We start from the raw sequence: 56,653 nt of genomic DNA on the forward strand, positions 1-56,653 counted from the left end.
GCCGGGCGCGAGCAGGTACGGCGGGTCGCGCCCCTGGTGCGGACCGTCGGGGACGGCGACCTCGCGCGCGACGAGGCGGCCCGGGCCGCCCGCCTGCCCTCCCTCGCCTGGCAGGTGGTCCGCGAGGGGCTGCGGCACGGGCCGGTGCTGGTCCAGGTGCCGCGCCGTGGGTACGTGCCGCGGATGGCGTGCGCCCAGTGCCGGGCGCCCGCCCGGTGCCGGCACTGTTCCGGGCCGCTCGAGGCGCGGGACGCGGGGGCGCTGAAGTGCGGCTGGTGCGGGCGCGAGGAGGGGGCCTGGCACTGCCCCGAGTGCGGTGGCTTCCGGCTGCGCGCCCAGGTGGTCGGGGCCCGGCGGACCGCCGAGGAGTTGGGCCGGGCCTTTCCCGCCGTACCGGTGCGCACGTCGGGGCGTGAGCATGTGCTGGACACCGTGCCGGGCACGCCCGCGCTGGTCGTGAGCACCCCGGGAGCCGAGCCGGTCGCCGAAGGCGGCTACGCGGCGGCCCTGCTGCTGGACGGCTGGGCGATGCTCGGGCGGCCCGACCTGCGGGCCGGTGAGGACGCGCTGCGCCGGTGGATCGCGGCCGCGGCGCTGGTACGGCCGCAGGAGGAGCGGGGGACGGTGGTCGTGGTGGCCGAGCCGACCCTGCGGCCGGTGCAGGCGCTGGTGCGGTGGGATCCCATGGGCCACGCGGTGCGCGAGCTGGCCGAGCGGGCAGAGCTGGGGTTCCCGCCGGTGTCCCGGATGGCGGCCGTGTCGGGGACGGCCGAGGCCGTCGCGGAGTTTCTGGGGGCAGTGGAACTGCCCTCGGACGCCGAGCTGTTGGGGCCGGTGCCGGTGCCGTCCGGCCTGCCCGGACAACCGCGAAGGCCGGGGGCGCCGCCGCCCGGCGAGCACTGGGAGCGGGCGCTGGTGCGGGTGCCGCCGGGGAGCGGGGCCGCGCTGGCCGCCGCCTTGAAGGCGGCCCAGGCCGCGCGGATGGCGCGGGGGAGCGGGGAACCGGTGCGGGTGCGCATCGATCCGCCGGACATCGGATGAGGGTGCGGCGCGGGAGACGTGGTCGGCCGGGGACGAAGGTGCGGGCGCGGGAGACGTGGTCGGTCGGGGACGGCCCCCGCATGCGGCTGCCCTCCCGGCGATCTCCCGGGAGGGCAGGGTGAGGTCGTCGGCCGTGCCGGTCAGCCGTTGCGCGGGCCGGGGAAGGCCGTCGGCCGGGCGTCGTCGCAGAGTGTCGGGCTGCCCGCCGTGGGCTGGGTCGGCATGGAGCGGGCCGCCGGCACGGTCGGCCCCGCGGGCAGGACGGTGTTCACGTTGAGCGTGCGGGTGCCGGACGGCTCCGTCGCCCGCTCGCTCTCGGCGGCCGCCTGCGTCGCGGCACGGCGGGCGCCGTAACGGCGGTGCACCGCCTGCTTGGTGACCCCGAGCGCCGAGCCCACCGCGTCCCAGGAGAAGCCGAGCGAGCGGTCGAAGTCCACGGCGGCCGTGACCAGCGTTTCGACACTGTCCCGGAGTTCCTGGGCGAGGCGGACCGTCGGGGCGGGGGCGCGTCCGTAGACGACGAAGCCCGTGGAAGGGCCGGAGCGGCGCGGGCGGTAGACGTTGCCCAACTGGGCGGTGAGCGTGCGCAGTGCGTCCACCTGCCGGCGGACCCGCTCGATGTCCCGCACCAGCAAGTGCAGGCTGGCCCGGGCCTGGGCGTCGTGGGTTGCGTGGTCGGCCATGAACAAGCCTCTCGAACCGGCGTTGAAAGGAATTGGGCCGCGAAGCGGCCCGATGTGGTCAACTCTTTCTTGACCAACGCGTATGCGCTCCGCTGGTCACGGGGTGGGGGCGTACGGGCATGCGCGTACGCCGTCGTCCCACCGGCGCACCACCCGTTTCGGGCGGGCCGGGAGCCGGGGCGACCTGTGGGGGTGTTCGCCGCCGACGGCCGTCGGTTCGTGGTCGGCGGGGCAGTGATCCGGCCCTGGCCATAGACTGGTGCGCTGCCCGTCCAACCCCCGCCCGAGAGGCCCGATCCCGCCCATGAAGCTCGTCTTCGCCGGTACACCCGAGGTCGCCGTTCCCGCCCTGGACGCTCTCATCGCCTCAGGGCGGCACGAGGTGGCCGCCGTCGTCACGCGGCCCGACGCGCCGGCCGGGCGGGGACGCAGGCTGGTCGCGTCGCCCGTGGCCGAACGGGCGGAGGAGGCCGGGATCGAGGTGCTGAAGCCGGTCAGGCCGCGGGACCCCGAATTCCTGGAGCGGCTCAAGGAGATCGCCCCGGACTGCTGCCCGGTCGTCGCCTACGGCGCCCTGCTGCCCAGGGCCGCGCTGGACATCCCGGCGCACGGCTGGGTCAACCTGCATTTCTCGCTGCTGCCCGCGTGGCGCGGGGCCGCGCCCGTGCAGCACGCCCTCATGGCGGGGGACGAGATCACCGGTGCCTCCACCTTCCTCATCGAGGAAGGGCTCGACTCCGGCCCCGTGTACGGCACCGTCACCGAGGAGATCCGGCCCACCGACACCAGCGGGGACCTGCTCACCCGGCTCGCGTTCGCGGGTGCCGGGCTGCTCGCCGCGACCATGGACGGCATCGAGGACGGCAGCCTGAAGGCCGTGCCGCAGCCGACGGAGGGCGTCACACTCGCACCGAAGATCACCGTCGAGGACGCCCAGGTGGACTGGGCGGCGCCCGCGCTGCGCGTCGACCGCGTCGTACGCGGGTGCACGCCCGCGCCCGGCGCCTGGACCACCTTCCGTGGGGAGCGGCTGAAGCTGATCCAGCTCACGCCGGTGCCCGAGCGGACCGACCTCGCGCCGGGGCAGCCGGCGGTCGGCAAGAACAGTGTCCACGTCGGCACCGGGTCCTACGCCGTCGAGCTGCTGTGGGTGCAGGCGCAGGGCAAGAAGCCGATGCGGGCGGCTGACTGGGCGCGCGGGGTGCGCATCGCCGAGGGGGAGCGGCTCGGCGGCCAGTAGTGCTGTGACCGGAAAGGCCGGAAAGCTCGCGGCGTCCGGTGCTGGGGGCCCCTCCCACGCCGTTCAGGCAGTGGGGGAGCGTCGCGAGGCGGAGCATCGCCTGCGTGCTGGATGTACTCGGGTGATGCGACAGCGCGGCGAGGTGCCGTGCCGGGCGTCGCGAGCCGGTGAACCTTTCCGGTCACAGCACCAGCTGGGAGCCGCGGGGCCCCGCAGGGCGGGGGTGACGGTGGTCCGACGTACGCTGGGAACCGCACCCCCCTTTCTTCACATCCGGAGCACCTTTTTCGTGAGTGAGCAGTCCGGGCGGCCGCGCAAGCCCGCCAAGCCCTACCGCCGTCCCCAGAAGGACCCCGTTCGCATCCTCGCCTTCGAGGCGTTGCGCGCGGTGGACGAACGGGACGCGTACGCCAACCTCGTGCTGCCGCCGCTGCTGCGCAAGGCGCGGGAGAAGGGCGGCTTCGACGCGCGGGACGCGGCCCTCGCCACCGAGCTGGTGTACGGGACGCTGCGCCGGCAGGGGACGTACGACGCCGTCGTCGCCGCGTGTGTCGACCGGCCGCTGCGTGAGGTCGACCCGCCGGTGCTCGACGTGCTGAGCCTGGGCGTGCACCAGCTGCTCGGGACGCGGATTCCCACGCACGCGGCCGTGTCCGCCTCCGTCGAGCTGGCGCGGGTGGTGCTCGGGGACGGGCGGGCCAAGTTCGTCAACGCCGTGCTGCGCAAGGTCGCGCAGGACGACCTCGACGGGTGGCTGGAGAAGATCGCGCCGCCCTACGACGAGGATCCCGAGGACCATCTGGCCGTGGTGCACTCGCACCCCCGCTGGATCGTCTCCGCGTTGTGGGACTCCCTCGGCGGCGGGCGGGCCGGTATCGAGGACCTGCTGGAGGCCGACAACGAGCGGCCCGAGGTGACCCTCGTGGCACGGCCGGGTCGGGCCACCACCGAGGAACTGCTGCGGGAGGACGCCGCCGTGCCGGGGCGCTGGTCGCCCTACGCCGTGCGGCTCACCGAGGGCGGCGAGCCGGGTGCCGTCGAGGCCGTCCACGAGGGTCGGGCCGGTGTGCAGGACGAGGGCAGCCAGCTGGTCGCCCTCGCCCTCGCGAACGCCCCGATCGAGGGTTCTGACGAGAAGTGGCTCGACGGATGCGCCGGTCCCGGTGGCAAGGCGGCGCTGCTGGCCGCCCTCGCCGCCGAGCGCGGGGCGGCGCTGCTCGCCTCCGAGAAGCAGCCGCACCGGGCGGGACTGGTGGCGAAGGCCCTGCACGGCAACCCGGGGCCGTACCAGGTCATCGCCGCCGACGGGACCCGCCCGCCGTGGCGGCCCGGCACCTTCGACCGCGTGCTGATGGATGTGCCGTGCACCGGGCTCGGCGCGCTGCGCCGGCGCCCCGAGGCGCGGTGGCGGCGGCGCCCCGAGGACCTGGACAACTTCGCGCCGCTCCAGCGCTCCCTGCTGCGCACCGCGCTGGACTCGGTGCGCGTGGGCGGGGTCGTCGGCTACGCCACCTGCTCGCCGCACCTCGCCGAGACCCGGGCGGTCGTCGCCGACGTACTCAAGCAGCACCCGGAGACGGAGCTGATCGACGCCCGCCCGCTGCTCCCCGGCGTCCCCGCGCTCGGCGAGGGCCCGGATGTGCAGCTGTGGCCGCATGTGCACGGCACCGATGCGATGTATCTGGCGCTGATTCGGCGGACGGGCTGACGGACGCGGGCGGTGTCCGGCTCCGCTCGGCGCTGTCCACAGGCTTCCGCATACCGTCGTATAAGTGCGATGAACGGCTTCGCCTGTGGACCGGCGCGAACATCCGTGCGTCGGGCATGGCAGGCTTGGGTCATGGCCGCGCAGATCAACCCCAGCATCCTGTCCGCCGATTTCGCCCGCCTCGCGGATGAGGCGAAGGCGGTGGAGGGAGCCGACTGGCTCCATGTCGACGTCATGGACAGCCATTTCGTCCCCAACCTCACGCTCGGCGTGCCGGTCGTGGAGTCCCTGGCCCGCGCGACGGGGACCCCGCTGGACTGCCATCTGATGATCGAGGATCCCGATCGCTGGGCTCCGCAGTACGTCGAGGCGGGTGCCTCGTCCGTCACCTTCCACGTGGAGGCGGCGGCGGCGCCCGTGCGGCTCGCCCGGGAGATCCGCGCCAAGGGTGCACGCGCCTCCATGGCGCTGAAGCCCGCGACGCCGATCGAGCCGTACGAGGACCTGCTCCCGGAGCTCGACATGCTGCTGATCATGACGGTCGAGCCGGGCTTCGGCGGCCAGGCCTTCCTCGACATCATGCTGCCCAAGATCCGCCGCACCCGTGAGCTGATCAGCAAGCACGGTCTCCAGCTGTGGCTGCAGGTCGACGGCGGTGTGTCGGCATCCACCATCGAGCGGTGCGCGGACGCGGGGGCGGACGTCTTCGTCGCCGGTTCGGCCGTGTACGGGGCGGAGGACCCGGCGGAGGCGGTGCGTGCGCTGCGCGCCCAGGCGGAGACCGCGACCGCGAAGGCGTCCTGGGCATGCGACCACTGAGCCACGGCTACATGAACGCTTGAATGAACGGCGCCCATCAGGGCGGATCAGTTGCGCCGAATCTGCAAGGATGAACGGCGAATCCAGAGTGTGAACAGCAGTGAGGAGATCGCCGTGTCGGGTATGTCGGCGGGCCGGTCAGCCATGCGGATGGGACCCGCTGAGCTGGTGCAGGCGGCGGCCATGGCCCGCCGCTTCTACCTCGAGGGCAAGTCCAAGATCCAGATCGCGGAGGAGTTCGGCGTCAGCCGCTTCAAGGTGGCCCGGGTCCTGGAGACGGCCCTCGAACGGGATCTCGTACGTATCGAGATCCGCGTGCCGGCCGAACTGGACGCCGAGCGCTCCGACGCGCTCCGCGCCCGCTACGGCCTGAGGCACGCCGTTGTGGTCGAGTCCCCGGCCGAGGCCGAGGAGACGCCCGACCCCGAGAACCTCGGGGAGGTCGCCGCCGACCTGCTCGGCGAACTCGTCAACGAGGGGGACGTGCTCGGCATGGCCTGGGGCCGGTCCACCATTCACATGGCGGCGGCGCTCGACCGGCTGCCGCCGTGCACGGTCGTGCAGCTGACGGGCGTGTACGACGCCGGGACCTCGGAGCGCGGCTCGGTCGAGGCCGTGCGCCGTGCCGCCCAGGTGTCGGGCGGCGACGCCCATCCCATCTACGCCCCGATGCTGCTGCCGGACGCGGCCACCGCGGCGGCGCTGCGCAACCAGACCGGGATCGCCCGGGCCTTCGAGTACTTCGACAAGGTCACGGTCGCCTGCGTCTCCATCGGCTCCTGGGAGCCCGGCATCTCGACGGTGCACGACATGCTCAGCGACGAGGAGCGCGCGCACTACGCCTCGCTCGGTGTCGCCGCCGAGATGGCCGCGCACCTGTTCGACGCCGACGGGCGGCGGATCGGGCGGGACCTGGGGGAGCGGTGCATCACGGTCAAGGCCGACCAGCTGCGCCGCATCCCGGAGGTCGTGGCGATCGCCGGCGGACAGCGCAAGGCGTCCGCGATCGACGCGGTGCTGCGCTCCGGGCTGGTCACCAGCCTGGTGACCGACACCTCGGCCGCCGACTACCTGATGACGGCGGGGCCGACGCCGAAGCCCGCTCTCAGCCGTGCCGACCCCGACGGGCACTGACGGGAGCGCACGGCGGGTCGTGGCGAGACCGTGACGGGACGGCCGTGGCAGCATCGGCGCATGCTGCTGCGGTTCGCTCCCCGTCCCCTCCTGCGGGTTTCCCGCACGCTCGCGGGTCTGCTGGTCTGTCTCTCCGTCCTGCTGACGGGATGCTCGCCGGGCACGGACACCGCGACCGCTTCGAGCGCGTCCACGCCGGCCTGGGCCCAGGGCATGGCCACCGTCCAGCAAGCCCGGCTCCCGGCCGAGGCCCGGCACACCCTCGCCCTGATCGACAAGGGCGGCCCCTTCCCGTACGCCAGGGACGGCGTCGTCTTCGGGAACGTCGAGGGGCTGCTGCCGAAGCACCAGCGCGGCTACTACCACGAGTACACCGTGCGGACCCCGGGCTCGCACGACCGCGGGGCGCGGCGCATCGTCACCGGACAGGGCGGGGAGATCTACTACACCGATGACCACTACACGTCGTTCCGGGCGGTGCTGAGATGAGCGAAGACCTGGCGGGCCGGTTCGTGGTCACCCTCGACCTCGAGGGTGTCACGGACAAGGCGGGCCTGATGGACCGTGCCGCCCGGGCCCTGGCCCTGCCCGACTGGTTCGGCCGCAACTGGGACGCGCTGGTGGACTCCCTCTCCGACCACACGGTGTGGCCCGAGGCCGCCGTCGAGCAGGGTCTGCTGGTCGTCGTGCGAGGCTGGCGGCCGTACGCCGAGGCGAACCCGGACGAGTGGCGGACCGCGCAGGACGTGTTCGCCGAGGCGGTGGACCGCACCCCCGCACTCGCCGTCGTCCTGGCGCTTGGAGGATCCTCCCAGGGCTTCTCCGGCGGCCCTGGAGATTCTGTGGGGGGATGACAGGCCCCCCGTCATGGGAGAATGAAGTACGTGCTCTTTTCCCCCTGGCGCACCCGTCGGGGGGTCACCTCTGATCGACTGGGATGTGCAGCACGTGCGTTTCCTCAATGACATCCAGCCCGCGTACGACCTGACGTACGACGACGTGTTCATGGTGCCGAGCCGCTCCGCGGTGGGCTCGCGTCAGGACGTGGACCTCGGCTCGCCGGACGGCACGGGCACCACCATCCCGCTCGTCGTCGCCAACATGACCGCCATCGCCGGCCGTCGCATGGCGGAGACGGTCGCCCGGCGCGGCGGCCTGGTGGTCATCCCGCAGGACATCCCGATCGACGTGGTCATCGACGTCGTCTCCTGGGTGAAGAGCCGCCACCTGGTGCTGGACACCCCGATCGTGCTGGCCCCGCACCAGACCGTCGCCGACGCCCTCGCGCTGCTGCCCAAGCGGGCCCACAACGCCGGCGTGGTCGTCGACGAGCACCTCCGCCCCGTCGGCGTGGTCACCGACGCGGACCTGAGCGGCGTCGACCGCTTCACCCAGCTCGAAGTGGTCATGTCCAAGGACCTGCTGCTGCTCGACGCGGACATCGACCCGCGCGAGGCCTTCAACACCCTGGACGCGCACAACCGCCGCTACGCCCCCGCGGTGGACAAGGACGGCAAGCTCGCCGGCATCCTGACCCGCAAGGGCGCGCTGCGCGCCACGCTCTACACCCCGGCCGTCGACGCCCGGGGCAGGCTGCGCATCGCCGCCGCCGTCGGCATCAACGGCGACGTGGCGGGCAAGGCCAAGCAACTGCTCGACGCGGGCGTGGACACGCTCGTCATCGACACCGCGCACGGCCACCAGGAGTCGATGATCAGCGCCATCAAGGTGGTGCGCGCGCTCGACCCGCAGGTGCCGATCGCCGCGGGCAACATCGTCTCCGCCGACGGCGTCAAGGACCTCGTCGACGCCGGTGCAGACATCATCAAGGTCGGTGTCGGCCCGGGCGCCATGTGCACCACCCGCATGATGACCGGCGTGGGCCGGCCGCAGTTCTCGGCCGTGCTGGAGTGCGCCGCCGAGGCGAAGAAGTACGGCAAGCACGTGTGGGCCGACGGCGGCGTCCGTCACCCGCGCGACGTGGCCATGGCCCTCGCCGCCGGCGCGTCCAACGTGATGGTCGGCTCCTGGTTCGCGGGCACCTACGAGTCCCCGGGCGACCTCCAGCAGGACGCGGGCGGCCGGCTGTACAAGGAGTCGTTCGGCATGGCCTCCGCGCGTGCCGTGGCCAACCGGACGTCGGACGAGTCGGCGTACGACCGCGCCCGCAAGGCGCTGTTCGAGGAGGGCATCTCCACTTCCCGGATGTTCCTCGACCCGTCCCGCCCGGGTGTCGAGGACCTGATCGACTCGATCATCGCGGGCGTCCGTTCCTCCTGCACCTATGCCGGCGCCGGCTCCCTGGAGGAGTTCGCCGAGAAGGCCGTCGTCGGTATCCAGAGCGCGGCCGGCTACGCCGAGGGCCAGCCGCTGCACGCCAGCTGGAGCTGACCTCACCTCACTGCCGTACGGCCCCCGCTGATCCCGCACGGGAGACCCGGGGGCCGTTGGCGTACCCGGGGCCCACCGGCGCCGCCGGCCCGGTCGGACGGCTTCGGCGCGGGCGCTCGAGGCCGGGGCGCGGGCCGTCGCGGGGGAGCCCGAGGAAGGGTGGGAACCAGGGTCTGTGAGGTCCCTGCGCAACGGTCGACAGCCCGTGCGCAACGAATAGGCATCCCGGCGCGAGGAACGCAATGATCATGCGGGTGTGTGCAAGGTTGCTGCATTACGCCCGTGAAGCCGTGCCCCGTAGGGTGCTGCGCTGTACGTAGCGTGGCGGGGGACTTCCGCTCTGCGGGTTCCTGCCCCGGCAGGTGTCCGCCGGTCCCCCCTGCGCTCTGACCGGCAGCGATAAGGAGCCCGCGCGTGCTCGACCAAGGCGCACCCCCGCAGAACGAGAGAACGGCCGCCCCCGCGTCCCCGGGCGTCGCCGCGCGCCTCATGCGTCGCAAGCCAGTGGAAAGCCTGGTCGCGGAGGGCGGCCAGGGCGAGGGAGGGACGCTGAGGCGGTCCCTCGGGCTATGGCAGCTGACCATGATCAGCATCGGTGCCACCCTCGGCACCGGCATCTTCGTCGTTCTCGGCGAGGCCGTCCCGAAGGCGGGCCCGGCCGTCACCCTGTCCTTCGTGATCGCCGGTCTCACCGCGCTGTTCTCGGCCCTGTCCTACGCCGAGCTGGCCGGCACCATCCCGGTCTCCGGCTCCTCCTACTCGTACGCATACGCAACCATGGGCGAACTGATCGCCTGGGTCTGCGGCTGGTGTCTGCTCCTGGAGTACGGCGTCTCGGTGGCCGCCGTGGCCGTCGGCTGGGGCGAGTACCTGAACGAGCTGCTGGACGGCACCATCGGCGTGACCCTCCCGAACGCCCTGGCCAACCCGCCCGGCGTCGACGGCGGCATCTTCAACCTGCCCGCCCTGATCGTGGTGCTCCTCGCCATGACGTTCCTGCTGGGAGGCGCCAAGGAGTCCGCGCGGGCCAACACCGTCATGGTGTGCGTGAAGATCGCCGCGCTGGTGCTGTTCTGCGCCATCGGCTTCATGGGCTTCAAGTCCGGCAACTACTCCCACTTCATGCCGCTCGGCATGGCGGGCGTCAGCGCGGCCGGCGCCACCCTGTTCTTCTCCTACATCGGCTTCGACGCCGCCTCCACGGCCGGTGAGGAGGCGAAGGACGCCCAGCGCGACCTGCCCCGCGCCATCATGCTGTCCCTCGTCATCGTGACCGCCCTGTACGTGCTGGTCGCCGCCGTCGCCGTCGGCGCGAAGCCGTGGCGGAAGTTCAACGACTCCGAGGCCGCCCTCGCCCAGATCATGACGGACGTCACCGGGCAGCGCTTCTGGGGCACCCTGCTGGCCTTCTGCGCCGTCATCGCCATCGCGAGCGTCGTCCTGACCGTCCTCTACGGCCAGACCCGCATCCTCTTCGCGATGTCCCGCGACGGGCTGGTGCCCAAGGTCTTCGCCAAGGTCCACCCGAAGACCGGCGCCCCGCGTGCCAACACGGTGATCGTCTCGGTCTTCTGCGGTGTCCTCGCCGCCGCGATCCCGCTGGGCCAACTGGCGGACGCCACCAGCATCGGCACGCTGTTCGCCTTCGCGCTGGTCAACGTGGCCGTCGTGGTGCTGCGCCGGACCCGCCCGACCATGAAGCGGACCTTCCGCGTGCCGCTGTCGCCGGTGCTGCCCGCGCTGGGCTTCGCCTTCTGCGTCTGGATGATGGGCAGCCTGTCGACCGTCACCTGGGTCGTGTTCGGTGTCTGGATGGCCGTCGGGCTCGTGTTCTACTTCGTGTACGGCTATCGCCGTTCCCGTCTCGCGACCGGTGAGGACGTCGCGGTGGCGGCCGAGAAGTGACCGACCGGGAGAAGTGAACCACCCCCCGTGCTGAACGATCTCGACGAACGCATCGTGCACGCCCTCGCCGAGGACGCCCGCCGCTCCTACGCGGACATCGGGCAACTGGTCGGCCTGTCCGCACCCGCCGTGAAGCGGCGCGTGGACCGGCTGCGCGCCACCGGAGCCATCACCGGGTTCACCGTCCGGGTGGACCCGGCGGCGCTCGGCTGGGAGACCGAGGGGTTCGTCGAGATCTACTGCCGGCGCAACACCTCGCCGGAGACCATTCAGCGGGGCCTGGAGCGCTACCAGGAGATCGTGGCCGCATCCACCGTCACCGGTGAGGCGGACGCGATCGTCCAGGTCTTCGCCTCCGACATGCGCCACTTCGAACGGGTGCTGGAGCGCATCGCCGGCGAGCCTTTCGTGGAGCGCACCAAGTCGGTGCTGGTGCTGTCGCCGTTGCTGCGCCGGTTCTCCTCGGGGGCACCCGGGTAGGCCCTCACGCCGCCCGGCGGCCGATCGCGGACAGCATGCGGCGCATGACGGCCGCGTGACCGCCGCTGCCGATCACCAGCAGCCGGTACAGCTTCCCGGCCCGGCCGGGGAGCGCGGCCCGGGTCTGCGCGCGCAGGCGCGTGCGGCCCCGGCCGTCCTGTTCCAGGCGGAAGGTCAGCGCGTGTACCTCGCGTAGCGGTGGCTTCCGGCAAGGACCGGCTCCCGTCCCGGGTCGGCGGCGGTCACCCGGAAGCCGCGGACGGCGGAGCCGACGGCGAGCGGCCGCGGGCCGGACGCCGTGCGGTCGGCGGCGCCCACCAGGCGGGCGGAGGCAACCCCTCCGCGTCCGGCGAAGGAGCGGCCCAGGACCTCGCCGAGCGCCCGCCAGACGGATTCGGGACCGGCCTCGATCACGGTCGGGTGGGTGTCGACGTGCGGCAACGGGCTCGGATCCACCCGCGTCCCCCGTCGTTCGCCTCAGTCCGCCGTTTTGCGGGCCAGGGCGTTGTTCCCGATCGAATTGTGCACGCTGAAGCTCACCGCGTCCGAGCGGTAGCGGTCGTCCGACCACTCCACCGGGCGGCCCTCGCGGGTGGTGGTCACCCGGCGGACCCGCAGCAGTGGGCTGGTGCGGCGGATCCCGAGCAGTGCGGCGTCCTGGGCGCCCGCCGCGACCGCGTCGATGACGTGCTCGCCGTAGGCGAAGAGCAGGCCGGTGCCGTCGTAGAGCCGCTGCGTGACGGACGGGCAGTCGGGCTCGATGGCCTCGACCGCCGGGGAGATCCAGTCCGCGTAGACGGTCCGCTCCAGCAGCACCGGTTCGCCATCCAGACCGCGTACCCGCAGGACGTGCAACACCTGTGTCCCGGCGGGAAGTTGGAGCCGTACGGCGTCCTCCTGTGTGGCCGGGCGGTACTCCTGGGTCACCACCCGACCCGTCGCCTCCCGGCCCATCGCCCGCGCCCACTGGGCGAAGCTGCGCAGCTCCTCGAAGCTCTGGCTGCGGCGGCTGGCCAGCACCACGCGCCGGGCGCCCTGCCGGGAGCCGATCAGACCCTCGGCGGTGAGGGCCGCGACGGCCTGGCGGACCGTGCCGCGCGAGACGCCGTAGTGCGCGGCCAGCTCCGACTCCGAGGGCAGCCGGCTGCCGACCGTGTACTCCTCGCGGTCGATCGCCCGCCGCAGCTCGTCGGCGATCTCCTCGTGTCGCGCCGTCATGCTTCCCCTCTGCGTAGGCCGTTGTGCACAGCGTGACCAGCCTAATCGAGGCCTGAGCGTGATCTGTGACGGTCTGGATTGTGCAGCCAACAAGCGCTCAAAGTTTCGCTGAGGTTTACAGACAGGACATCGCGAGCGGGCGTACTGTGACGCAACTTGTTCAGACAAGTTGTCCTCGTCTCCTCTCCCCTGCTCGCGTGCACCCCTGGAGTGACAGTGACAGTGTTCGTGCCGAGAACCGCCGTTCTGGCCGGTGGCCTCTCCGTAGCCGCCGCACTCGCCCTCAGCGCCTGCGGCGCCGCCCCCGACAACGCGACGACGACCGCCGACGGCAAGAGCGCCGCCACCGCCACCTCCGCCGCCGGCCTCGGCGGCCTGGACGCCCTCGTCGAGGCGGCCAAGAAGGAGGGCACGCTGCACGCGATCGCGCTGCCCCGCGACTGGGCCAACTACGGAGCCCTCATCGACGGCTTCCAGAAGAAGTACGGCATCAAGATCGAGGTGGAGAGCCCGGACGGCACCAGCCAGGACGAGATCAACGCCGTCACCTCCCGCAAGGGCCAGGACCGCGCCCCCGACGTCCTCGACCTCGGCAGCTCCTTCGCGCTCAGCGCCGCCCAGCAGGGCCTGCTCGCGCCCTACAAGGTGGCCTCCTACGGCGACATCGCCACCGCCCAGAAGGACCCGCAGGCACGCTGGTACAACGACTACGGCGGCTACCTCTCCATCGGCTGCGACGCCAAGCGGGTGAAGACCTGCCCGACCACCTTCAAGGACCTGCTCAAGCCCGAGTACAAGGGCCAGGTCGCTCTCAACGGCAACCCCACCAAGTCCGGTTCGGCCTTCGGCGGCGTCTACGCGGCCGCCCTCGCCAACGGCGGCTCCTTCGACGACATCCAGCCCGGCCTCGACTTCTTCGCCAAGCTGAAGAAGAACGGCAACTACACGCCCGTCGAGTCGACTCCGGCCACCGTCGAGAAGGGCGAGACGCCCATCAGCATCGACTGGGACTACCTGAACGCCGGGTACGCCGACGAGTTCAAGTCAAAGGGCGTCGACTGGAAGGTCGCGATCCCGAGCGACGGCCGGTTCGCCCAGTACTACTCCCAGGCCATCAACAAGGACGCCCCGCACCCGGCGGCCGCCCGCCTGTGGCAGGAGTACCTCTACAGCGCCGAGGGACAGAACCTGTGGCTCAAGGGCTACGCCCGCCCGGCTCTGATGCCGGCCATGGAGAAGGCCGGCACCCTCGACAAGGCGGCCGCCGCCAAGCTCCCGAAGGTCACCGGCACGCCGTCCTTCCCGACCGAGGCCCAGCAGAGCAAGGCCAAGACGGTCCTCGCGCAGGGCTGGGGGAAGGCCGTCTCCGGATGACCGCCGCCCTCCCGCGCGCGGACGTGGCGCCCGCCGCTTCGGTGAAGCGGCGGCGCCGCGCCCCCGGCTGGATCGCCGTGGTGCCGCTGCTGGTGTTCACGGCGATCGCCTTCGGGCTGCCCGCACTGGCCATGCTGAACGGCGCGTTCACGGTGGAGGACCAGTACAGCGCGCAGAACGTGACCACCTCGCTGCAGGGCCCGTACCTCACCGCACTGCTCGGCAGCGTCAAACTGTCGGCGATCTCCGCCGCGCTCGGTGCCCTGCTCGGGCTGCCGCTCGCGCAGGCCGTCGTCAGCTCCCGCTCCCGCGCGCTGCGCGAGGCCGTGCTGACCGCCTCCGGTGTGCTGGCCAACTTCGGCGGGGTCCCGCTGGCGTTCGCCTTCGTCGCCACCCTCGGCAACGCCGGCGTCCTGACCCTGCACCTGGGGCTCAAGGACCACGGCTGGGACCTCTACAGCTTCTGGGGCCTGGTCCTCGTCTACCTGTACTTCCTCATCCCGCTGATGGTCCTCACCATCACCCCCTCGCTGGACGGTCTGCGCTCCCAGTGGCGGGAGGCCGCGCTGAACAACGGCGCCACCGGCGTGCAGTACTGGCGGCACGTGGCCCTGCCCGTCCTCGCGCCCTCCCTGCTCGGCGGCCTGGTCCTGTTGTTCGGCAGCGCCTTCGCCGCCTACGCCACCGCCGCCGCGATGGTCGGCAGCGCGGTCCCGCTGGTCACCCTGCAGATCGCCGACGCGCTGTCCGGCAACGTGCTGGTCGGCCAGGAGAACGTCGCCCTCGCCCTCAGCCTCGACATGGTGCTGGTGGCGGCCCTGGTGATGGCCGTGTACCTGCCCCTGCAACGACGGAGCGCCCGATGGCTCGACGGCTGACCCCCTGGCGCTGGGCCGTCCTCGGCCTGGCCGCCCTGTACTTCCTGACACCGCTCGCCGCGTCCGTGGTCTTCACCGTCGACGTGCCGGGCCAGGGCGTCACCTTCGACGCCTACACCCAGATCCTGTCCGCCGACGGCTTCGTCTCCAGCCTGCTGCTCTCGCTGGAGCTGGCCGTGGCCACCATCGCGGTCGTGCTGCTGCTGATGGTGCCCGCCGTGGTCGCGCTGCGGCTCGGCGCGCCCCGGCTGCGGCCGGTGGTGGAGGTGGTGTGCTCGCTGCCGCTGGTGGTGCCGCCGATCGCGTTCGCCGCCGGGATCGTGACCGTGCTGAAGTGGGGCCCGGAGCACCTGTCGCGGACCCCGCTGTTCCAGACGTTCGTGGCGGTGCAGAACCCGAGCTTCCCGGCCGTGCTCGTCCTCGCGTACGTCGTGATGGCGCTGCCCTTCGTGTACCGCGCCCTGGACGCGGGCCTGCGCGCCATCGACGTACGCACCCTCGTGGAGGCCGCCCGCAGCTGCGGCGCCTCCTGGCCGCAGGCGCTCGTCCGGGCGGTGCTGCCGAACCTGCGGGGGGCCCTGCTGAACGCGGCCTTCCTCACGCTCGCGCTGGTCCTCGGCGAGTTCACCGTCGCCCGGCTGCTCGGCTTCCAGCCCTTCGCCGTGTGGATCTACAACGTCGGCGGCTCGCAGGCCCAGATGTCCGTCGCCGTGTCCGTGCTCAGCCTGCTCGTCACCTGGGCCCTGCTCCTCGCGCTCGCCGGCGCCGGCGGACGTACCCGAACCGCTTCCTCCCGGGGATGACACACACCATGACCGCCACCGTGCTCAAGACCTCCGAAAAGGCCGCGACCGTCGAATTTCGCGGACTGCGGCGCGAGTTCGGGCCCACCGTCGCCCTCGACGGACTCGACCTGACCGTCCGCCCCGGGGAGTTCCTCGCCCTGCTCGGCCCCTCCGGCTGCGGCAAGACCACCGCACTGCGCATGCTCGCCGGCTTCGAACACCCTGACTCCGGGGCGGTGTTGGTGGACGGCGAGGACGTCACCCACGTTCCGGCCCACCGCCGGGACGCCGGGATGGTCTTCCAGTCGTACAGCCTCTTCCCGCACCTGAACGCCCTCGACAACGTCGCCTTCGGGCTGCGTATGCGCAAGGTGCGTACGGCCGAACGGCGCAACCGGGCCGCCGAGTTGCTGGAACTGGTCGGCCTCGGCGACAAGGGCGAGCGGTACCCGCACCAGCTCTCCGGCGGGCAGCAGCAGCGCATCGCGCTCGCCCGCGCCCTCGCCCTGCGCCCGCGCGTGCTGCTGCTCGACGAGCCGCTGTCGGCGCTGGACGCCAAGGTCCGCCTCACCCTGCGCGAGGAGATCCGCAGGCTCCAGCAGGAACTCGGCATCACCACCCTCTTCGTCACCCACGACCAGGAGGAGGCCCTGTCGGTCGCCGACCGGGTCGCCGTCATGCGCGCCGGACGGCTCGAACAGTGCGCCGGGCCCGCCGACTTGTACGGCCGCCCCGCCACCGCCTTCGTCGCCGAGTTCGTCGGCACGATGAGCCGGATCCCGGGCGAGCTGAAGGACGGCACGGTCGACGTGCTCGGGCAGCGGCTGCCGGCCGACGGCGAGGCGCCGGACGGGGAGGTGGACGTCCTGGTGCGGCCCGAGGCCCTGCGGGTGCGGGCCGACGAGCAGGGCACCGCCCGGGTCGTCGCCACCGCCTTCCTGGGCGCCGTCGTCCGGGTCACCGTACGGCTCGCCGACGGCACCGAGGCCAAGGCCGACCTGCCCGCCCACGAGGCCGCCGGGCTCGGCGCCGGAGCGGCTGCCGACGTGTCGCTGCCCGAGCGGCCGGCGCTGGTGGCCGAACGTATCCAGAAGTGAGGAACGACTCGAACGTGAGCGCCCACACCCCCGTACTCCCGCTGCAGGCCGTCCTCTTCGACATGGACGGCACGCTCGTCGACACCGAGCGGCTGTGGTGGGAGGCGGTCGAGCAGGTCGCCGGACGCCCGCTGACCGAGGCCGACCAGCCGGAGGTGCTCGGCCGGCCCGTCGAGCACACCGCCGCCTGGCTCGGCGCCGCCACCGGCCGGCCCGACGCCGATCTGGCGGCCGAGCTGCACCGGGACTTCGCCGCCCGGGTCCGCACCGGGATCGTGCCCCGCCCCGGCGCGCTCGACCTGCTGGACGCGCTGGCCGCCTCCGGCATTCCCACCGCCCTGGTCACCGCGTCCCCGCGCGCCGTCGCCGACGTCGTGCTGGACGCCCTCGGCGCCGAACGGTTCGCGGTCTCCGTGACCGCCGACGACACCGCCCGCACGAAGCCGGCCCCGGACCCCTACCTCGCCGCCTGCCTGGCCCTCGGCGTCGGACCCGCCGGCTGCGTGGCCGTCGAGGACACCGAGACCGGCGTGGCCTCCGCCGAGGCCGCAGGGTGCGCCGTCCTCGCCGTGCCGTCCCTCGCACCGATCGGCACGGCACCCGGACGGACCGTGCGCGACAGCCTCGTCGGCGTCACGCCCGAGGAGCTGCGGCGGATGGTGGCGCCCGAACTCCGCGTGATGAGCTGGAACCTGTGGCTCGGCGGCAGCGAGGTGGACGACCATCGCACCAAGCAGCTCAAGGTCATCCTGGACAGCGGTGCGGACGTCGTCGGGCTCCAGGAGACCGCCGGCACCGCCGCCCAGGAACTGGCGGACGCCCTCGGCTGGCACCACCACCGCGCCGGGGAGAACCTCGGCGTCATCAGCCGCCACCCGATCACCGCCCGCTTCGGCGACCCGGACGTCGGCTTCTACGGCGCCGCCGGCGTCCGGATCCAGGTCGCGTCCGGCCACGAGGTCGATGTGTGGACCGCCCACCTGCACTACACGCCGTACGGCCCCTACGAGGCCGCCTTCGACGGACTCGGCGCGCCCGAGTTGATCGCCCACGAGGACGTACGGCTCGGGCAGCTGCAGGACGCCTTGCGGCGGATCGCCGAGTCGTCGCTCGAAGGCGTCCCGGTCGTCCTCGTCGGCGACTTCAACTGCCCCTCCCATCTGGACCGGCCCGATGTGGAGTGGCCGGTCACGAAGGCCGCCGAGGACGCGGGCTTCGCCGACTCCTACCGCGAGGCCCACCCCGACCCGGCGTCCGAGCCCGGACACACCTGGTCGCCGGTCCACCCCGTCCACCAGGACGGCAGCGGACGGCCCGAGCCGCAGGACCGGATCGACTACGTCCTGCACCGGGGCCTGACCGTACGGGACGCGCGGACCCTCGTCACCGGCACCCCGCGTCCGTGGCCCGACGTGTCGGGCAACGACTGGCCCTCGGACCACGCGGCGGTCGTCACGACCTTCGGGCTGCCCCGGAGAGCGACACCCCGGAAGTGACCCAGGGTTACCGCAGGTCACCATTGCGATCCAGGTGGCGATCCCGTAGGTTGTGCCAAACTTTCTACTGACTGGTAACGTCGGCAGGTATCCCATGCGCTGGCCCGTCGGCCGTCCCACCACCGTCCGCGCGCGGATCGTGGCGCTCGCCCTCGCCCCGGCCGTCGCCCTGATGGCCCTGTGGAGCTTCGCCATGGTGTCGGTCACGGCCGAACTGCGCGCGCTGGTCAGGCTCCAGGGGGTGTACGAGGACTTCGGCACCCCCGTGGACACCGCGATCGGGCAGATCCAGATCGAGCGCCGGATGTCCGCCGCCTATCTGGGTGCCCGCCTCGACACGGCCGCCGCCGGCGACCTGCTCGGACAGCAGCGCCGTACCGACCGGGCCGTCGACGCCATGCGGCACGCCGTCCGGGACGGGGACCGCGGCCGGCTCACGGACCGGCAGCGGCAGGCCCTGGACGCCGTGGTCGCCGCCACCGGGAACCTGGAAGGGCTGCGCGAGCGCGTGTTGTCCAGGGACATCACCTGGGACCGGGCGGTGGACGAGTACAGCGCCCTGGTCGAACCCGGCTTCGACGTGCAGTCCGCGCTCACCGCGCTCCAGGCCGGACAGCTCGCCCGCGAGGCACAGGTCGTCGTCGAGCTGGTACGGGTACGGGAGTTCGTGTCCCGGGAGGACGCCCTGGTCGCCGGGGCGCGGGCGGCCGGGACCCTGACCGACCGGCAGTACGATGCCCTGACCGCGACCATCGAGGACCGGCGTGTCTTCGAGCGGACGTACGTGCCGGACCTGCCCGCCGACTCGCGCGGGTTGTTCGAGCAGTTCCAGCGCGGTGACCTGCACCGCTCGCTGGCGCGGGGCGAGGACGCGCTGCTGCGGGCCGGTGCCGGGCGGGCCGGGGAGGCCGTCGCCGCGGACACCTGGCGGTCCACCACCGACCGGGCCGTCAAGCGCTACATGCAGCTGTGCACCCGCTCCGCCGAGAACTCCGCCGCGCGCGGCCGTGCCTTCGCCTACCGCGAGCTGACCAAGGCCGCCGTCGTCGGCGCGGTCGGGCTGGCCGCGGTGGCGCTGTCGCTGTGGTTCGCGGTGCGCGGCGCGCGGCGCATCTCACGCCGCCTGGAGATCCTGCGGGACGCGGCGGACGTGCTCGCCTCCCGGAAACTTCCGGACGTCATGCGGCGCTTGAGCGCCGGCGAAGAGGTGGACGCGCTCGCCGAGGCGCCGCCGCTCGCCGCCGACGGGGTCAGGGACGACGAGATCGGGCAGGTCGGCCGGTCGTTCAACACCGCCCGGCTCGCCGCCGTGGAGGCCGCCGTCAAGCAGGCCACCCTGCGCCGGGGGCTCTTCGCGGTGCTGCTCAACATCGCCCGGCGCAACCAGGCACTGGTGCACCGGCAGTTGAAGCTGGTCGACACCCTGGAGCGGCGTACCGACGACCCGGACGTCCTGCGCCAGCTGTTCCGCATCGACCACCTGACGACCCGTATGCGCCGGCACGCCGAGAGCCTCATCATCCTCTCCGGCGCGGCAGCCGGCCGCCGCTGGCGCAGGCCCGTGCCGGTCGCGGACGTCGTCGCCTCGGCGGTGAGCGAGATCGAGGACTACACGCGCGTGGTGGTCCCGCCGATGCCCGAGACCGGCGTCGCGGCGGACGCGGTCGCCGACATCGCGCATCTCCTCGCCGAACTGCTGGAGAACGCCACGATGTTCTCGCCGCCGCACACCCAGGTCACGCTGCGCCCGGGGCGGGTCGGCAACGGCTTCGTCCTGGAGATCGACGACCGCGGACTCGGCCTCGACGCCGAGCAGCGCGCCCAGGCCCACCGCACCCTCACCGACCCCGACGCCTTCGACCCCACCCGGCACGACCGGCTCGGCCTGTACGTCGTCGGCCGCCTCGCCGCCCGGCACGGCATCGAGGTGAACCTGCGGGATTCGCCGTACGGCGGTACGACCGCGGTGGTGCTGCTCCCGGAGGAGGTGCTGGCCGACGTGGAACCGGCGGCCGCGGGGGCCGGGGCCGAGGTGCTGCGCCTGAGGCAGCGCTCGGAAACCGTCGCACCGGTGACGGAGCTGCCGTCGAGGGGGCGGAGCACGCCCGAGCCGCACGACACCCCCGCCCTGCCCACCCGCACCCGCCAGGCCTCGCTCGTGCGGGAGCTGCGGGAGGAGCCGCCGCCCGCTGACCGGGCACCGGACCGGGGAATCGACCCCGAGGAGATGCGGGCGATCTTCGGCGCCTTCCAGCGGGGCCTGGATCGCGGCCGCAGAGGTCTGCCGGCGACGGGCACCCCGCAGGACTCGCCCGCCCAAGCAAACGAAGGGACGGACACCGACGATGCACGGTGACGACCAGACCCCCGAGACCCCGGCCCCACCCGCCGGCGCGCCCGGCACGGACCTCGGCTGGCTGCTGGACGACCTCGTGGCCCGCACCGACCACGTCCGCCAGGCCGTGCTGCTCACCGCCGACGGCCTCCCGCTGAGCAGCTCGGAGGGCATGCGCCGGCGGGACATCGAACACCTGGCCGCCGTCTGCTCCGGTTTCCACGGCCTGGCCCGTTCGGCGGGGGAGCGGTTCGAGGCGGGAGAGGTGCGGCAGACCATGGTCATGCTGGAGGACGCCTACCTCTTCATCACCCCGGCCGGCCACGGCAGCCGCCTCGCCGTGCTGAGCGAGGCGCGGACCGACGTCGGACAGCTCGCCCACGAGATGGCCCTGCTCGTCCGCCGCCTCGGCCGCCACCTGGACGCCGGCACCCGCTCGACTCCCTGAACCCGCGGTGAGCGACGAGCACTGGTACGAGGACGAGACGGGGTCGATGGTGCGCCCCTACACCGTGACCCGGGGCCGCACCCGGCCCTCGGACCGGCATGCCGTCGACCTGTTGTCCCAGGTCACCGCGGTGGAGCCGGACGGCGCGGCACATCCGGAGCTCGACCATGCCCGCGCGTCCCTGCTCGACCGGATCCGCCGCGGCCCACGCCCCGTGGCCGAGCTGGCCGCGGACGCCGACCTGCCCCTGACCGTCGTCCGTGTCCTGCTCGGCGACCTGGCCGAGGCCGGACTGGTCCGCATCGACCGGCCCCGCCGCGTCCAGGCCACCGGCCCGGCAGCCGATCCGCAGCTGCTGCGGGAGATCGTGGAACGGCTGAAGAAGCTGTAGCGGCGACCTGGCTCCGGCGCGCGTGGCGGGCTCCAGCCGGCTGACGCGCCGCCGGGTGCGCCGGTCGCCCAGCCGGTCGTGCCGGCCGCGGTCGTGGACCCTGCCGCCGACCCGCCTGCCCGCGGCGGGGAACCCTGCCGTGACCTGCGTCTCAGGGCGGATGGGCGGCCTGAGGAGGGCGCGCAACGAATCGCCGTCCGACCCTCGAGCCGCGCAACGAACCGCGCACCGGCGCGCAACGGCTCCTTCTTGTCCGGCCGAGCGCGCCGACCGTACCTTCTAAGTGACCCCCCGAACGCCCCTTTCCGGTGAGGATCCGCATGCGCACCGCACTGCTCCAGAGCTCCGGCCGCCCCGGCTCGATCGTCGAGAACCTCAAGGTCCTCGACGAGGCCGCGGGACGGGCCGCCGCCGCGGGTGCCGTGCTGCTGGCCGCGCCGGAGATGTTCCTCACGGGGTACGCGATCGGCGACGCCATCGCCCGCCTCGCCGAGCCCGCCGACGGCGACTCAGCCGACGCCGTCGCCGAGATCGCCACCCGGCACGGTCTGGCCCTCGCCTACGGCTACCCGGAGCGCGACGGCGAGACCGTCTACAACTCCGCCCAGCTGATCTCCGCCGACGGCACCCGGCTCGCGAACTACCGCAAGACCCACCTCTTCGGCAGTGCCGAGCGCGATCACTTCACGCCGGGCGAGCAGTCGCTCGTCCAGGCGCGGCTGGGCGGTCTGACCGTCGGCATCATGATCTGCTACGACGTCGAGTTCCCGGAGAACGCGCGCGCCCACGCCCTGGCCGGCACCGACCTGCTCGTCGTGCCGACGGCGAACATGCACCCGTTCCAGTTCGTCGCCGAGTCCATGGTGCCGGTGCGTGCCTGGGAGAACCAGATGTACGTCGCGTACGTCAACCGGGTCGGCCCGGAGGGAGAGTTCGAGTTCTTCGGACTCTCCGCCCTCGCCGGGCCCGACGGCATCGCCCGTACCCGCGCCGGCCGCGGTGAGGAACTGGTGCTCGCCGATGTCGATCCGGCCTTCCTGGCCGCCTCCCGTGAGGCGAACCCGTACCTGAAGGACCGCCGCCCCGGTCTGTACGGGTCCCTCGTCTGACCCCCCCGAGCTTCCCCCCGAACCACCCCCGCGCAAGGAGTCCGTACCCCATGACGTCCACGGTGCCCAACGCCGTCGAGCACACCGACGAGCAGCAGCCGCCGATCACCATGTTCGGCCCGGACTTCCCGTACGCCTACGACGACTTCCTCGCCCACCCGGCGGGCCTCGGCCAGATACCCGCGACCGAGCACGGCACCGAGGTGGCCGTCATCGGCGGCGGTCTGTCCGGCATCGTGGCCGCCTACGAGCTGATGAAGATGGGCCTCAAGCCGGTCGTCTACGAGGCCGACCAGATCGGCGGCCGGCTGCGCACCGTCGGCTTCGAGGGCTGCGACGACTCGCTGACCGCCGAAATGGGCGCGATGCGCTTCCCGCCGTCCTCCACCGCCCTGCAGCACTACATCGACATGGTGGGCCTGGAGACGCGTCCCTTCCCGAACCCCCTCGCGGAGGCGACCCCGTCGACCGTCGTGGACCTCAAGGGCGAGTCGCACTACGCCGAGACGATCGACGACCTGCCCCAGGTGTACCGGGACGTCGCCGCGGCCTGGAACAAGTGCCTGCAAGAGGGCGCCGACTTCTCCGACATGAACCGCGCCATGCGCGAGCGGGACGTGCCGCGCATCCGCGAGATCTGGGCGAAGCTGGTCGAGAAGCTGGACAACCAGACCTTCTACGGCTTCCTCTGTGACTCCGAGGCCTTCAAGTCCTTCCGGCACCGCGAGATCTTCGGCCAGGTCGGTTTCGGCACCGGCGGCTGGGACACCGACTTCCCGAACTCCATCCTGGAGATCCTGCGGGTCGTCTACACCGAGGCCGACGACCACCACCGCGGCATCGTCGGCGGCTCCCAGCAGCTGCCGCTGCGCCTGTGGGAGCGCGAGCCGGAGAAGATCGTCCACTGGCCGTACGGCACCTCGCTGAAGTCCCTGCACGTGGACGGCGAGCCCCGCCCGGCCGTGACCCGGCTGCACCGCACCGCCGGCAACCGGATCACGGTGACCGACGCAGGCGGCGACATCCGCACGTACCAGGCGGCCATCTTCACCGCCCAGTCCTGGATGCTGCTCTCCAAGATCGCTTGCGACGACTCGCTGTTCCCGATCGACCACTGGACGGCGATCGAGCGCACCCACTACATGGAGAGCTCCAAGCTCTTCGTCCCCGTGGACCGGCCGTTCTGGCTGGACAAGGACGAGCAGACCGGGCGCGACGTCATGTCGATGACGCTCACCGACCGCATGACCCGCGGTACCTACCTGCTGGACGACGGCCCGGACAAGCCCGCCGTCATCTGCCTCTCCTACACCTGGTGCGACGACAGCCTGAAGTGGCTGCCGCTGTCCGCGGAGGAGCGGATGGAGGTCATGCTGAAGTCCCTCGGCGAGATCTACCCGAAGGTCGACATCAGGAAGCACATCATCGGCAACCCGGTGACCGTCTCCTGGGAGAACGAGCCGTACTTCATGGGCGCGTTCAAGGCCAACCTCCCGGGTCACTACCGCTACCAGCGACGCCTGTTCACCCACTTCATGCAGGACCGGCTGCCCGAGGACAAGCGGGGCATCTTCCTGGCCGGCGACGACATCTCCTGGACGGCCGGCTGGGCCGAGGGCGCGATCCAGACCGCGCTGAACGCGGTCTGGGGCGTCATGCACCACTTCGGCGGCACGACCGACGCGGCGAACCCGGGCCCGGGTGACGTCTACGACGAGATCGCGCCGGTGGAACTCCCGGAGGACTGACCGGGACCGGACCGAGGCGCGGGCGGCCGGACTCAGACTCCGGCCGCCCGCGCCTTCTCAAACACCTCCGCGGCCACGTCCTTCAACTCCTGGGCGTCCCGCGGAGTCGTCTGCAGGTCGATCAGGATCTCCTCCAGGCCGAGCTCCGCGTGCCGGGCCAGATCCTCGACGATCTGGTCGGCGCTGCCCTGGAACGGGCGGCGGTCGTCGCCCTCGTACGGCTTGGCCGAGTGGACCGCGTTGACCCGCAGCACCGTCCGGATCGGCTCCTGACGGCCCCGCTCGGCGGCCAGGTCCTGCAGCTCGGCCCATTGGGTGGCGATCTGCTCGACGCCCACGCCCACCGGCAGCCAGCCGTCGGCGTGGTCGACCAGCCGGCGCTGCGCCCGCCTGCCGCTCGCGGCCAGCAGGATCGGGATCGGCCGGGCCGGCTTGGGGCCGACCACGGCCGAGGAGATCGTCGCGATCGAGCCGTCGTACACCACCGGGTCCGGTCCCCACACCGCCCGGCACACGTCGATCACCTCGTCCAGCACCTTGCCGCGCTCCTCGAAGGGACGGACGCCGGTCGCCGCGTACTCGTCGTGGGACCAGCCCGAGCCGAAGCCGGCGATCACCCGCCCCCCGCTCGCCGCGTCCAGCGTGGCCAGGGACTTGGCGAGCTGGAAGGGCAGGTGCAGCGGCGCGACCAGGACGCTGGTGCCCAGCCGGACGCGCTCGGTGGCCGCGGCCGCCAGGGTGAGCGTGACCAGCGGGTCGGCGACACCGCGGTAGGAGTCGGGCCAGGCCAGGCCCGGGATGCCGTACAGACCCTGGGTGGCGGGCTCCGGGAACAGGGCCCGTTCGTACACCCAGAGGCTGTCGTATCCGGTCTGCTCGGCCGCCCGTGCCACCTCGGGCACGTCCCTGCCGAGTTCGTACTGCCGATTCTGCGGGAGGCCGAGTCCGAGCCGGGTCGCCATGCCGTGTGCTCCTTCGCGATCGGTTGTCAGTCAACGTACCGAGATCGCGGCCGAGTTCCAGCAGGCCGGGCGGACGTTGGCCCGATCGGGCCGGTTCAGTGGGGCAGCGGCGTGAGCATCATGCGGCCCGCGAAGCCGACCGCCGCGTCCAGGCGCTCGGTGAACTCCTCGACGACGTTCTCGCAGTGGCGCAGCGTCCACAGGGCCCGGGCCGCCGTCCAGGTCGCGTCCCGCGCCCGCTCCAGGCTCCAGGAGCCCAGCAGATGGGTCATCGGGTCGGCGACCTGCAGCAGGTCGGGGCCCGGCATCAGATCCTCGCGGATCCGCTCCTCCAGCGAGGCGAGGAGATCACCCACGCGGTCGAACTCGTCCTCCAGGTCGGCCGGTTCGCAGCCGAGCGTACGACAGGTGTCCACCACGGCCAGCGCCAGGTCGTGCCCGATGTGCGCGTTGATGCCGGCGAGGGCGAACTGCAGCGGCCGTACGCCGGGATGGCGGCGGAACTGGAACAGGGGTCGCCAGCAGGCGGGCGGACGACGGCCCCGGTCCACCGCGTCGACCGCCGTCAGATACCGCTCCGCGAACCGCACGTCCAGCGCGGTCGCCGCCCGTGGGTCCGGGAACCCTCCGGCGTCCAGGCGCCGATCGACCTCCTCGGTGACGGCGAGGTAGACGCGGTTGAACACGGCGACCCCGTCCCCTTCGGGCAGCTCCGCGTCGAGGGCGCGCATCCGGGCGAGCACGGCGTCGACGGGCGTGGTGAGGTGTTCCAACTGCGCCATGGGGGAAGGGTCCCAGCCCTGGGGCGACCCGCGTGCCGACCGGCCCGGTGCTTCGCCGGAACGGGGTAACGCCGGTCGGTGGGCAAGAGGGGGGGGGACCAGTACGGTGTCAGGCTTACGGGTCCGGCGCCTGGCCGAGCGCCGGGCCGTGCGCAGGCGTGCCGTCCGGCGCGGGGCGATGGTCGTGGCGGCCTCGGTGGTCACCGTGGTCGGCACCGTGACCGGAATGATCTCCGCGCTCGACGTGGGCAGGGAATCCGGCCAGGCCCGGCCCGAGGTGACCTCCACACCGAGCCTCGCGCCCCCGCCCGCCGTTCCGTCGCCGTGGCCGTCCCGGACGAGGACGGTGCCCGCCCCCTCGCCCACGCCGGCCCAGCGGCCCCCCACCGCCTCCCCGACCCGTACCGGGAGGCCGCATCGGACCGCCACCGTGTCACCCCGTCTCTACCGCCACCCCGACTCCCAGGCGCTGGACTGGGTCCGCGCCCACCCCGACGACCCGCGCACCGCCCTGATCGCGTCCCGGATCGCCGGCCGGCCGTCCGCGGTGTGGTTCACCGATCCCGGTCCGGACACCGTCGCCGCCCGGGTCCGCGCGGTCACCGCGGGCGCGGCGGCGCAGGGCCGCGTCCCGGTACTCGTGCCGTACGCCATCCCCGACCGCGACTGCGGCGGCGCCTCCCGGGGCGGAGCGCCGGACCTCGCGGCCTACGACGCCTGGATCGACGCCTTCGCCCGGGGGCTGGGCTCCGGTGAGGTGATCGTGATCCTGGAGCCGGACTCGATCGCCCAGTCCGGCTGCCTCACGGACGCCGACCGTGCCGCACGTCTCGCCTCGCTGGCCCGCGCGGGCCAGGTCCTGAAGGCGGCGGACCCACGCGCACGGGTCTACTACGACGCGGGGCACTCCGGCTGGAACCCGGCCGTCGAGCAGGCCGCGCTGCTGCGCCGGGCGGGGGCGGCCGCCTCCGACGGCATCTTCAGCAACGTCTCCAACTTCCGCACCACGGCCGACGAGATCGCCTACGACCGGCAGGTCCTCGACGCGCTCGACGGCCCCGCGTCCCTCGGCGCGGTCATCGACACCAGCCGCAACGGCAACGGCGCCTCGCCCGACGGCCAGTGGTGCGACCCGGCCGGCCGGCGGATCGGCCGGGCGCCGACCCTGAACACGGGCGAGCCACGGATCGACGCGTACCTGTGGGTGAAGCCGCCGGGGGAGTCCGACGGCTGCGAGGGCGCGGCCGGGACCTTCACACCGTCGTACGCCTACGACTTGGCGCGCTGACCGTCCTCCTCGTCGTAGGTGGACGTGCCCTCGTCCAGCAGGGGCTCCTGCGGCTTGAGGTGGGCGGGCGCGAAGGCGCCCAGGACGTGGTAGCCGGTGATGACGACCAGGGTGCCGAGCGCGATGCCGCTCAGGGTGAAGTGCTCGCTGAACTTCATGGAGACGTTGCCGACGCCGATGATGATGCCCGCGGCCGCCGGGACCAGGTTCAGCGGGTTGCGCAGGTCCACCTCGGCGCTGATCCAGATCTGCGCGCCGAGCAGGCCGATCATGCCGTACAGGATGACGGTGATGCCGCCGAGGACACCGCCCGGGACCGCGGCCACGACCGCCCCGAACTTCGGGCAGATACCGAAGAGCAGCGCGAAGCCGGCGGCGGCCCAGTAGGCCGCCGTCGAGTAGACACGGGTCGCGGCCATCACGCCGATGTTCTCGGAGTACGTGGTGTTGGGCGGACCGCCGACCGCGGTGGAGAGCACGGAGGCGACGCCGTCGGCCGAGATCGCCGTACCGAGTCGGTCGTCCAGTCGCGTGCCGGTCATCTCGCCCACCGCCTTGACGTGGCCCGCGTTCTCCGCGACCAGTGCGATGACGACCGGTAGCGCGACCAGGATCGCCGACCACTGGAAGGACGGCCCGTGGAAGGAGGGCAGCCCGATCCAGTCGGCCTTGGAGACGCCGGAGAGGTCCAGGCGCCAGTGGTCGGTGAGCTTGCCGCTCGCGTCCACCGAGTGGATCCTGCCGAAGATCCGGTCGAAGGCCCAGGAGATGCCGTACCCGAAGAGCAGGCCCAGGAAGATCGCGATCCGGGACCAGAAACCCCTCAGGCAGACGACCGCCAGGCCGGTGAGGAGCATGACCAGCAGGGCCGTCCACTGGTCCTGCGGCCAGTAGGTGGAGGCGGTCACCGGGGCCAGGTTGAAGCCGATCAGCATGACCACCGCGCCGGTGACGATCGGCGGCATGGCGGCATGGATGATCCGCGCCCCGAAGCGCTGCACCACCAGCCCCACCAGGAAGAGCACGGCACCGACCACCAGTACGGCGCCGGTCACCGTGGCGCTCGTGCCGCCCTGGGCGCGGATGACGGCGGCCACGCCCACGAACGACAGGGAGCAGCCCAGGTAGCTCGGCACCCGGCCGCGGGTGGCGAGCAGGAAGATCACGGTCGCCACGCCCGACATCATGATCGCCAGGTTGGGGTCCAGGCCCATGAGCACGGGGGCCACGAAGGAGGCCCCGAACATCGCCACCACGTGCTGGGCGCCAAGGCCCACCGTGCGCGGCCAGGAGAGCCGTTCGTCGGGGCGTACCACCGCTCCGGGCGCGGGCGTGCGCCCGTCACCGTGCAGCTTCCAGCGCACGCCGAGGTCCATGGTGGGGTTTCGCTTTCTGTTACGTGAAGACGGTCCGCACCATTGTCGCGGCTACCTGGCCGCTCTACGCTCGCACGGTCCTACTCATGAATGGCGTTCATATATCTGACTGATGATGATCGGAGTGCCCGATGAGTGGAAGATCCCGTGCGGCCGCGCTGCTGGCCGCGGTGGTGAGCTTCTCCGCCGTGCTCGTCCCCTCCGCCCATGCCGCGCCCAACGCGCCGCGGACGGCCGTCCTCGACGGCTCCCGCCTCCAGGAGACCCGGGTCCGCCTGGGCCACGACCCCCGGCTCCGGCGCGAGCTGCGGGACTTGACCACCCGGGCGGACGCCTGGCTGGACCAGGGCCCCTGGACGGTCGTCGACAAGCCGAAGCCGGCCCCCGGCGGCGACGTCCACGACTACCTGAGCCAGGCCCCCTACTGGTGGCCCACCACGACGCCCACGGCCGGCAACCCCTGGGGCTGCCCCTACGTCCAGCGCGACGGGCAGCGCAATCCCGAGGTCGACAGCGGCACGGACCGGCAGGACGCCGAGAAGGTCTTCGATTCCACGTACGACCTCTCGCTCGCCTGGTACTACACCGGCAGGCGGAGCTACGCCGAGAAGGCCGGACAGATCCTGCGCACCTGGTTCCTCGACCCGGCCACCCGGATGAACCCCGACCTGGACCACGCCCAGTTCATCCCGTGCAAGTACGACGGCCGGGCCATCGGCATCATCGACTTCTCGCAGTCGTACACGAGCGTGCTCGACGCCCAGGCGATCCTCGACACCGGCGCCCCCGGCTGGAGTGCGAAGGACCGGGGCGCGATGGACAAGTGGAACGCCGACTTCCTCGGCTGGCTGAAGAGCAGCGACTTCGGCGAGCAGGAGGGAGCGGCCGCCAACAACCACGGCACCTTCTACGACATGCAGCTCGCCGCTCTCGCCGACGTCACCGGTGACACGGCCCTGGCCCGGCGGACCGTGCTCGATGCGCGTGGCAGGCGGATCGCCCCGCAGATCGCCGCCGACGGCAGCCAGCCGCAGGAACTCGCCCGCACCCGCAGCTGGCACTACTCGACCTTCGACCTGGTCGCCTACACCCGGCTCGCGGTCATCGGCAGGCACGTCGGGGTGGACCTCTGGGCCTATCGAGGACCAGACGGACAGAGCCTGTTCAAGGCGGTCGACTATCTGCTGCCGGCCGCGACCGGCGCCGCCACGTGGCCGCACCCCGAGCTGGAGTTCCACCGCTATGCCGCGAGCGACGTCGTTCACGCGGCGGCGGACGCCGGTGACGCGGCGGCCAAGGCGGCCCTGCCCGAGCTCCAGGCGCCTGCCGGTGGCGACCTGTGGGCGCTGCGGCCCGCGGCCGAACAGCTGGACTCGATAGCGGGCTGACCGGCCTGACCAGGGGCCTTCCCGGCCGGGCTCCTGAGCGGTCGCTTAGTATGGGGTGTCCCCACCGCCCCGCACCCATCGTTCAGGAGCCCCTTCCGTGACCGCCGAAGCCCCGACCGCCCCCGCCGTCTCCTACGGCCGGCTGATCCCCGTCACCGTTCACTTCGACGACCTGGACGCGCTCGGGCTGCTCCACAACGCCCGCTACCCGCTGATGGTGGAGCGGGCCTGGACCGAGCTGTGGAACGAGCACGGCGTCCGCTTCGACGGCGACTGGGTGGCCGCGGGCGACGCCTGCAACGCGGTCCGCGAACTGCGCATCGGCTACGAGGCGCCGGTGACCCGCCCGGGCACCTACGCCGTCCACCTGTGGCTGGAGCGGCTCGGCACCACCGGGCTGACCTACGGCTTCCGCTTCTGCTCGGCCGACGGGACGACGACCTACGCCCACGGCACCCGGGTCCTGGTCCGGCTGGACGCGACCACGCTGCGTCCCGCCCCCTGGAGCGACGCCTTCAGGGCCGTGGGCCGGGAACTGCTGCGGCCTGCGGACTGACCTCGGTCCGGCCGCCGCGCTCGGCGGTGCGCAGCACCCCTGCGAACACCGCCAGGCCGCAGGCCAGCACGGTCACCACGCAGAACGAGACCATCAGGCTGGTCGCCTGCGCCACGCCGCCGATCAGGCTGGGCGCGATCAGGCCCGACGTGTAGGTGATGGTCGCCACGCCCGCGATGGCCTGGCTGGGGTTGGGGCCGGCGTGTCCGGCCGCCGCGAAGCACAGCGGTACCACCACGGCGATCCCGAGCCCCATCAGCGCGAACCCGGCCATCGCCACCGCCGGGTGCCCCGCGACGACGATCAGCAGGCCGCCCACCCCGGCCAGGACACCGCCGGCCCGGACGGTGCGGACCGCGCCGAACCGGTTCACCACCGCGTCCCCGGCGATCCGGGCCACCGCCATGGTCAGCATGAAGCCGGTCGTGGAGGCCGCCGCCAGAGCGGCCGAGCTGCCCAGCCGGTCCCGCAGGAACACCGCCGACCAGTCCAGGCTCGCCCCCTCCGCGAACACCGCGCAGAAGCCGACCGCGCCGATCAGCAGCGCCGAGCGGGGCGGCAGTGCGAACCGCGGCGGCGGCTCCTCGTCGTCCGCGGGCTGCACGTCCGGCACCCAGGAGCAGGCCAGTACGCCGAGCAGCGTGAGGGTCGCGGCGGCGAGCGCGTGGTGCGCGCGCGCGTCCGAACCGAGGTGGGCGGCGAGCGTGCCCGCGGCCGAGCCGGTGAGCGCGCCCGCACTCCACATGCCGTGCAGCCCGGACATGATCGACTTCCCGAGCCGCCGCTCGATCTCGACACCCAGCGCGTTCATCGCGACGTCGGCCATGCCGGAGGTCGCGCCGTAGGTGAACATCGCCAGGCACAGCGTGTACAGGTTCGGCGCGAGGGACGCCAGGGGCAGAGACACCGTCCACAGCGCGATCAGCCCCCGCAGGGCCGTACGGCTGCCGAAACGGTGACTGATCCGGCCCGCCAGCGGCATCGCGCACGAGGCGCCGAACGCCGTGAACGCCAGGGCGAACCCGAGTTGCCCCGCGCTCAGCGACGCATGGTCCTGGATCCACGGCACGCGGGTCGCGAAGGAGCCGGTCACCGCGCCGTGCACGGCGAACACGGCCGCCACGGCGTACCGGGCGCGCCTGACGTCCTCGCGCGCGCAGGCCACGTCACCCATGGTCCCCACCCTCCCCGGGAGCGACCACTGTGCCCCCGCTGCACCGCCGTAAACTATCAGGGACCCTGCCTGATAGATAGGGCGCAGCGCGGCGGCCCGCGTCTGGGAGGATTCCCGTCATGCCCGCATCACCGAGCACCGCCCGGGCCATCAACGACCGGCTCGCGCTGCGGCTGTTGCAGCAGGAAGGCCCGCTGACGGCGGGTCAGTTGAAGCGGCTGACCGGCCTGTCCCGGCCGACGGTCGCCGACCTCGTCGAACGGCTCACCGCCTCCGGTCTGATCACGGTGGTCGGGGAGTCCGGCGAGCAGCGCCGGGGCCCGAACGCCCGGCTGTACGGCATCGTCGCCGACCGCGCTCAGCTGGCCGCGCTCGACGTCCGAACCGAGGGCGTGTTCGTGCTCGTATCCGATCTCGTCGGGCGGGTGCTGGCCGAGGTGTCCGTGCCGATCGGCGGCGACACCGGGACCGGGCCCGCCGTGGGGCGGGTGGTGACGGCGGTGGAGCGGACCGCGAAGGAGGCCGGCGCCGACCGGCTGCACACCGTCGGCATCGGAGCGCCCGGCCTCATCGACCCCGCCACCGGTGACCTCCGCGACTCCGGCGGACTGCCCGCATGGCACCGCCGCCTGGCCGCGGCCCTGCAGGACCGGCTGCCCGAGGCCCGCGTGACGGTGGAGAACGAGACCAACCTGGCCGCCCTGGCCGAGCAGCGCGAGGGCGCCGCCCACGACCGGGACACCTTCGTCCTGCTCTGGCTGGGCCACGGCGTCGGCGCGGCGGTCGTCCTGGACGGCGCCCTCCGCCGCGGAGCCTCCGGCGGCACGGGCGAGATCGGCTTCCTGCCGGTCCCGGGGACCACCTCGCTGCCCTCGGCGACGGACTGCGACGGAGGCTTCCACTCCCTGACCGGGGCGGCCGCGATCGGAGCACTCGCGCGGGAGTTCGGCCTGCCGGTGGAGGGGACGACGGACGGGCCGGGTGCCGCGCGGGTGGTGCGGGGGGCGGTGGCGCGGCTGACGGGGGTGCCCGGCCCGGGAGCCGGGCCCGCCAGGGTGACCGATCCCGCGGACCGCTTCCTCGACGCCCTCGCCGACCGGATCGCCGTCGGTGCCGCCTGCGTGGTCTCCATCCTCGACCCCGGCTGCGTGGTCCTGGGCGGAGAGGTCGGGCAGGCCGGGGGAGCGGTGCTCGCCGCCCGGGTCCAGGAGCGGCTCCGCCGGATGTCACCGCTGCCCACCGAGGTACGGGCCGGCAGCCTCGGCGGCGCCGCGGTGCTGCGCGGAGCCCTGCTGACGGCCAGGGACCGGGCCCAGGAGGAACTGTTCGCACCGGCTGAGCGCTAGGTGTATTGCCCTGAGAGGTTGGGGACGCGGCTGGCGGGTGGTTGGCCATGCCTGCCTCGCCGAGCCGACGGTAGCGGTCGGCCCACCGCTGGGCCGTGGTCGGGGAGACCTGGAAGCGTTCGGCCGCCCGGCGCAGGGTCCAGCCGTCCTCGACCACGCAGCGGGCAAGGCGCAGGCGTCCGGTCTCGGTCAGCGGTGCATTACGGTGAGGCATGAGGGCCTTTCTGGTCGCCGGTGCAGATGTCGCAATCCACACCAGGCCAGAAGGCCCTCACCCATTTCAAGATCACTCAATCGTGGTGTCCGTCACCAACCTCCGTGGAAGCTAGGCCTGGTGCGAAAGTCCCGCCTGCCCCGCGACGCCCGGCACGCCTCCCCACTGCCAGGGCGTGGGGTACCCCCACGCGCCGCACCGGGCACACGTCCAAGGACGCCCAGTACGAGGGCTTGCACCCGGCACGCCGAGAGCACGCACGGAGGCCGCGGGGCCCGCCCACCGGGCGGGCGACGGGATTTCCGCCACAGGCCCCAGGTCCCGTCGTCGGGCTCCCGTCCGCCCCGCGACGCCCTGCCCGTCCCCTCGCCCGCCGTTGGTCCGACGGTGCCGGTGGCCTGGTTGCTGCGGCAGTTTCCGGGTGCTGGGCGTCGTTGGCCCGCGGTCGCCGGCGCACCGGTCAGTGCCCGAACCGCCGCGCCAGGTACTCCTCGAACGTGCCCTTGCCCACCGCCTGCTCCGGTGCCAGGTGGCCGCCCGCGCGGAAGGCGCGGTAGGTCCTGCCGAACAGGGGTACGTTCGCCACGGCCCGGCGCCGACCGGTCGCCCGGAGATAGGCGCGGGCCAGCGAGTCGAAGGACCGTACCTCCGGGCCGCCCATGTCCGGCACCCGCCCGGCCGGTGCCGCGACGGCCAACTCGGCCAGCCGGTCCGCCACTTCGGCCACCTCCACGGGCTGGTCCGGCACCCCTGCCGGCACCGGCACGACGGGCGGCTTGGACAGCCCCTGGAACAACGTCACCAGCAGGTCGTGGAACTGCGTGGCACGCAGCACGGTCCAGCCGAGCCCCGACTCCTCGATCCGCCGCTCCACCGCGAGCTTGGACTGGTAGTAGCCGAGCGGCACCCGGTCGACGCCGACGATGGAGATGTACACCAGGTGGCCCACCCCGGCCCGCCGCGCCGCCGCGATCAGGTGCTCCGCCGCCCGCTCGTCCCCGCCCCGCGGACTGCTCGCGCAGTGCACGACCGTCGCCACGCCCGCGAGGGCCGCGTCCAGGCCGGCTCCGCCCTCGCGCAGGTCGACGGCGTGCGGCCGGGCGTGCCGGCTGAGCACGCGCACCTCGTGCCCGTCCGCCCGCAGCCGCTCGGTGACGAGCCGCCCGAGCGTGCCGGTTCCGCCGGTCACCAGGATCGTGGTCATGCTGTTTTCCGTCCCCTCCGGACACCGGGGCGCCCCCGGTCGGAGTGCCCTCACCAGGTGAGACCGCTCAGCCCCCGGAAATGTGACATGCCCCGGTGACCGATTTCGGGGCGTCCGCCACCGCCGTCGGGACGCACGCCATGGCGGCCCGGCGGCGGGCAAGGGCCGTCGTCACCGCCACCGGGCCCGCCCGCACCCTAAGAGGACTAGACCAGTGGGGTCAATGGTCCGGACTAATCGACCGTCAGGGTAAGTCCAAGGGAGCGGTCTGTGAGCCAACCCACATCATTCACCCGCATGGACCAGTACCGGGCGTGGCAGACTGGCCCTGTACCAGAAGCAGCGCACTCCGGGGTCGGTGAAAGTCCGAACCGGCGGTTACAGTCCGCGACCCGGTCGCTTCCAGCGGCCGGTTGACCAGGTGAAATTCCTGGACCGACGGTTAAAGTCCGGATGGGAGGCAGTGCGCGGCGGGCGAGCACGTATCCGTGCGCGCCGCCGTATCTGGGCTCGTCCGTACCCGGACGGGTCCCATTCGGCGTCGCCCCGGTGTGTCCACCCGTAGATTCTGTCGTCATCGACAGCCCCGGAGTCCGTGCCCGAATGAGGCAGGAGGACCCGGGAAGTGTTCACCGGAATCGTCGAAGAGCTGGGTGAGGTCACCGCCGTCGAGAACCTCGGCGACGCCTCCCGCTTCCGGCTCCGCGGCCCCGTCGTGACCGAGGGCGCGCAGCACGGCGACTCCATCGCCGTGAACGGGGTCTGTCTCACCGTCGTCGACCACGAGGGCGACGAGTTCACCGCCGACGTCATGGCCGAGACGCTGAACCGCTCCAGTCTGGGCGCGCTCACCGTCGGCTCCCGCGTCAACCTCGAGCGGCCCACCGCCGTGGGCGCGCGCCTCGGCGGGCACATCGTGCAGGGCCACGTCGACGGCACCGGGCAGGTGCTGGAGCGCAAGCCCTCCGAGAACTGGGAGATCGTGAAGGTCTCGCTCCCCGCGGACCTCGCCCGTTACGTCGTGGAGAAGGGTTCCATCACCGTCGACGGCATCAGCCTCACCGTGGTGGACGCCGGCCCCGACTACTTCACCGTCAGCCTCATCCCGACCACCCTCGCCCTGACCACGCTCGGCCACAAGCAGCCCGGCGACCCGGTCAACCTCGAGGTCGACGTCATCGCCAAGTACGTCGAGCGGCTCCTCGGCGACCGTGCGCAGGGGGCCGGCAAGTGAACGGGCTGAACTCCGAGGCCTTCACCGTCTTCGGCCAGCACATCATCTGGTCGGACATGGTCGGCAACATCCTCGGCCTGATCACCCTCGCCCTCGGCTGGCGCCGCTCCCTGCTGACCTGGCCCGTGCAGTTCCTGTCCGGCCTGGTCCTCTTCGCGGCCTTCTACGGCCACCTGACCGGCAGCGCCGGCAAGCAGGCCGTCGTCATGGCCGTCGCGCTGTACGGCTGGTGGCAGTGGCAGCGCAACAAGGGCCAGTCCGGGGACGGCCACATCGTCCCCCGGTTCGCCAGCCGGCGCGAGCGCGCGGCCATGGTCGCCGCCGCCGCGGTGGGCACCGTCGCGGTCGCCCTGCTGTTCACGGCCTACCCCGAGCTCTCCTGGGACCCCTGGCCCGACGCCTACATCTTCGTCGGCACCATCGTCGCCATGTACGCCCAGGCCAAGGGCATGGTCGAGTTCTGGTTCGCCTGGCTCCTCGTCGACCTCGTCGGCGTCCCCCTCAACTTCGCCAACGGCTACGCCTTCTCCGGTTTCGTCTACGTCATCTACGGCGCACTCGTCCTGTGGGGCATGCGCGACTGGTGGCTGCGCTCACGCAAGGGCCCGCAGCCCGTCCTGGAAGGAGCGCCGGCATGACCTCGGCATCCCTGCTCTACGGCACCGACCCCATCGAGGACTTCCGGCTCGACCCCGTCGAGCAGGCCATCGCCGACATCGCCGCCGGCCGCCCGGTGGTGGTCGTGGACGACGAGGACCGGGAGAACGAGGGCGACCTCGTCATCGCCGCCGAGAAGGCGACGCCCGAGATCGTCGCGTTCATGATGAGCGAGTGCCGCGGGCTGATCTGCGCCCCCATGGAGGGCGAGGAACTCGACCGGCTGCGCCTGCCGCAGATGGTCGAGGACAACACCGAGTCGATGAAGACCGCGTTCACCGTCTCCGTGGACGCCTGCGCCGCTCACGGTGTGAGCACCGGCATCTCGGCCTCCGACCGCGCCACCACGCTCCAGCTGCTGGCGAGCGGCACGGCCGAGCCCACCGACCTGGTCCGCCCCGGCCACATCTTCCCGCTGCGCGCCAGGCCCGGTGGCGTCCTGGTCCGCAACGGCCACACCGAGGCCGCAGTCGACCTCGCCCGGCTCGCCGGCCTGCGGCCGGCCGGTGCCATCGTGGAGATCGCCGGTGAGGACGGCCGCATGCTGCGGTTGCCCGAGCTGATCCCGTTCGCCCGCAAGCACGGCCTGACGATCATCTCCATCGAGGACCTGATCACCTACCGCCGCAACAGCGAGCCCACCGTCCGCCGCGAGGCCGAGACCCGCCTGCCCACCGTGCACGGCACGTTCACCGCCTACGGCTACCGCTCCACCCTCGACGGCGTCGAGCACGTCGCCCTGGTCCACGGCGAGGTCGGCGACGGCGAGGACGTCCTGGTCCGCGTGCACTCCGAATGCCTCACCGGCGACGTCTTCGCCTCCCTGCGCTGCGACTGCGGCCCCCAGCTGGACACCGCCCTCGCCCGCATCCAGGAGGAGGGCCGCGGCATCGTCGTCTACCTGCGCGGACACGAGGGACGCGGCATCGGCCTGCTGTCCAAGCTGCGGGCGTACGAGCTTCAGGAGCAGGGTCATGACACCCTCGACGCCAACCTGGAACTGGGCCTGCCCGCCGACGCCCGCGACTACGGCGCCGGCGCGCAGATCCTCGTGGACCTCGGGGTCCGCAGCGTCCGCCTGATGACCAACAACCCCGACAAGACCGACGCGCTGCTGCGCCACGGCCTGAAGGTCACCGGCCGCGAACCCATGCCGATCGAGGCCGGCGAGCACAACCTCCGGTATCTGCGCACCAAGCGGGACCGGATGGGGCACGACCTGCCCTGGCTGGACACGCCGGCCGCGGCAGCCTCCGCGGCCGTGTCCGCGGCAGCCTCTGTGGCCGTGTCCGCGGAAGCCTCCGCGGCCGCATCTGCGGCAGGCTCTGTGGCCGCGCCCGCGGCAGGTTCTGTGGCCGTGTCCGCGGCCACCTGTGGCGACCAGTAAGCGAAAGCACTTAGGAGAGACGTGAGCGGCAAGGGTGCACCGGAGCTGTCCGTACGCAACGTGAGCGACCTCAGGGTCGCCGTTATCGCGGCGCAGTGGCACGAGAAGGTGATGGACGGTCTGGTGAACGGCGCTCTGCGCGCCCTGCACGAACTGGGGATCGACGAGCCGACCCTGATCCGGGTCCCCGGCAGCTTCGAGCTGCCGGTCGCCGCCAAGGTCCTCGCGGGCCGCGGCTACGACGCCGTGGTCGCCCTCGGCGTCGTCATCAGGGGCGGCACGCCGCACTTCGACTACGTGTGCCAGGGCGTCACCCAGGGCCTCACCCAGGTGTCCGTCGAGACCGGCGTCCCCGTGGGCTTCGGCGTGCTCACCTGTGACACCGAGGAGCAGGCCCTGGACCGGGCCGGCATCGAGGGCTCCCACGAGGACAAGGGACACGAGGCGGTGACCGCCGCCGTCGCGACCGCGGCCACACTCCGCTCAGTATCCGAACCCTGGCACTGAGGAGTTCCGCACACCGCGTAGGGTGGGGCTCACCATGTCCAAGAAGACGTTCGAGGAGCTCTTCGTCGAGCTCCAGCAGAAGGCCGCCAACGGCGATCCCGCCACCTCCCGCACCGCCGAGCTGGTCGGCAAGGGCGTCCATGCCATCGGCAAGAAGGTCGTCGAGGAGGCCGCCGAGGTCTGGATGGCCGCCGAGTACGAGGGCAAGGAAGCGGCCGCCGAGGAGATCTCGCAGCTGCTCTACCACGTCCAGGTGATGATGGTCGCCCGCGGGATCTCCCTGGACGACGTCTACGCCCACCTCTGAGCCGTACCCGCACACCCTCCCGTACAAGACGAGCAAAGGAAGCCGACCTCATGCTGCGCATCGCCGTCCCCAACAAGGGTTCCCTGTCCGGCCCTGCGGCGGAGATGCTGCATGAGGCCGGCTACCAGCAGCGCCGGGAGTCCAAGGAGCTGCGGATCGTGGACCCGGGGAACGAGGTCGAGTTCTTCTACCTCCGCCCCCGTGACATCGCGATCTACGTCTCCTCCGGCCGCCTCGACATCGGCGTCACCGGCCGTGACCTGCTGGTCGACTCCGCCGCCGACGCCGAGGAGATCCTGCCGCTCGGCTTCGCCCGCTCCACGTTCCGCTTCGCCGCCAAGCCGGGCACCGCGAACGGCATCGAGGACCTGAAGGGTAAGACGGTCGCCACCTCCTACGAGGGCATCGTCGCGGGGCACCTCGCCGACAGCGGCATCGACGCCTCCGTCGTGCACCTCGACGGCGCCGTCGAGACCGCGATCGAGCTGGGCGTCGCCGAGGTCATCGCCGACGTGGTCGAGACCGGCACCTCGCTGCGCAACGCGGGCCTGGAGGTGTTCGGCGACCCGATCATGAAGTCCGAGGCCGTCGTCATCCGCCGTACCGGCGCCGACGCGGAGGAACCGAAGGTCCAGCAGTTCCTGCGCCGCCTCCAGGGCGTCCTGGTCGCGCGGACCTACGTGATGATGGACTACGACTGCCGCGTCGAGCAGCTCGAGAAGGCCGTCGCCCTGACCCCGGGTCTGGAGTCGCCGACCGTCTCCCCGCTGCACAACGAGGGCTGGGTCGCCGTCCGCGCCATGGTCCCCGCCAAGGAGGCGCAGCGGATCATGGACGACCTCTACGAGATCGGCGCCCGGGCCATCCTGACCACGGCCATCCACGCCTGCCGCCTGTAGGAGGTACGCAGACAGATGTCCGATCTTCCCGACCTCCCCGTCACCTTCCGCCCGGGCCACACCCGTGCGATTTTGCTCACGGCCGGCGTTGTGATCTTCCTGGTGATCTCCGGGATCGCGATGCTGCTGGAGCTCGGCCCGGGGGAGCGGCTCAGCTTCGTCATCACCGGGGCGCTGATCTTCTGGGTGCTGGCCCAGCTCGCCCGGATCAAGGTCGTCGCCGACGAGTCCGGCGTCACCGTCGTCAACATCGTCAGCAGGCGGCGCCTGGACTGGGCGGAGATCCTCCAGGTGAACCTCCGTCCGGGCGATCCCTGGGTGTTTTTGAACCTGAGCGACGGCACCAGCCTGCCCGCGCTCGGCATCCAGCCGGGCATCGCCAAGCAGCGGGCCGTCGCCGACGCACGGGCCCTGCGGGCGCTCGCCGAGGCGCGCTCGGCGGCCCACGAAGCGCAAGATCAGGGCTGACTCGGGGGCGTCCGCCCTGCCCCAGTGGGCCGTGTCTTGATTAATCTGGTGGCGGAGGCGTTTCGCTGCGCCTCCGCCCCTGCGTGCCGCCCGGTGCACAGGGGTTCCTGCAACCCGAGGAGTGACCACCTCCGGCGATGGACGGATCGTCCTGTAGTACCTGCGCCGCCCCCTCTCGACACAGCGCGGATCCGGTCCGCGTTCCTGCGGAGGCGGCGGCATCATGACCATGCCCCTGCTGCTCCTCGGAGCCGCGTTTCTGCTGATTCTCGCCAACGGCTTCTTCGTGGCGGCCGAGTTCGGCCTGGTGACCGTCGAGCGCCAGGACGCCGAGAAGGCCGCCGCCGAGGGCGACAAGCGCGCCCGTACGGTCGTGGAGTCACTGAAGGAACTCTCCTTCCAGCTCTCCGGCACCCAGCTCGGCATCACCATCACCTCCCTCGTGGTCGGCATGCTCGCCGAACCGGCCCTGGCCGCGCTGCTGCGCGGCCCGTTCTCGGCCATCGGGATCCCCCACGGCGCCGTCTCCGGTGTCTCCGTGGTCGTCGGCATGCTGCTGGCTTCCGCGATCCAGATGGTGATCGGCGAACTCGTACCCAAGAACTGGGCGGTGTCGAGGCCGCTGCAGGTCGCGCGCTTCGTCGCGGCCCCCCAGCACCACTTCTCCCGCCTGTTCCGGCCGGTGATCGCCGCGCTCAACACCGTCGCCAACCGGCTGGTGCGCGCCCTGGGTGTCGAACCCGCCGAGGAACTGGCCTCCGCCCGCACCCCGGGCGAACTGGTGTCCCTGGCCCGGCACTCTGCCCAGGCCGGCGCCCTGGAACAGGACACGGCCGACCTCTTCGTCCGCACCCTGTCCCTGGGCGACCTGACCGCGCAGCACGTCATGACCCCGCGCGTGAAGGTCAGCGCCCTCCAGGACTCGGCCACCGCCGAGGACGTCGTCAACCTGACCCGCGCCACCGGACTGTCCCGCTTCCCCGTCTACCGGGAGAAGATCGACGAGATCGTCGGCATGGCGCACCTCAAGGACGCGCTGGCGGTCCCCGTGCGCGACCGGCTGCGCACCCCCGTGGGCCGCATCGCCCGCAAGGCCCTCCTCGTCCCGGAGACCCTGCCCGTGCAGCCCCTGCTCGCCCGGCTGCGCAGCGAGCAGCCCATCGCGGTCGTCGTCGACGAGTACGGCGGCACGGCGGGCGTGGTCACCCTGGAGGACATCGTCGAGGAACTCGTCGGCGAGGTCCGCGACGAGCACGACGCCAAGGACGTGCCCGAGCTGGCCCCCGCCCTGCCGGAGGACGGCAAGCCGGCCTGGGACGTCGACGGCAGCTGCCGTGTCGACATCCTGCAGCGCATAGGCCTCGACGTGCCCGAGGGGCCGTACGAGACGGTCGCCGGCCTGGTCGCCGACCTGCTCGGCCGCATCCCGGCCCCCGGCGACAGGGCGGAACTGCCCGGCTGGCGGCTGTCCGTCCGACAGGTCGGCCACTACCGCGCCGAACGGGTCCGCCTGGTCCGGACGGTCCCCGCGGGCAACGTCATGGAGGCCGCGCGATGAGCGTCCTCCAACTGGTCTTGGCCGCCCTGCTGGTGCTCGCCAACGGGTTCTTCGTCGGAGCCGAGTTCGCGCTCGTCTCCGTGCGCCGCAGCCAGATCGAGCCGCTCGGCACGGCCCGGGCCCGTCAGGTGCTGTACGGCCTTGAGCGGCTGCCGCAGATGATGGCGGCCGCGCAGTTCGGCATCACGGTCTGCTCCCTGACGCTCGGCGCGGTGGCCGAACCGACGGTGGCGCACCTCCTGGAGCCGCTGTTCGAGGCGGTCCACCTCCCGGACGGCGTGATCCACCCGCTCGGCTACGTCATCGCCCTCGCCGGCGTGGTCTTCTTCCACCTGGTGATCGGCGAGATGGTGCCGAAGAACCTTGCGATGGCGGCGCCCGAGAAGGCGGCCCTGTGGCTCAGCCCGGGCCTGGTGTACTTCGCCCGTCTCTGCAGGCCGATCACCGTGGGCCTCGGCGCCTGTGCCCGGGGCATCCTGCGGCTCTTCCGCGTCGAACCCAAGGACGAGGTCGAGGCCGTCGTCACCAGCGAGCAGCTGAACCGCCTGCTGGAGGACTCCGGCCAGGCGGGACTGCTCGACCCGGAGGAGCAGGAGCGTCTGGAGGACGCCCTGGAACTGGGCTCCCGCCCGGTGACGGATGTGCTGCTGCGGCGCGAGTCCCTGGTGACGGTGACTCCGTCGGTCACGCCCGGGGAGATCGTCGAGCTGACGGCCCGTACGGGCTACTCCCGCTTCCCGGTGGCGGCCGGGACGGGTGCGTTCATGGGGTACGTCCACGTCAAGGACGTCCTGGACCTGGAGGGCTCCGACCGCGCCGTCCCCCAGCAGGTCTGGCGCCCGATGACCACGCTGCGCTCGGAACTGCCCCTGGACGACGCCCTGACGGTCATGCGCCGAGCGGCCACCCACCTGGCCCAGGTCGCGGACGCCTCCGGCCGGGTGCTGGGCCTGGTCGCCCTGGAGGACGTGCTGGAGCTGCTGGTCGGAGAGGTACGGGATCCGGCCCACCGGGAGACACCGGAGCCGCATGTGACGGAGCCGCGCACGAGCGGGGAACCGGAGGAGGTGCTGGCCACCTAGACCCCCGTCGCCCGTGGGTGCGCGGGGGCCGGTCGCGCCCGTGCGCCGGAGAGCCGCGTGCCGGCACAGCCCCGCGCCTCTCCGGGGCCCACGGCGCCTACAGGGGCGACGGATCCTGCGGACCCCTGCCCGACAGCACTTCCCCATACGCCTGCATCAGATCCGGCAGCCGCAACGTGGCCAAGTCGTCCCGGGACAGCGCGCCCGGATACGCAGACAGCCGCAGATCCCGGTACGCGCAGCTCTTCTCGTACAGCGTTCGCAGGAAGCGCCCGTTGCCCAGCTCGTCGATCCACCCCTGAGCGACCACGTGCCCGGCGATGGAGCGCAGCTCCTCCAGCGCCTCGTCGTCCCAGAGATCCCCGTTCTCCGCCGCGAGCACCTTGCCGATCTCGGTGAGCTCCGGCGGCCGGTACGAGGGGAAGTCCACCCGGGTGGTGAAGCGGGAGGACAGCCCGGGGTTGGCGGCGAGGAGGCGGTCCATGCCCTCGGGGTAGCCGGCCAGGATCACCACCAGGTGGTCCCGGTTGTCCTCGGCCCGCTTCAACAGCACCTGCAGCGCCTCGTCCCCGTACGCATCCCCCTTGCCGTACCCGGAGTTGGACAGCGAGTACGCCTCGTCCACGAACAGCACCCCGCCGATCGCGGAGTCGATCAGTTCGTTGGCCTTCACGGCCGTCTGCCCCAGGTACTCGCCGACGAGGTCGGCTCGCTGCGCCTCGACGAGGTGGTCGCCGCCGAGCAGCCCCAGCGCGTAGAAGACCCGCCCGAGGATCCGCGCGACCGTGGTCTTCCCGGTTCCCGACGGCCCGGAGAAGACGAAGTGCCGTTTGGGCGGCTGCACCGGAAGACCCTGCCCGGCCCGCAGCCGGGCCATGTTCAACTGCGCGGACAAGGCCTTGACCTGGCGCTTGACCGGCTCCAGCCCCACCATGCGCTCCAGCTCGGCAAGCGCCTCCTCGAGTAACGCCGGGTCGGTCGGGCCCGCAGGCAACGGCCAGGTCGACGAGGGCATGCCGCTCTTCACGCGCACCGCGGGGTCGGTCACGGACGGCAGCGGGCCGGTAGGCAGATCCGGCTCCGGCAGCCGCAGATCGCGCCCCTCCGTGCCGAAGAGCGGGTCGAGCGTGTCGGGCCCGTCCACGGCGTCCGCCCCCGCGCCGGTCAGGGTGATCGCGGCGAGGTCGGCGGGATCGTCGTACCCGTCGCCCTCCGCGATCGCGGTGAGCCGGGCCGAGGTGTCCATGAACGCGGGGTCGACCCGGTGCACCGCGCGGTACAACGGCAGCGCGGCGGCACTGCGTCCGGTTCCCTCGTGCGCGCGGGCCAGCCAGTACCGCAGCTCCTTGCGCTGCGGCTGCTCGCTGCGGCAGCGCATCAGCGCCGCCGACAGCAGCGGCTCGGCCTGCCCGTACATCTCCAGCCGCACCCGGGCCATCCCGCCGAACAGGCCCGCCTCGATGCCGAGCATGGGATCGTCGACCAGCGAGTCGGTGTGCCGTACCAGCTGGTCCCAGTCCTTGACGAGATAGGCGCGGCAGGCGTGCAGGAAGCGGACCTGCGGGTCGGCGTCCACCGGGGGCAGCCCGGCGAGGGCACGGTCCAGTTCCGGTACGTGCCGGCCGTCCAGCCAGTGCGAGGCGTGCGCCAGCAGCAGATCGCGGGGGCTCTCCAGCACCGGCTGCACCCACCAGCCCAGCCAGTACCAGGAGTTGAGGGTCCGACGGTGCCGGGCGCGCTGCTCCCCGAAGCGGTCCCGGTGCCGGAACATCCTCAGCAGCGCGGTCGTCGTGTCGACCCGCAGGGCGTGCAGTCCGAGCCAGGCGTCCGCCATCCCGGGATCCATCCGCGCCGCGGCGCGGAACTCCTCCTCCGCCTGCGGATAGGCGCCCATCGTGTAGGCGTCCACACCTCGCAGCCAGGCGAGGTCGGCCGGGGCCTCGGGGCCCTGCGTGCCGAAGTCCATCACGTCCCCCACAAACCGTGCCCCCGTTGGTTCTCCGCCGGGCAGTCGCCCGACGGCTGCCGCGGTCGAACCGCTATGCCGCGGACCGGAGTTGCAGGTGCGCGAGGCAGCCGCTCGAAGGTCGCACCGAGGGCATCGTACCCGTGGCAGGACCGCGCACCGAAGGGTGCGGCACGGGCCGTTCGAGGAGGTGGGAGCAGACGGGGCGCACACGAAAGAGTGACGGAGGGTGAGCGGATCGGTGCGCGGGGCGCCCGGGAAAACGGGCTGCGGACAGAACGAAGCCCCCGATCACGGGGGAACAACCGGGGGCTTCGCGTCACTGGGCGGCACCGAATGGCCGCACATTGAGAACGTAAGACCTGTACGGTCCCCGGGTCAAGCGGACCCGGAGCACTCAAAGAAGTTCCCCCGCAAGGGTCTTCACGAGTTCACCACATCGCGGACGGTCCATCACCGTGGGTGACCTCCTGGTCCGGTCCAGGAATCCCCGCAGGCCCCGGCAGCACCTCGTACCCCTCCGGTGTCTGGCGCACCAGAAGATCGGCGTGGGGGCGCGAGGGGTCGGCGGCGAAGTGCGCCCGCTCCGCCTCGACCCACCCGGCCCAGAACTCCCGCTGTTCCGCGCCGTCCCGCGACCTGCCCCGCGCCCAGGCCTCCTCGCGGGGCAGCTCCATCCACAGCAGCCGCGCCAGATACGGCCGCAGCGCACCGCGGCCGGCGCCGACCCCCTCGATCACGACCACGGGGGCGGGCGGCAGGGGGCGCGGTGGGCCGAACGCGTGCGCACGCCAGTCGTAGGGGGCGTAGCGCGCGCTCTCGCCACGGGAGAGCGGGGCGATCACCTGGGCCAGGAGTCGACCGGTCCAGTCGAAGAGCTGCTCGTGGCTGGCGATGTCGTCGAGGTGCAGCACCGGCGCCCCGCCCAGCGCGGCGGCCAACCGCCCGGCGAAGGTGGACTTTCCGGAGCCGGCGTGCCCGTCCACGGCGATCAGCCGGACGGGGCCGCAGGAAGGGGGAAGCCCGCGCAGCCGGGCGGCGAGGTCGTGAATGGCGATTCCTGAGGTGTGATGCGGTGTGGGGGTGTTTTCCGGAAACAGTCTAGTAGCGGCCCATAGTGACTGGACCCCTGGGCCGGGAAACGTCACTTCTTGAACTACTGGCTGACCGCCGGTCAATCAAATGGATTAACGTGCTCAATCCGTTGACCGATATGTGAAATTCGGCGTTCCCGGTGCGCCGACTGCTGAGTAAAGTGCCTCCTGCGCAACTGCGATGCGCCGTGAAGGGACGGACAGGGGGGCATGGCCGCGGAGTTATTCGAAGGGCACTATGTATGGCATCCGGCGGCCGACGACCGTGTCCTGGCAAGCGTATGTGTCGACGTGCGCGCCGGGCGTTATCGATACGCGGACGAAGTCCTCGCCGAGACGCGTTCCGACTTCGCGCTGCGCGCCCACCGCTCCCTGGTGCTGGCCTCCGAGGCCGCGGGCAGCGACCTGGTCGAACGCTGGCTCGCCGAGGAGCCGACTCCCGAGTCCGCCCTGATGTGGGCCCGGGTCGCGGTGCAGCGCGCGATGCGGGCCGCCGACGCGCGGGACGAGCGCGCCGAGGCGCTGGAGCGGATCGCCCTGACCGCCTGCGACCGGGCGGCCGCCATGGCGCCCGAGGACCCCACCCCCTGGGTCGCCAAGCTGGCCATGGCCCGGCTGCACCGGCTGCGCGACCCCGCACCGCAGGGGCTGCTCACCGCACCGCCCGGACCCTGGCGGCTGTTCTCGCACATCCTGTCCCTGGACCCCTGGCACCGGGAGGGCCACCACCGCTTCCTTTCGTGCTTCTTCACGCGGCACGGCGGCTCGGTCAACGCGGCCTGGGACGTGGCCGCCTTCCTCAGCCAGCGGGCGCCCGCCGACTCCGCCCTGCGACTGCTGCCGCTGGTGGCCCTGGTGGAGAGCTACAACCCCACCCAGCTGCTCGCCGACCGTATCTGGGAGCAGCCCCAGTGGCGGTCCACCGCGCTGGCGATCTACCACAACTGGCTGCCCACGGTGGCCGGTTACCGCTTCACCCCGGTGCTCGACCTGGCCTACCTCGCGCACGCGCTGGTCATGGCCCAGTGCGAGTTCGAGGCCCGGGCGGTCTTCGCGGCGATGGGGCCGTACGCCTCGCGCATGCCCTGGAGCGCCTTCGGCGACCCCGCCGAGCAGCTCTCCCGGGCGCGGCGCGCCTGCGGCCTGCCCGTCCCGGGACCCCCCTGACCGCGCACGTGCTCTGCCCCCACCGAGAGAAAGGCCGAACTGTGTCGGAACGGACATCGAATCCACGGGCGACGTCCCGCGGGGACGAGGACCCGGTCGTGCTCGACGACGACGCGACCCTGCACGCGATGGGCTATCCGCGGAAACTCACCCGGCGCTTCCAGGCGTTCGACAATTTCGCGATCTCCTTCACCATCATCAATATCCTTTCGGGTATTTTCTCGTCCTTCGGATACGGCATGAATGCGGGCGGCCCCCGCATTCTCGTGTTCGGCTGGATCGGTGTCTCCGTCATGGTGCTGTTCATCGGCGCGGCGATGGCGGAGGTCGCGTCCGCCTATCCGACGAGCGGTGCGCTGTATTTCTCGGCGGGTAAACTCGCCAAGCGGCACAAGGGTGCCTGGTCCTGGTTCACCGGGTGGCTGAATTTCGTGGGCCAGATCGGCGGCACCGCCGCCACCGGCTATGCGGCGGCCACCTTCATTCAGGCCTTCATCGCCCTGCAGTGGCCCTCGTACCGGCCGACCGCGCACCAGACGGTGCTGATCACGGCCCTGATCATCGTGCTGCAGGGCCTGGCCAACACGTACACCGTCCAGCTCGTCGCCCTGCTGAACCGGATTTCCGTCTGGTGGCTGCTGGTCGGACTGGTGGTGATCGTGAGCACACTCATAGTGATGCCGGACCATCATCAGTCGGCGTCCTTCGTGACGCATTTCGAGAACAACACCGGCTTCACGAGCGGGCTTTACGGCGGCATGCTCGGTCTGCTGGTCACCAGCTGGACCTTCACCGGCTTCGACGGCAGCTTCCACATGTCCGAGGAAACGGTCCGCGCGACGGTCAACGCACCGCGGGGGATCACCCGGGCCATCGGCTATTCGGCGATCACCGGCCTGATCCTCATGCTCGCACTGGTCTACAGCATTAGCGACTACGCCAAGGTGGCGAGCTCCTCCGCACCGCCCGTCCAGATTCTCATCGACGGGCTCGGCCTCGGCACCGCCAAGGCGATGCTCCTCATCGTGATCGGCGCGATGCTCTTCTGCGGCCTCGCCAACCTCACCAGCAACACCCGGCAGATCTTCGCCTTCTCCCGGGACGGTGCCATGCCCGGCTCCCGGTGGTGGCACTCGGTCTCGCCGCGCACCCGTACGCCCGTGAAGGCGGTGTGGCTCGCGGTGGCCTGCTCGCTGGCCCTCGTCGTCCCCGGCTGGTGGTCGCACACGGCGTTCACCGCCATCGTCAGCGTCAACGTGGTGGGACTCTTCCTCGCCTACGCCGTGCCGATCTTCCTGCGGCTGCGGCTCGGCGACGAGTTCCAGCCGGGCCCCTGGCACCTGGGCCGCTGGGGCAGCCCGATCGGCTGGCTGGCGGTGATCTGGATCCTGCTCAGCAGCGTCCTGTTCATGCTGCCGCAGGCCTCACCGATCACCGTCGACTCCTTCAACTACGCGCCGATCGCGCTGGCCGTCGTCCTCCTCGTGGCCACCGTGTGGTGGTTCGCCACCGCCCGCCGCCGCTTCCAGGGGCCGGTCAGCTACGGCCGCCCCGACGAGGTCGCCGCGATGGATCTCGTCTGACCCCACCGGCCCCGGCCCCGGCGCACGGCACCCGCCGGGGCCGGCGCCGGGGCCGGGGCCGGGGCGTGACCACGCGGTTTTCTCCAGTGGGCCAGACCAATATCGGTGACGCGCCATGCGCGGAAGTGCTGGCAGGGGCATGCCGTGTCCTCCATAGTTGGCGCACAACCACGCATCGGACCAGCACCGACCCGGACACCTGGGGGTAACCGCGCCCATGAGCAGAGCCCAGCAGCCGTCCCGCCGTACCGTCCTCACCGCCGCGATGGTCGCCGCGGTCTCCTCGGGAGCCGTACCCGCGGCCGCCGCCGCAGTGGCGCCCGCCGCCGACACCGACGATCCCGCCCAGGCGCCCGCCCGCCCGATCGACTACCACGTCTGGACGACGTACAGCGACTGGCGCTGCGGCACCACGCTGGGCGTCCGGGTGGCCGCCGGCCGCCGCCCCGGCGTCGAGATCGGCACCCCCATCGGCCGTACCGACTACACGGACCCGCACACCGGCACCACCGCCACCTGGGAGTACGCGACCTGGACCTCCCCGGTCCACCGGCTCGCCGTGCCCGCGACCGAGGCCATCGCCTCCTGGAACGCGCACACCCCCGACGGCACCTGGCTCCAGGTCGAACTGCAGGGCACGTACTCGGACGACACCGCCACCCCCTGGTACGTGATGGGCCGCTGGGCGGCCGGCGACCAGGACATCAAGCGGACCTCGGTGGACCACCAGAGCGACGGCAAGAGCACGATCTGGACCGACACCTTCGCCATCGACGACGCCGGCACCGGCCTGCGCCTGGTCTCGTACCGGCTGCGCCTGACGCTCTACCGCAAGCCGGGCACCCGGCTCACCCCGACCGTCTGGCGGCTCGGCGCCATGGGCTCCGACATCCCCGACCGCTTCACCGTCCCGGCCTCCACCCCCGGACTCGCCCGGGAACTGGGCGTCCCGCGCTACTCGCAGGAGATCCACAAGGGTCAGTACCCCGAGTACGACAACGGCGGCGAGGCCTGGTGCAGCCCGACCTCCTCGCAGATGATCGTCGAGTACTGGGGCGGCCGGCTCACGCCCGAGCAGCTGTCCTGGGTCGACCCGTCCTACGCCGACCCGCAGGTGGACCACGCGGCCCGCTTCAGCTACGACTACCAGTACCAGGGCTGCGGCAACTGGCCCTTCAACGCCGCCTACGCGGCCACGTTCAACGACCTCCAGGGCGTGGTCACCCGGCTCGCCTCGCTCACCGAGCTGGAGACCCTCGTCGCGGCCGGCATCCCGGCCATAACGTCCCAGTCCTTCCTGAAGACGGAGCTGACCGGTGCCGGGTACGGCACCTCGGGCCACCTGATGACGGTGATCGGCTTCACCGCGGACGGCGACGTCATCGCCAACGACCCCGCCTCGCCGAGCGACGAGACGGTACGGCGGGTGTATCTGCGGCGGGAGTTCGAGAACATCTGGCTCAGGACCAAGCGGTACAACGCCTCCGGCAAGGTCGTCTCCGGCACCGGAGGCGTCTGCTACCTCTACTTCCCGGCCCATCCCCATCCGGCCCAGTGCAGGGCGCTCGCGGCGGTGGGGGTGCGCTGACCCGGCCCGTGTGAGCAACGTCTCTGCCGCAAACGCCGTCGCGGGTGGCAAGGTGGACAAATGGGTGGGGGGACACCACTCCGTACGTCCGACCTCTGCGAGAAACCATGAGCGCACACCCGGCCACCGCCACCCGCGTCCGCACCGGCGGGCCTCAGGAAGACGGCCCGAAGATCCTCGAGCACGTCATGGGCTGGGTGCTCGTGGCCGTGATCGCGATGCTCGTGACCCAGCTCGGTCTGCTCTGACCCGACCCCTGGCTCGACGCGCATGTTCTGACATACTGCGGATGTCCCGCCGACCTCCCAGACCAGGGTCGAAATTGAATATGCGTCAACAGCGTGCCGCCGCCCTCCCCCAAGTTCTCGACTCCGCTCGAGCAGGGGGTGCCCCCATCCGGGCGCGCGGCACCGAGCGCTCCGCGGCACGTCGCGCCGAACTCATCGCCATCGGGCGGAAGCTGTTCGCCGACACCTCCTACGACGCGCTGTCCATGGACGACATCGCCCGCCAGGCGCATGTCGCCAAGGGGCTGATCTACTACTACTTCCGGTCGAAGCGCGGCTACTACATGGCGATCATCCAGGACTCCGTCGCCGATCTGGTCACCTTCGCCGCGAGCGGCCTCGAACTGCCCGCCGTGGACCGCCTCCACCGCACGATCGACAGCTACCTGTGCTTCGCCGAGCACCACCAGGCCGCCTACCGCACCATCGTCAGCGGCGGGGTCGGCTTCGACACCGAGGTGCACGCCATCCGGGACGGCGTGCGCGAGGCGATCGTCGCCACCATCGCCGAAGGAGCGTACGGCCGCAGCGACATCGCCCCGCTGGCCCGCATGGGCCTGCTCTCCTGGGTGTGCAGCGTCGAGGGGGCCACCCTCTACTGGATCGACCACCCCGGACTCTCCCGGGAGACCATGTGCGAGTTGCTGGTGAAGACCCTCGGGGGAGCCCTGCGCGCCGTCGGGGAGCTGGACCCGGCCTACCCGGCACCGCCGCCGGCCCGCCGCGACGGCTGACACGAGGGAGCGGAGGCTCGTGGTCCTCCGCTCCCAAGTCCCCCCGCTCGGGGGCGGGTGGGGCTAGTTGATCGCCCTGATCAGCTCACCGTTGGCGGTGTCGCCGCTCAGTTCCCAGAAGAAGGTGCCGCCGAGGCCCTGCTGGTTCTTGTACGTCATCTTCGTGGCGATGGTCGCCGGGGTGTCGTAACTCCACCAGTTGTTCCCGCACTTGGCGTAGGCGGTGCCGCCCGCCGTGCCGGTTGCCGGGCACTTGGTCTTGAGCACCTTGTAGTCGTCGATGCCCTGCTCGTACGTCCCCGCCGCCGGGCCGGTCGCCGTGCCGCCCGGCGCCGCCCGCGTGACCCCGGTCCAGCCGCGCCCGTAGAAGCCGATGCCGAGGAGCAGCTTCGAGGCCGGGACGCCGAGCCCCCTGAGCTTGGCGATGGTCGCCGAGGTGTAGTAGTTCGCCTTCGGGATGCCCGAGTAGGAGTTCAGCGGGGAGTGCGGTGCGGTCGGGCCGGTCGAGTCCCACGCGCCGAAGTAGTCGTAAGTCATCGGGTTGTACCAGTCGATGTACTGGGCCGCGCCCGCGTAGTCGGCCGCGTCGATCTTGCCGCCGCCGGTGGCGTCGGCGGTGATCGCCGCGGTGACCAGGTTGCCGGAGCCGAACTTCGACCGCAGGGCGGACATGACGTTCCTGAAGGCCTCCCGACCGCTGGTGTCGCAGGTGTTGCCGCAGGCGTTCGGGTACTCCCAGTCGATGTCGATGCCGTCGAAGACACCCGACCATGTGGAGTTCTTCACCAGGTCGTAGCAGGACTGGGCGAAGGCGGCCGGGTTCTTCGCGGCCTCGCCGAAGCCGCTGGACCAGGTCCAGCCGCCGAAGGACCAGAGCACCTTCAGACCGGGGTGCCTCTTCTTCAGCTTCAGCAGCTGGTTGAAGTTGCCGCGCAGCGGCTGGTCCCAGGTGTCGGCGACGCCGTCGACGGACTCGGCGGCGGTGTAGGCGCGGTCGGTGGCCGCGTAGGAGTCGCCCAGCGCGCACTTTCCGCCGGTGACGTTGCCGAAGGCGTAGTTGATGTGGGTCAGCTTGGCCGCGGAGCCCGAGGTCTCGATGTTCCTGACGTAGTACTTGCGCTCGTAGGTGCCCCATTCGGTGAAGTAGCCGACGACCTTGGAGCCCGCCTTGAGCTGCGGAGCGGCGGGGGCGGCCGCAGTCGCGGTGCCCGCGCCGGCCAGCAGCCCGGCGCCGAGGGCGGCGGAACACGCGGCGGCGAGCAGCGCCCGGAACCGGGCGCGAGGACGGTGGGGAGTGCTGTGCATCGGTGGCTCCTCGTGGGGGGAGGGGAACGCGCGCCGATTGGCATGAACGCGGTAAAGCGTTGGCCATGCACAGTAGGAGGACTAGACCACTACGTCAATGGTTCGGACCAATCTCGGGCCGCTGGAGAGTTCCGGCTGGATTCTTGGAGTAAGCGGTCGTTAACTGGTGACGGGAGGTCGCTGATCGGGCATACTCACGGCACACAGCCGCTGGTCAGCAGCTTCCGAGACCCGGAAGCGGGTGCCCTTGGCCGAACCGCAACGATCAGGCGGAGCCGCCCCCACGAACGGGCCCGACCGCCAGTGCCCGAACAGGGAGGAGAGCGACGCCATGTCCGACCGCGACCCGCAGCCGGTGGAGCGTCAACTGCCCACGGAAGAGGCGAGAGATCTGCTCGCGCTCGTCCGTGAGATCGCGCAGCGTGAGATCGCGCCGAAGGCGGCCGAGGAGGAGGACGCCGGACGCTTCCCGCGCGAGGTCTTCACCCTGCTGTCCGATTCGGGGCTGCTGGGCCTGCCGTACGACTGCGAGTACGGCGGCGGGGACCAGCCCTACGAGGTCTACCTCCAGGTCCTGGAGGAGCTTGCGGCGGCCCGCCTGACCGTCGGCCTCGGTGTCAGCGTGCACACGCTCGCCTCCTACGCGCTCGCGGCCTACGGCACCAAGCAGCAGCAGGTCGAGCACCTGCCCGCGATGCTCGGCGGCGGCCTGCTCGGCGCCTACTGCCTCTCCGAGCCGTCCTCCGGCTCGGACGCGGCCTCCCTGCGCACCAAGGCCGTCCGGGACGGCGACGGCTGGGTGATCACCGGCACCAAGGCCTGGATCACCCACGGCGGGATCGCCGACTTCTACACCGTGATGGCCCGCACAGGGGAGGACGGCCCGCGCGGGATCACTGCTTTCTTGGTGCCGGGCGACGCCGAGGGGCTGAGTGGCGCGGTGCCCGAGAAGAAGATGGGCATGAAGGGCAGCCCGACCGCCCAGGTCCACTTCGACGGCGTCCGCGTCGGCGACGACCGGCGCATCGGTGAGGAGGGCCAGGGCTTCGCCATCGCCCTGTCCGCCCTCGACTCCGGGCGGCTCGGCATCGCGGCCTGCGCGATCGGCCTGGCCCAGGCCGCGCTGGACGAGGCGGTCGCCTACGCCACCCAGCGCCGGCAGTTCGGCCGGCCCATCGCCGACTTCCAGGGCCTGCGCTTCATGATCGCCGACATGGCCACCCAGATCGAGGCCGGCCGGGCGCTCTACCTCGCGGCCGCGCGGCTGCGCGACGCGGACAGGCCCTTCGCCAAGCAGGCGGCCATGGCCAAGCTGCACTGCACCGACACGGCCATGAAGGTGACCACGGACGCCGTGCAGATCCTCGGCGGCTACGGCTACACCGCCGACTTCCCGGCCGAGCGCTACATGCGCGAGGCCAAGGTGCTGCAGATCGTCGAGGGCACGAACCAGATCCAGCGGATGGTCATCGCCCGTCACGTGGCGGGACCGGAAGGTCGCTGAACTGCCCCCTGAGGACCGTCGGGGCCGCCAGCCTGACCCACTCCGGGTCGTGGCGGCCCGGCAGGGTGCGGCCCCGGTCGGCCCAGACGCGCATCAGGTCGCGGTAGATGGGCGGATCCTGCGGCGGAGGCGGAACCGATTCTGCGGGACGGGGCACGAAGATGCGGCGTTGACGCCCGGTTGCCGAGTACGTGGGGGTCATGTCCGGAAAACGCGCCGCAGCCCGGGCAGGTCACCGCCCGGCAAAATCGCGCGTGAGTTCACTGACGGCGACCGCTTCCCCCGCTGACCTCCCACGGATGGCTGACGTACCGTCAGCCATCCGTCTCAGGGGGCGTGGCCGACGACCGTCCCGTCCGCCTGGCTCGGCACCCGGCTGCCCGGCTCCCAAGCCGTCGGGGTCACCGTGCCGGCCTCCAACGGCATGTCCCGCGAGACCCTGTCTTCGACATCGAGCAGTCCCCACCGCCCTCGCGCTCCTGCGCGGTGCGCCTGGCAGCGGGCCCGGCGGCGTACACCGCCTTCCCCGAACACGACATGGCCCGGCTGCACGGCCAAGTCCCGTCCGGGAAAGCCGGCTTCCTCGGCCTGCCCGGCGAAGGGGACGCCCTGCGCCGGTATGTGACGGGCCAACGCCCACTACGCCTGGGTGATCGACGGGCTCGCCCGCTCACCCCTCATCGAGACCGCATTCGACCGGCTGGAGCGGCTGTGGCCGCACGAGGCCGGTGACCCCGTCCTGAACCGGGGCGACGCGGTGCGCATCGCCCACCGCCAGGCGCACTTCGGGGAGGTCGCCGTTGCGGCGGACCCGGACACACTGATCCTGCACCACGACAGTCTGCGCGCCGTGGTGCAGGGCAGTCACGGGGATTGAGCGCGGCCGGTCCGGAGGGACTCAGGCGGCCAGGCGGCGCATCGCCGGTACGCGCATCGGGCGCGAGCCGGGGCCGCCGACGTGCGAGAAGGGCTGCGTCCGCCAGTCCAGCCCCTGGGGGAGTGTGAGCAGCAGGGCCGTGTCCTGCTCCTGCGGCGCCAAGGACTCGTCCGCGGGGAGGGCCTCGGCCGCCGCGCGCCCCGTGCCCGCACAGACCGTGAGCCCGAACGGGTTCCACGGCGAGGCGCACAGCGCGTGCTCCGGCAGGACCTCCTCGTCCGCCAGCAGCGCGATCGGCTGCGCGCAGTCCGGGCAGATCACCCGGTACATCTCGAAGGTGTCGTAGGCGTCGAGTTCCTCGACCTCGTAGGCGTCGGGTTCGACGCCCTCCGGCTCGGGCTCGACGAGCGACTGCTGCCGCTTGGACGTGGAACGACCAGGGCGCTTGACACTCTGCATGGGTTTCTCCCCCTAAGGCTGGGCCGTGAAGGCGCTGCGGCCTCGACCACACCAAGCACTTCCCGCCCCGTCTGGGCGGTAATCACGAGAACATCACGGAGTCCGTCCGAGCGCTGTGGCGTTCGTCACATGCCGGGCGCAGGTGCCCGGTGCGGTGGTTTTTGTGCCGAACCGGGTGTGACCTGCGTTGCTGAGCTATCCGAGGAGATCACACGCACGGTAGGTTTTGGCGCCATGGAGGAGCTGGACCGTCAGATCGTGCAGCTGCTCGTCAAGGACGGGCGGATGAGCTACACAGACCTGGGCAAGGCCACGGGCCTGTCCACGTCGGCCGTGCACCAGCGGGTGCGCCGGCTCGAACAGCGTGGCGTCATCCGCGGCTATGCCGCGGTCGTCGACCCCGAGGCCGTCGGGCTGCCGCTCACCGCCTTCATCTCGGTGAAACCCTTCGACCCCAGCGCCCCCGACGACATCGCGGACCGCCTCGCCGGGGTCCCCGAGATCGAGGCCTGCCACAGCGTCGCCGGCGACGAGAACTACATCCTGAAGGTGCGCGTGGCCACCCCGCACGAACTGGAGGAGCTGCTCGCCCGCGTGCGCACCCTGGCCGGGGTCTCCACGCGCACCACCGTCGTCCTGTCGACCCCGTACGAGGCGCGTCCCCCGAAGATCTGAGACGCGCCCCGCCCGGTTGTCCTGCCGGCCCCGTACGAGCCCGGTTGTGCAGGGGGCGTCGAGCGAGGCCGGTTGTGCGGGGGGTCCCATGCAAGTCCGTCTCCGGAGAGCCGACCCGCGCCGCCCCGGTGCCCGGTCAGCCCCGCGCACGCGAGAGACTGTCGGACATGAGTGAGCAGTCCGCCGACCCTCAGACCGTCCTCCTGCGCCGCGGAGAGGTCCACAGCCCCGCCGACCCCTTCGCCACCGCGATGGTGGTGGAGCGCGGCCAGGTCGCCTGGGTCGGCTCCGAGGGTGCCGCCGACGCCTTCGCCGACGGTGTGGACGAGGTCGTCGACCTCGACGGCGCCCTGGTCACCCCGGCCTTCACCGACGCCCATGTGCACACCACCGCCACGGGCCTCGCCCTGACCGGACTCGACCTGTCCGACGCTCCGTCCCTGGAGGCGGCCCTCGCGCGTGTCCGCGACTTCGCCACCGCCCGCCCGGACGACCGGGTCCTGCTGGGCCACGGCTGGGACGCCGCCCGCTGGCCCGGCGGCCGTCCGCCCACGCGCGCGGAACTCGACGCCGCCACCGGCGGCCGCCCGCTGTACCTCTCCCGGATCGACGTCCACTCGGCGGTCGTCACCACTGCCCTGCTGGACCTGGTGCCCGGCGACGTCACCCGCGAGGACGCCCCGCTCACCCGGGACGCCCACCACGCCGTACGCGAAGCCGCCCTCGCCGCCATCACCCCCGCCCA

52 protein-coding genes, 3 pseudogenes and 1 riboswitch (2 of these 56 only partly in view) are annotated in these 56,653 nt (G+C 72.1%); of the genes and pseudogenes, 42 read left to right on the forward strand and 13 right to left on the reverse strand.

Features of this window, described 5'->3' with window-relative positions; all coding sequences use genetic code 11:
- On the forward strand, positions 1-1,041 hold the final stretch of the coding sequence (locus ACFZDC_RS29040) for a primosomal protein N' (RefSeq protein ID WP_391328595.1). The gene continues 1,107 nt to the left of window position 1, outside the view; the window shows 1,041 of its 2,148 coding nt (coding positions 1,108-2,148); the start codon falls outside the window, past its left edge; the stop codon is at positions 1,039-1,041.
- 140 nt (positions 1,042-1,181) lie between these two features.
- On the opposite strand, the gene ACFZDC_RS29045 is transcribed toward ACFZDC_RS29040, so the two are convergent.
- Positions 1,182-1,724, reverse strand: coding sequence for a hypothetical protein (locus ACFZDC_RS29045; protein WP_391328597.1), 543 nt, complete (start codon positions 1,722-1,724; stop codon positions 1,182-1,184).
- Between the two features lie 304 nt (positions 1,725-2,028).
- Between ACFZDC_RS29045 and fmt the strand changes: the two genes are divergently transcribed.
- The 9 genes from fmt (at position 2,029) to ACFZDC_RS29090 (ending at position 11,401) form a co-directional block, all read left to right on the forward strand.
- Positions 2,029-2,964 (forward strand): methionyl-tRNA formyltransferase, encoded by a 936-nt coding sequence (gene fmt / locus ACFZDC_RS29050; RefSeq protein ID WP_391328599.1) that lies wholly within the window; start codon positions 2,029-2,031, stop codon positions 2,962-2,964.
- A 289-nt stretch (positions 2,965-3,253) separates the two neighbouring features.
- On the forward strand, positions 3,254-4,672 hold the full coding sequence (locus ACFZDC_RS29055; protein ID WP_391328601.1) for a transcription antitermination factor NusB: 1,419 nt from the start codon (positions 3,254-3,256) through the stop codon (positions 4,670-4,672).
- Between the two features lie 132 nt (positions 4,673-4,804).
- A complete protein-coding gene (gene rpe / locus ACFZDC_RS29060; protein ID WP_391328603.1) occupies positions 4,805-5,491 on the forward strand; it encodes a ribulose-phosphate 3-epimerase in 687 nt (228 codons plus the stop codon).
- A 90-nt stretch (positions 5,492-5,581) separates the two neighbouring features.
- Positions 5,582-6,625, forward strand: coding sequence for a sugar-binding domain-containing protein (locus ACFZDC_RS29065; protein ID WP_391328605.1), 1,044 nt, complete (start codon positions 5,582-5,584; stop codon positions 6,623-6,625).
- Positions 6,626-6,685: 60 nt separating this feature from the next.
- Positions 6,686-7,114 (forward strand): ribonuclease domain-containing protein, encoded by a 429-nt coding sequence (locus tag ACFZDC_RS29070; protein ID WP_391328607.1) that lies wholly within the window; start codon positions 6,686-6,688, stop codon positions 7,112-7,114.
- A complete protein-coding gene (locus ACFZDC_RS29075; RefSeq protein ID WP_391328609.1) occupies positions 7,111-7,479 on the forward strand; it encodes a barstar family protein in 369 nt (122 codons plus the stop codon). The genes ACFZDC_RS29070 and ACFZDC_RS29075 overlap by 4 nt, the downstream gene beginning before the upstream one ends.
- Positions 7,480-7,573: 94 nt before the next feature.
- Positions 7,574-9,016, forward strand: a complete 1,443-nt coding sequence (locus tag ACFZDC_RS29080) for a GuaB1 family IMP dehydrogenase-related protein (RefSeq protein WP_391328611.1) — start codon at positions 7,574-7,576, stop codon at positions 9,014-9,016.
- Positions 9,017-9,430: 414 nt separating this feature from the next.
- Entirely contained in the window at positions 9,431-10,921 is a 1,491-nt protein-coding gene (locus tag ACFZDC_RS29085) for an amino acid transporter (protein ID WP_391328613.1), read from the forward strand.
- 27 nt (positions 10,922-10,948) lie between these two features.
- A complete protein-coding gene (locus ACFZDC_RS29090) occupies positions 10,949-11,401 on the forward strand; it encodes an AsnC family transcriptional regulator (protein WP_391328614.1) in 453 nt (150 codons plus the stop codon).
- Between the two features lie 174 nt (positions 11,402-11,575).
- On the opposite strand, the gene ACFZDC_RS29095 is transcribed toward ACFZDC_RS29090, so the two are convergent.
- Both ACFZDC_RS29095 and ACFZDC_RS29100 read right to left on the reverse strand, forming a co-directional pair.
- On the reverse strand, positions 11,576-11,842 hold the full coding sequence (locus ACFZDC_RS29095) for a hypothetical protein (protein WP_391328616.1): 267 nt from the start codon (positions 11,840-11,842) through the stop codon (positions 11,576-11,578).
- A gap of 36 nt (positions 11,843-11,878) precedes the next feature.
- A complete protein-coding gene (locus tag ACFZDC_RS29100; RefSeq protein ID WP_391328618.1) occupies positions 11,879-12,619 on the reverse strand; it encodes a UTRA domain-containing protein in 741 nt (246 codons plus the stop codon).
- A 216-nt stretch (positions 12,620-12,835) separates the two neighbouring features.
- Here ACFZDC_RS29100 and ACFZDC_RS29105 point away from each other — a divergent pair, with 216 nt between their 5' ends.
- The 10 genes from ACFZDC_RS29105 (at position 12,836) to ACFZDC_RS29150 (ending at position 24,280) form a co-directional block, all read left to right on the forward strand.
- Complete coding sequence (locus ACFZDC_RS29105; protein WP_391328620.1) at positions 12,836-13,993, forward strand: extracellular solute-binding protein; 1,158 nt, start codon at positions 12,836-12,838, stop codon at positions 13,991-13,993.
- Positions 13,990-14,871: an ABC transporter permease gene (locus ACFZDC_RS29110; protein WP_391328621.1), complete on the forward strand. Its 882-nt coding sequence runs from the start codon at positions 13,990-13,992 to the stop codon at positions 14,869-14,871. Before ACFZDC_RS29105 ends, ACFZDC_RS29110 begins: the two co-directional genes overlap by 4 nt.
- Positions 14,856-15,674 carry an ABC transporter permease subunit gene (locus tag ACFZDC_RS29115; protein ID WP_391328623.1) on the forward strand — a complete coding sequence of 273 codons (819 nt, stop codon included), beginning with the start codon at positions 14,856-14,858 and terminating at the stop codon, positions 15,672-15,674. Before ACFZDC_RS29110 ends, ACFZDC_RS29115 begins: the two co-directional genes overlap by 16 nt.
- Before the next feature lie 8 nt (positions 15,675-15,682).
- Complete coding sequence (locus ACFZDC_RS29120) at positions 15,683-16,753, forward strand: ATP-binding cassette domain-containing protein (RefSeq protein WP_391328626.1); 1,071 nt, start codon at positions 15,683-15,685, stop codon at positions 16,751-16,753.
- A 14-nt stretch (positions 16,754-16,767) separates the two neighbouring features.
- Positions 16,768-18,249, forward strand: coding sequence for an HAD-IA family hydrolase (locus ACFZDC_RS29125; RefSeq protein WP_391328628.1), 1,482 nt, complete (start codon positions 16,768-16,770; stop codon positions 18,247-18,249).
- A gap of 94 nt (positions 18,250-18,343) precedes the next feature.
- Entirely contained in the window at positions 18,344-20,605 is a 2,262-nt protein-coding gene (locus ACFZDC_RS29130; RefSeq protein WP_391328630.1) for a nitrate- and nitrite sensing domain-containing protein, read from the forward strand.
- On the forward strand, positions 20,595-21,032 hold the full coding sequence (locus tag ACFZDC_RS29135) for a roadblock/LC7 domain-containing protein (RefSeq protein WP_391328632.1): 438 nt from the start codon (positions 20,595-20,597) through the stop codon (positions 21,030-21,032). Before ACFZDC_RS29130 ends, ACFZDC_RS29135 begins: the two co-directional genes overlap by 11 nt.
- Before the next feature lie 7 nt (positions 21,033-21,039).
- Positions 21,040-21,423 carry a DUF742 domain-containing protein gene (locus ACFZDC_RS29140; RefSeq protein ID WP_391328633.1) on the forward strand — a complete coding sequence of 128 codons (384 nt, stop codon included), beginning with the start codon at positions 21,040-21,042 and terminating at the stop codon, positions 21,421-21,423.
- 320 nt (positions 21,424-21,743) lie between these two features.
- Complete coding sequence (locus tag ACFZDC_RS29145) at positions 21,744-22,532, forward strand: nitrilase-related carbon-nitrogen hydrolase (protein WP_391328635.1); 789 nt, start codon at positions 21,744-21,746, stop codon at positions 22,530-22,532.
- Positions 22,533-22,582: 50 nt separating this feature from the next.
- The gene (locus ACFZDC_RS29150) at positions 22,583-24,280 is read left to right on the forward strand and encodes an FAD-dependent oxidoreductase (protein WP_391328637.1); all 1,698 of its coding nucleotides are present in this window, start codon (positions 22,583-22,585) and stop codon (positions 24,278-24,280) included.
- A 32-nt stretch (positions 24,281-24,312) separates the two neighbouring features.
- On the opposite strand, the gene ACFZDC_RS29155 is transcribed toward ACFZDC_RS29150, so the two are convergent.
- On the reverse strand, positions 24,313-25,242 hold the full coding sequence (locus tag ACFZDC_RS29155) for a TIGR03619 family F420-dependent LLM class oxidoreductase (protein WP_391328639.1): 930 nt from the start codon (positions 25,240-25,242) through the stop codon (positions 24,313-24,315).
- A gap of 95 nt (positions 25,243-25,337) precedes the next feature.
- On the reverse strand, positions 25,338-26,024 hold the full coding sequence (locus ACFZDC_RS29160) for a DUF5995 family protein (protein ID WP_391328641.1): 687 nt from the start codon (positions 26,022-26,024) through the stop codon (positions 25,338-25,340).
- A gap of 178 nt (positions 26,025-26,202) precedes the next feature.
- Here ACFZDC_RS29160 and ACFZDC_RS29165 point away from each other — a divergent pair, with 178 nt between their 5' ends.
- Positions 26,203-27,312, forward strand: coding sequence for a glycoside hydrolase family 6 protein (locus ACFZDC_RS29165; RefSeq protein WP_391328786.1), 1,110 nt, complete (start codon positions 26,203-26,205; stop codon positions 27,310-27,312).
- Here the strand turns inward: ACFZDC_RS29165 and ACFZDC_RS29170 are convergent.
- Entirely contained in the window at positions 27,294-28,688 is a 1,395-nt protein-coding gene (locus ACFZDC_RS29170) for a solute carrier family 23 protein (RefSeq protein WP_391328644.1), read from the reverse strand. The genes ACFZDC_RS29165 and ACFZDC_RS29170 overlap by 19 nt on opposite strands.
- A 131-nt stretch (positions 28,689-28,819) precedes the next feature.
- On the opposite strand from ACFZDC_RS29170, the gene ACFZDC_RS29175 reads away from it, so the two are divergent.
- Both ACFZDC_RS29175 and ACFZDC_RS29180 read left to right on the forward strand, forming a co-directional pair.
- Positions 28,820-30,076: an alginate lyase family protein gene (locus tag ACFZDC_RS29175; RefSeq protein ID WP_391328646.1), complete on the forward strand. Its 1,257-nt coding sequence runs from the start codon at positions 28,820-28,822 to the stop codon at positions 30,074-30,076.
- Between the two features lie 97 nt (positions 30,077-30,173).
- Entirely contained in the window at positions 30,174-30,632 is a 459-nt protein-coding gene (locus tag ACFZDC_RS29180) for a thioesterase family protein (protein ID WP_391328648.1), read from the forward strand.
- Here ACFZDC_RS29180 and ACFZDC_RS29185 read toward each other — a convergent pair.
- A complete protein-coding gene (locus ACFZDC_RS29185) occupies positions 30,592-31,806 on the reverse strand; it encodes an MFS transporter (RefSeq protein ID WP_391328650.1) in 1,215 nt (404 codons plus the stop codon). The genes ACFZDC_RS29180 and ACFZDC_RS29185 overlap by 41 nt on opposite strands.
- Positions 31,807-31,925: 119 nt before the next feature.
- Here ACFZDC_RS29185 and ACFZDC_RS29190 point away from each other — a divergent pair, with 119 nt between their 5' ends.
- Positions 31,926-33,152 carry an ROK family protein gene (locus ACFZDC_RS29190; RefSeq protein WP_391328651.1) on the forward strand — a complete coding sequence of 409 codons (1,227 nt, stop codon included), beginning with the start codon at positions 31,926-31,928 and terminating at the stop codon, positions 33,150-33,152.
- Positions 33,153-33,168: 16 nt separating this feature from the next.
- Here the strand turns inward: ACFZDC_RS29190 and ACFZDC_RS29195 are convergent.
- A pseudogene (locus ACFZDC_RS29195) lies at positions 33,169-33,366 on the reverse strand (helix-turn-helix domain-containing protein); the annotation flags it as partial.
- 460 nt (positions 33,367-33,826) lie between these two features.
- Positions 33,827-34,570, reverse strand: a complete 744-nt coding sequence (locus ACFZDC_RS29200) for an NAD(P)H-binding protein (protein WP_391328653.1) — start codon at positions 34,568-34,570, stop codon at positions 33,827-33,829.
- A gap of 340 nt (positions 34,571-34,910) precedes the next feature.
- Positions 34,911-35,041: riboswitch (FMN riboswitch) on the forward strand.
- A 154-nt stretch (positions 35,042-35,195) separates the two neighbouring features.
- On the opposite strand from ACFZDC_RS29200, the gene ACFZDC_RS29205 reads away from it, so the two are divergent.
- The 9 genes and pseudogenes from ACFZDC_RS29205 to ACFZDC_RS29245 all read left to right on the forward strand — a co-directional run bounded on the left by ACFZDC_RS29205 (position 35,196) and on the right by ACFZDC_RS29245 (position 42,669).
- Entirely contained in the window at positions 35,196-35,804 is a 609-nt protein-coding gene (locus ACFZDC_RS29205; protein ID WP_391328655.1) for a riboflavin synthase, read from the forward strand.
- Entirely contained in the window at positions 35,801-36,442 is a 642-nt protein-coding gene (pnuC, locus tag ACFZDC_RS29210) for a nicotinamide riboside transporter PnuC (protein WP_391328657.1), read from the forward strand. The genes ACFZDC_RS29205 and pnuC overlap by 4 nt, the downstream gene beginning before the upstream one ends.
- Positions 36,439-37,710, forward strand: a pseudogene (locus ACFZDC_RS29215) (bifunctional 3,4-dihydroxy-2-butanone-4-phosphate synthase/GTP cyclohydrolase II); the annotation flags it as partial. The gene pnuC and the pseudogene ACFZDC_RS29215, both read left to right, overlap by 4 nt.
- 159 nt (positions 37,711-37,869) lie before the next feature.
- Positions 37,870-38,355, forward strand: coding sequence for a 6,7-dimethyl-8-ribityllumazine synthase (gene ribH / locus ACFZDC_RS29220; protein WP_391328660.1), 486 nt, complete (start codon positions 37,870-37,872; stop codon positions 38,353-38,355).
- 34 nt (positions 38,356-38,389) lie between these two features.
- The gene (locus tag ACFZDC_RS29225; RefSeq protein WP_384773652.1) at positions 38,390-38,662 is read left to right on the forward strand and encodes a phosphoribosyl-ATP diphosphatase; all 273 of its coding nucleotides are present in this window, start codon (positions 38,390-38,392) and stop codon (positions 38,660-38,662) included.
- 50 nt (positions 38,663-38,712) lie between these two features.
- A complete protein-coding gene (hisG, locus tag ACFZDC_RS29230; protein ID WP_391328662.1) occupies positions 38,713-39,561 on the forward strand; it encodes an ATP phosphoribosyltransferase in 849 nt (282 codons plus the stop codon).
- 15 nt (positions 39,562-39,576) lie between these two features.
- On the forward strand, positions 39,577-40,029 hold the full coding sequence (locus ACFZDC_RS29235; protein ID WP_391328664.1) for a PH domain-containing protein: 453 nt from the start codon (positions 39,577-39,579) through the stop codon (positions 40,027-40,029).
- Between the two features lie 223 nt (positions 40,030-40,252).
- The gene (locus ACFZDC_RS29240) at positions 40,253-41,587 is read left to right on the forward strand and encodes a CNNM domain-containing protein (RefSeq protein WP_391328667.1); all 1,335 of its coding nucleotides are present in this window, start codon (positions 40,253-40,255) and stop codon (positions 41,585-41,587) included.
- On the forward strand, positions 41,584-42,669 hold the full coding sequence (locus tag ACFZDC_RS29245; protein ID WP_391328668.1) for a CNNM domain-containing protein: 1,086 nt from the start codon (positions 41,584-41,586) through the stop codon (positions 42,667-42,669). Before ACFZDC_RS29240 ends, ACFZDC_RS29245 begins: the two co-directional genes overlap by 4 nt.
- A gap of 97 nt (positions 42,670-42,766) precedes the next feature.
- Here the strand turns inward: ACFZDC_RS29245 and ACFZDC_RS29250 are convergent, their stop codons facing one another.
- Positions 42,767-44,635, reverse strand: a complete 1,869-nt coding sequence (locus ACFZDC_RS29250; protein ID WP_391328670.1) for an AAA family ATPase — start codon at positions 44,633-44,635, stop codon at positions 42,767-42,769.
- A 431-nt stretch (positions 44,636-45,066) separates the two neighbouring features.
- On the reverse strand, positions 45,067-45,687 hold the full coding sequence (locus ACFZDC_RS29255) for a uridine kinase (RefSeq protein ID WP_391328788.1): 621 nt from the start codon (positions 45,685-45,687) through the stop codon (positions 45,067-45,069).
- 252 nt (positions 45,688-45,939) lie between these two features.
- Here ACFZDC_RS29255 and ACFZDC_RS29260 point away from each other — a divergent pair, with 252 nt between their 5' ends.
- From ACFZDC_RS29260 to ACFZDC_RS29280, 5 genes are all read left to right on the forward strand, one after another.
- Positions 45,940-46,896: a hypothetical protein gene (locus tag ACFZDC_RS29260; RefSeq protein WP_391328671.1), complete on the forward strand. Its 957-nt coding sequence runs from the start codon at positions 45,940-45,942 to the stop codon at positions 46,894-46,896.
- Positions 46,897-46,937: 41 nt separating this feature from the next.
- The gene (locus ACFZDC_RS29265) at positions 46,938-48,479 is read left to right on the forward strand and encodes an amino acid permease (protein WP_391328672.1); all 1,542 of its coding nucleotides are present in this window, start codon (positions 46,938-46,940) and stop codon (positions 48,477-48,479) included.
- A gap of 217 nt (positions 48,480-48,696) precedes the next feature.
- Complete coding sequence (locus ACFZDC_RS29270) at positions 48,697-50,067, forward strand: C39 family peptidase (protein ID WP_391328674.1); 1,371 nt, start codon at positions 48,697-48,699, stop codon at positions 50,065-50,067.
- A gap of 107 nt (positions 50,068-50,174) precedes the next feature.
- Positions 50,175-50,315, forward strand: a complete 141-nt coding sequence (locus tag ACFZDC_RS29275) for an SCO1431 family membrane protein (RefSeq protein ID WP_391328676.1) — start codon at positions 50,175-50,177, stop codon at positions 50,313-50,315.
- Between the two features lie 80 nt (positions 50,316-50,395).
- Complete coding sequence (locus ACFZDC_RS29280) at positions 50,396-51,088, forward strand: TetR family transcriptional regulator (protein WP_391328678.1); 693 nt, start codon at positions 50,396-50,398, stop codon at positions 51,086-51,088.
- A gap of 63 nt (positions 51,089-51,151) precedes the next feature.
- On the opposite strand, the gene ACFZDC_RS29285 is transcribed toward ACFZDC_RS29280, so the two are convergent.
- Positions 51,152-52,393 carry a glycosyl hydrolase family 18 protein gene (locus ACFZDC_RS29285; RefSeq protein ID WP_391328680.1) on the reverse strand — a complete coding sequence of 414 codons (1,242 nt, stop codon included), beginning with the start codon at positions 52,391-52,393 and terminating at the stop codon, positions 51,152-51,154.
- Between the two features lie 331 nt (positions 52,394-52,724).
- Between ACFZDC_RS29285 and ACFZDC_RS29290 the strand changes: the two genes are divergently transcribed.
- Both ACFZDC_RS29290 and ACFZDC_RS29295 read left to right on the forward strand, forming a co-directional pair.
- Entirely contained in the window at positions 52,725-53,897 is a 1,173-nt protein-coding gene (locus ACFZDC_RS29290) for an acyl-CoA dehydrogenase family protein (RefSeq protein WP_391328682.1), read from the forward strand.
- Positions 53,898-54,252: 355 nt separating this feature from the next.
- A pseudogene (locus ACFZDC_RS29295) lies at positions 54,253-54,774 on the forward strand (hypothetical protein); the annotation flags it as partial.
- A 21-nt stretch (positions 54,775-54,795) separates the two neighbouring features.
- Here ACFZDC_RS29295 and ACFZDC_RS29300 read toward each other — a convergent pair.
- Positions 54,796-55,233, reverse strand: coding sequence for a hypothetical protein (locus tag ACFZDC_RS29300; RefSeq protein ID WP_391328684.1), 438 nt, complete (start codon positions 55,231-55,233; stop codon positions 54,796-54,798).
- Between the two features lie 234 nt (positions 55,234-55,467).
- Between ACFZDC_RS29300 and ACFZDC_RS29305 the strand changes: the two genes are divergently transcribed.
- On the forward strand, positions 55,468-55,908 hold the full coding sequence (locus tag ACFZDC_RS29305; protein ID WP_391328685.1) for an AsnC family transcriptional regulator: 441 nt from the start codon (positions 55,468-55,470) through the stop codon (positions 55,906-55,908).
- 167 nt (positions 55,909-56,075) lie between these two features.
- On the forward strand, positions 56,076-56,653 hold the 5' end (the start) of the coding sequence (locus tag ACFZDC_RS29310) for an amidohydrolase family protein (protein ID WP_391328687.1). It continues 1,036 nt past the right edge of the window; only the first 578 of its 1,614 coding nucleotides appear in the window; the start codon lies at positions 56,076-56,078; the stop codon falls past the right edge of the window.

The organism is Streptomyces sp. NPDC007905, from assembly GCF_042959345.1.
Taxonomy (GTDB): domain Bacteria; phylum Actinomycetota; class Actinomycetes; order Streptomycetales; family Streptomycetaceae; genus Streptomyces.

Coding starts and splice junctions, on each gene's coding strand:
- ACFZDC_RS29045 (WP_391328597.1), bottom strand. CDS start 1,724: ATGGCCGACCACGCAACCCACGACGCCCAGGCCCGGGCCAGCCTGCAC.
- fmt (WP_391328599.1), top strand. CDS start 2,029: ATGAAGCTCGTCTTCGCCGGTACACCCGAGGTCGCCGTTCCCGCCCTG.
- rpe (WP_391328603.1), top strand. CDS start 4,805: ATGGCCGCGCAGATCAACCCCAGCATCCTGTCCGCCGATTTCGCCCGC.
- ACFZDC_RS29070 (WP_391328607.1), top strand. CDS start 6,686: ATGCTGCTGCGGTTCGCTCCCCGTCCCCTCCTGCGGGTTTCCCGCACG.
- ACFZDC_RS29075 (WP_391328609.1), top strand. CDS start 7,111: ATGAGCGAAGACCTGGCGGGCCGGTTCGTGGTCACCCTCGACCTCGAG.
- ACFZDC_RS29100 (WP_391328618.1), bottom strand. CDS start 12,619: ATGACGGCGCGACACGAGGAGATCGCCGACGAGCTGCGGCGGGCGATC.
- ACFZDC_RS29110 (WP_391328621.1), top strand. CDS start 13,990: ATGACCGCCGCCCTCCCGCGCGCGGACGTGGCGCCCGCCGCTTCGGTG.
- ACFZDC_RS29115 (WP_391328623.1), top strand. CDS start 14,856: ATGGCTCGACGGCTGACCCCCTGGCGCTGGGCCGTCCTCGGCCTGGCC.
- ACFZDC_RS29120 (WP_391328626.1), top strand. CDS start 15,683: ATGACCGCCACCGTGCTCAAGACCTCCGAAAAGGCCGCGACCGTCGAA.
- ACFZDC_RS29130 (WP_391328630.1), top strand. CDS start 18,344: ATGCGCTGGCCCGTCGGCCGTCCCACCACCGTCCGCGCGCGGATCGTG.
- ACFZDC_RS29135 (WP_391328632.1), top strand. CDS start 20,595: ATGCACGGTGACGACCAGACCCCCGAGACCCCGGCCCCACCCGCCGGC.
- ACFZDC_RS29145 (WP_391328635.1), top strand. CDS start 21,744: ATGCGCACCGCACTGCTCCAGAGCTCCGGCCGCCCCGGCTCGATCGTC.
- ACFZDC_RS29150 (WP_391328637.1), top strand. CDS start 22,583: ATGACGTCCACGGTGCCCAACGCCGTCGAGCACACCGACGAGCAGCAG.
- ACFZDC_RS29155 (WP_391328639.1), bottom strand. CDS start 25,242: ATGGCGACCCGGCTCGGACTCGGCCTCCCGCAGAATCGGCAGTACGAA.
- ACFZDC_RS29160 (WP_391328641.1), bottom strand. CDS start 26,024: ATGGCGCAGTTGGAACACCTCACCACGCCCGTCGACGCCGTGCTCGCC.
- ACFZDC_RS29165 (WP_391328786.1), top strand. CDS start 26,203: ATGGTCGTGGCGGCCTCGGTGGTCACCGTGGTCGGCACCGTGACCGGA.
- ACFZDC_RS29170 (WP_391328644.1), bottom strand. CDS start 28,688: ATGGACCTCGGCGTGCGCTGGAAGCTGCACGGTGACGGGCGCACGCCC.
- ACFZDC_RS29175 (WP_391328646.1), top strand. CDS start 28,820: ATGAGTGGAAGATCCCGTGCGGCCGCGCTGCTGGCCGCGGTGGTGAGC.
- ACFZDC_RS29185 (WP_391328650.1), bottom strand. CDS start 31,806: ATGGGTGACGTGGCCTGCGCGCGCGAGGACGTCAGGCGCGCCCGGTAC.
- ACFZDC_RS29190 (WP_391328651.1), top strand. CDS start 31,926: ATGCCCGCATCACCGAGCACCGCCCGGGCCATCAACGACCGGCTCGCG.
- ACFZDC_RS29200 (WP_391328653.1), bottom strand. CDS start 34,570: ATGACCACGATCCTGGTGACCGGCGGAACCGGCACGCTCGGGCGGCTC.
- ACFZDC_RS29225 (WP_384773652.1), top strand. CDS start 38,390: ATGTCCAAGAAGACGTTCGAGGAGCTCTTCGTCGAGCTCCAGCAGAAG.
- hisG (WP_391328662.1), top strand. CDS start 38,713: ATGCTGCGCATCGCCGTCCCCAACAAGGGTTCCCTGTCCGGCCCTGCG.
- ACFZDC_RS29235 (WP_391328664.1), top strand. CDS start 39,577: ATGTCCGATCTTCCCGACCTCCCCGTCACCTTCCGCCCGGGCCACACC.
- ACFZDC_RS29240 (WP_391328667.1), top strand. CDS start 40,253: ATGACCATGCCCCTGCTGCTCCTCGGAGCCGCGTTTCTGCTGATTCTC.
- ACFZDC_RS29245 (WP_391328668.1), top strand. CDS start 41,584: ATGAGCGTCCTCCAACTGGTCTTGGCCGCCCTGCTGGTGCTCGCCAAC.
- ACFZDC_RS29250 (WP_391328670.1), bottom strand. CDS start 44,635: ATGGACTTCGGCACGCAGGGCCCCGAGGCCCCGGCCGACCTCGCCTGG.
- ACFZDC_RS29260 (WP_391328671.1), top strand. CDS start 45,940: ATGGCCGCGGAGTTATTCGAAGGGCACTATGTATGGCATCCGGCGGCC.
- ACFZDC_RS29270 (WP_391328674.1), top strand. CDS start 48,697: ATGAGCAGAGCCCAGCAGCCGTCCCGCCGTACCGTCCTCACCGCCGCG.
- ACFZDC_RS29275 (WP_391328676.1), top strand. CDS start 50,175: ATGAGCGCACACCCGGCCACCGCCACCCGCGTCCGCACCGGCGGGCCT.
- ACFZDC_RS29280 (WP_391328678.1), top strand. CDS start 50,396: ATGCGTCAACAGCGTGCCGCCGCCCTCCCCCAAGTTCTCGACTCCGCT.
- ACFZDC_RS29285 (WP_391328680.1), bottom strand. CDS start 52,393: ATGCACAGCACTCCCCACCGTCCTCGCGCCCGGTTCCGGGCGCTGCTC.
- ACFZDC_RS29290 (WP_391328682.1), top strand. CDS start 52,725: ATGTCCGACCGCGACCCGCAGCCGGTGGAGCGTCAACTGCCCACGGAA.
- ACFZDC_RS29300 (WP_391328684.1), bottom strand. CDS start 55,233: ATGCAGAGTGTCAAGCGCCCTGGTCGTTCCACGTCCAAGCGGCAGCAG.
- ACFZDC_RS29305 (WP_391328685.1), top strand. CDS start 55,468: ATGGAGGAGCTGGACCGTCAGATCGTGCAGCTGCTCGTCAAGGACGGG.